Below are 57,671 nucleotides of genomic sequence, written 5' to 3'. Positions count from 1 at the left end.
CCGTCGGACGTCGCTCGGTCAACTACCGCGAGCTCGGCGTCGAACAGCTCGGCAGCATCTACGAGGGCTTGCTCTCATTCGAACCTCAAATCGCCGACACCCCGAAAGTTCTCGCCCGCGTTGGCCGTGGACAGTCCGCCTTGGTACAGGTGCTTGACGCCGACCGACTGCCCGAGAACGCCGAATGCATCGAGTCCTACGCCACCGGCACCTTCTACCTCTTTGAAGCCAGCGGCCAGCGCAAGGGCTCCGGCTCCTACTACACCGCACGTCCTCTTGCACACTTCGTCGTCGGCGAAACCCTCCGTCCCCTCGTCCAGGACGCGACTCCCGAGGACATCCTGAACCTGCGTATCTGTGACCCTGCCATGGGCTCCGGAGCCTTCCTCGTGCCCGCTGTACACCAATTGACCGAGGCATACGGCGAAGCCCTGGCTCGGGCAGGCGAGGCACTCGACCACAAACTCGACGATGCCGAGCGCGCCGAATACCGCCGCCTGATCGTCGAACGCTGCATCTACGGCGTGGATCTCAACCCCATGGCCGTCGAGCTCGCCAAAGTCTCTCTTTGGCTAACCACTGCAGCAGCTGGGAAGCCCCTGTCCTTCCTCGACGCTCATTTGCGCTGTGGCAACGCTGTGATCGGCGCCGGAATCGATAAATGGGATGGAGTCCCATTGCCGGCCCAGGGCGGCCGGGTCCAGCGGAAAGCCAACACCTTTGACGAGCTCCAGGACTCTCTATTCGCAGTAGAAGAACCCGATCTTTCCACTCTCGTACGGGTACGCGAGAAATTGGCACACGATCCCTCTGAGGATCGCCTGCAAGTCCGCACCAAGGAGCAGCGTTTTACACAACTCCTTGATAGCGACGACTTCACCAGGCTGCGCACAATGGGGGACTGGTGGATTGCCCCATTCTTCTACACCGAACAACTCAAGAGTAATTCGGGACAATGGCTCGCCGGACACGACAGCATCAAACACGGCGAAGACCTGCTAAGCGGACAAGCCAAAATCCTAGACCAGACCCGTACAGATATCCGCCCTTTCCATTGGGAAGTAGAATTCCCTGAGGTATTCTTCGGCACCGACGGCGAGCGACGCACTAACGCCGGATTTGACGCCATGCTCGGGAATCCGCCTTGGGAAGGCATCACCTTCAAAGCAGCCGAATTCTACGGGCGCTTTGATCCTTCATATTCCCTCTTGAAAAAACAGGCAGAGCGCAGCCTCCGGCAAAGCGAACTCGACAAGCAGCCAGAGATCGAGTCCGCCAAAACCGATGAGGAGAACAGGCTCGACGGCGTCAAGGCATTCATCAAGTCCTCCGGCGAGTACACAATGTTGTACTCGCACGGGATCGCTTTCAACTATTACCGCACCTTCCTCGAAAAGACAATCTCCCTCCTATCGCCTCAGGGACGACTCGGACTGGTCATCGATTCAGGCGTCTCGTCTGATGTATCCACAGCGGAGCATCGTCGCGAACTTCTCGATCGGTTCACCATCGACCGCTTCGTTCTATGCGATAACACTAAGGGAATTTTCCCCATTCACCGAAGTGAACAATTCCTACTGCTCGTCGCCGGCCGCGGCGGCCCCACGGACCCGCTACCCTTTGCCGCAGATGTCTCCGAAGTCGACCATCTACTCGACCTGGAGGCCCGAGGTCTACCAATTTCACGCGCAACACTTGAAGCACTTGATCCTGAATCGCTTGCTGTTCCAGATGTCAGAGATCCCGCCCTGCTGGAGCTAATGGAGGCGATCTACAAGGACCGCCCGCTTTTCCTTGACAATATGCCTGCGGGCGGATGGAAAATTGAGTGGGGGCGCGAATTCAACATCTCCGACGATCGCGCCCATTTTTCTCCTGATGGCGCCGGAATGCCAATGCGGGACGGAAAAGACATCCACCAATACGTCCACGATTTTGCGGAACCGATCAATCGACTCAAGGAAGAGGTCGGCGAAGCTGCGCTAGTAGGTCGGGCCCGGAAGCGCGCAAAGATGAAGGATGTTCGATCTAGGCATCGCTCCCAGGGGGAAGGGTTCTTGCGCACCGCGGGCCCTCGACAGGGAACACTTGAAATTCCTGCCGACTCTTACCGCCCATGCCTGCGCAAGAAAGCACGTGCAGGCGATGAACGCACCTTGATTTCTGCAATCGTGCCTCCGGGAACAGCAGTAACCGAGATGCACTTCTTCTACCGTTCCGCGTTCGATCACGCGACGAACGGTTACCGTACGTGCTTGGACTCGAAAGCGATGGTGTTCATCGTTGCACTGCTGAACAGCCTGACACTGGATTTCATCGTCAGGAGAAAAGTGTCAAGCACTGTCAGCAAAGCAATCATGTCCACCCTCCCTGTGCCTGACGTCCCCCTTGGCCAAGGAGACGGCGCTGAAGTAGTTCGTGTATCCGGGCGCCTCACATGCCGTACCCCGGAGTTCCGTGAGCTAGCAGAAGCGCTCGGCGTGGAATGCGCCCCGCTAGCCAAAGATGAGGAGTGCAGCCTCCGAGCGGAACTAGATGCCCGGGTAGCCCGTCTCTACGGATTGTCGGCAGCGCAGCTGGAGTTGATCTTGACCGACTTCCGGCAGAGCGCTGACACAGTGGGGAGCCCTGTGCGGCCTGGCGAGGAGTACAAGCAGCTTGTGCGGGATCACTTCGCGCGCCTGGCTGGCTGATCTTCGCCGTCGGTGCAGGCGGCGTTGTCAGTGATCCGCACTACGCTCCATGTTCGAGTGCATACATGGGCCTCTCCTAGCGGCAGGTCCACGTATGCAGTCGAGTGACTAACAACGCGCGTAGGAGGAGCACGGGATGAACCCGCTGGAGTTGGCCGACCGGTTGCGTGAGGACTATCGGCGGTTCACCTGGACCACCTACCCGATTGCCGATCCCGGCCTGCGCTCCCGCCTGGAGCGGATGGTCGATGAGGATTCCCTGCTGTGGAACGGCCCGTACCTGTCCGTGCAGCCGCGCTATCGGCTGGACGCGACGCTCGCCGAGCTCGCTGCCCGCGTCGGCCTGCCGACGGAGATCACCGGGGCGTTCCCACGGGTGGAGCAGTTGTTCACCCACCAGGTCACGGCGATCGCTCGGATCCGCCAGGGCCAGAACACCCTGGTGGCCACAGGTACTGGCTCGGGTAAGACCGAGTCTTTCCTGATCCCGGTCATCGCGCACGCCTTCGACAACCGGCACCGGCCCGGAGTTAAGGCCATCGCCCTTTACCCGATGAACGCGCTGGTCAACGACCAAGAGGACCGCGTGCAGGACGCCTGCGAGAAGCTCGGCCTGACCTACGGCGTGTACACAGGGGCCACTCCGCAGCACGAGCGGACGCGGATGCAGGAGATGCCGCCGGACATCCTGCTCACCAACTACTCCATGCTGGAGTACATCCTCACGCGCCGGGATGACCGGGAACTGTTCCGCAACGGCGTGCTGCGCCATCTGATCCTGGACGAGATCCACACCTACCAGGGGGCGCTGGGCACCGAGATCGCCGGCTTGGTACGACGGCTTCGCGGCCACGTCGATGACGATGGCCTGGTGTGCGTAGGATTGTCCGCGACCGTGAGCGCCGGGGGCGATCACGATGTGGACCTGCGGCGCACTGCGGAGTTCGCCAGCAGCCTGTTCGCCGCTGCGTTCGACGTGGACGCCATCGTTGAAGAGACGGCCATTCCGCAGCCGGAACCGGACCGCAGCGCGATCGGCCCAGCTCCTGATCGTGATCTGCTGCGGCGCGCCCTGGCCGACGGCGGGGACACTCAGCGTCTACAGGCGGCGCTCGGTGACCCGCAGGCCAGCCCGGTGCTGGACCTGCTGCGCGCGCATCTGGCACACCCCAGCACGGTCGACGAACTCGTGGAAACCCTAGCGAGCCTTCCACAGCGCGTAGGAGCCGACCGGGATGCCTTGGAGGATGAGGTTGCCGGATGGCTGCTGTTGGGCGCCGACACCCACACCGCGGCGGGCCCGCCCGTCCTTGAGGCCAAGGTCCACCTGTTCCTGCGCAGCCTGCCCACCCCCGTACGCTGCGTCGGCGAGGCCGAGCACCTGCTGCTGGACGGTGCAACCGTCTGCCCCCATGCGGACTGCGGCGCGCAGGCCACGACGTCGCTGGGCGTATGCCTGGGCTGCGGCCAGGACTACGACCTGGAACGCGATGATCCCCACGGCCCGGTCACCCGCTACGTCGCCCGCCGCCTTACGGCCGAGGACCCCCTGGAGCTGCCGCGCACAGGCAATCGGAACTGGTACCCAGCGCGTCGGTGCACGCGCTGCGGCAAGGACGGCAACGGTGCAACCTGCCTTGGCTGCGGCACCGCCACTCGCGAGGTTTCCGTCGCCGTCCCCGAGCCCGAACGTCCACTGACACGCTGCCTGGTCTGCGGCTACCAGCGATCGTCGCACGGCGCCGTGCAGGAATTCACCGCCCGCACTGCCGCGGCCGTCACCGCCGCCGCGTTCAGCCTGCACACTGGACTGGCGGCACAGAGCGACGACGAGATGTTGCGTCGGCTTCTGATCTTCGCCGACTCGCGGCAGGACACAGCCTTCCAGGCCGGCTATCTGCGCGACCGTGCCCGCGCCGTACAGGTGCGCCACCTCATCGTGGACAGCGTCACCGGCCGCGTGCGTGCCGGAGATTCCGCCGCGAGTTTCAACAGCCTTGTCGAGGATGTCTTCCGGCGCGGTCAGGAGTCCGGGCTCTACGAGGATCCGGCGGGCAAGGACGCCCGTCGGCGCGCCCTGCGTGTGTGTGAATGGGACCTGCTGGGCGAGATCGCTAGCGATGAACGGCGCCCCCCGACGCTGGAACGCCTGGGCCTGATCACGGTCGGCTACCCGGGCCTGGAGACCCTCAGCGACGAAGCGCTCAAGTCGATCACCGACATCCTCGGCGGCGACACGACGGCGGCCCGGTGGCTGCTGGCGCGCATGCTCGACCTGGTCCGCACCCGTGGCGGACTCGGCCACGATCTGCTCAACAAGCGCCTGGACGCGAAGACTGAAGCCGAACTCATCGACGCCGGCGCCACCATGGGCATGGGTCACACTGTCACCGGCTACGGGGAGACCACCATCACGGTGGCCGGAGCCAACCCCTTGTCCTTGGGTTACAGGGGTGCCGCCGCCCGCCTGGTGAAGACTGCGTTCCCGCTGGTGACCAACTCCGACACCCGCGAGCGCGGTGTACGCATGGCCGTGGATCTCTTGGCCGAGCACGATCTCCTTGCCAGCACACAGGTCGGCACCGGCCGGTCCCGGATTCAGCTGCGTCAGGTCCCGCCCCAGGCCATGGAGGTGCGGCCCGCCTCGGACACGATGTACCGGTGCGGCGCGTGCCGTGCCGTGCAGCCCGGCCCCTCACCGCAGAGCAAGTGCGCCACCTTCAACTGCAAGGGCACCATGGCTCCCTGGCAGGGCGATCCGGACGACCATGAGCGGGTGCTGGCCGCCAGCGACGCGCCCCTCATCGTCAAGGCCGAGGAACACTCTGGCCAGGTGCCGCTGGAGAACCGGGAAGACATAGAGGAACGGTTCAAGGACGGCGGCCTCAACCTGCTGGTGTGCACGATGACGCTGGAACTGGGCGTGGACCTCGGCCAGCTCCTCGCCGTCATCTTGCGCAACGTGCCGCCGCGCCCGAGCAATTACGCCCAGCGCGCTGGCCGCGCCGGCCGCCGCGAGGAACGGGTCGCGCTGATCGTCACCTTCGCCGGAGGCATGCCGCACGACAGTTACTACTACGCCCGCCCCGTTGAGATGATCCGCGGTGCCATCCGCCCGCCTGCCTTTCTGCTGGACAACCAGCGCGTCCTGCAGCGCCATGCCCGTGCGATGGCGCTTGAACTGTGTGGCCAGAACCTTCCTCAGTGGATGCGTGGCCTGGTCACCGAAGACGCGGACGGACAGCTGCAGGGCATCGACGAGGTCAAGACCGCCCTCGCTGAGGGGCGGGATCGCATCTCAGCCCGGATTCATGCGGCCTTCCGCTTCGGCCTGGCTCCGGATGACCTTCCCTGGCTCACCGAAGACTGGGCCCGCATGGTGGTCGACAACTGGATCACGGACCTCAACGAGGCCGTCGGGTCCTACCGGCTCCGGCAGAAGAGCCTGCTGGAGGAATGGACCCAGGCGACGAGCAAGCCGGGCAACAAGGAAGCCTCCCGCGCCGTCAGCAGCATCAGTGCCAGCCTGGAAGCCATGCGCAGCGGTGACCGCATCCGCGCATATGTGCTCTCCTATCTCAGCAACGTCGGGTTCCTGCCCTCCTACGCCTTCCCGACCGACACCACCACGCTTTCCCTACAGCGTGAGACGGCCGAACTGTCCCAGGACTCCGTTCAGGCGCTCAAGGACTACGCCCCCGGCCAGCTCGTCTACGCGCGCGGCGACAAGTGGCTCGTCGACCAGGTCGACTTCCGTCGTGCCAACCTCGTCAACGCCGACGGCGTCGGCGCGCTGGACTCCATCAACCTTTGCAACCGCTGCGACACCGTCAACGATTTCACCAGTGCGCACTGCCTGTCCTGCGACAGTGACGACATGACCCCCCAGCACAGCGTCCCGATGCGGGCGATGCGTGCCTCTCGCCGTCAGCGGATCTCGGCCGACGAAGAACACCGGTCCCGTTCTCCCTTCGAGGTCACACACCACCTCGGCGCCCCCAACACCTCCGAGACATACCTGTTCGAGCGCGACGGACTCGTGCTGCAGTGGGAGCGCGGCGCAGAGCTGACCATCCTGAACCGCGGCCGCATTGCCCGAAACCAGAGCAACAGCGAGCGGTTCATCGTGTGCACCAGCTGCGGACTGTGGTTCGACGCGATCCCTGGCCCTGACCCCACCCGCGCCCAGCGGGATCGCCAGAAGTTCCACGACACGATCTGTACCAACCACCAGCTCGTCCCCAGCATCCTGCAAGTCGAGCGGCGCGTGGACTGCCTGCAGGTCCTCCCCGACTTGGAAGCCCTGGACATCCGCCCGGACAACCTGGAGGAATTCCTCGCCAGCACCCGCGCCGCCCTGGACCTGGGCTGCCGCGTCATCCTCCAGGCCGGCGACGACGAAGTGGCCGGCTTCGACTGGCCCCGACCCGACCCGAACAGCGAAGACGCCACCTTCCGCCTCGCCGTCTTGTACGAAGAGGTCCCCGGCGGCGCTGGCTACCTGCGTCAGCTCGCCGCCCGGTTCGGTGAAGTCGCCGCCGCCCTCGTCCCGGTCCTCGACGGCTGTTCCTGCGAGCGCTCCTGCTACGCCTGCCTGCGCTCCTATGGGAACCAGCGCGAAGAGGACCTGCTCGACCGCCGCATCGCCGCCGATTTCCTGCGCCGCTTCGTCAATGCGCCGGATGTCGATGGCCGCCGGGTGCCCAGCTACGCCGATGCCTTCCACGGCCGCCCCCGCTCCGCCATCGAACGGCGCCTCGCCATCGCCTTGATGACGGCAGGAGTCCCGCATGGCGTGGCGCAGTACGCGTGGGGTGACCGCGGATCCACCGACGGCACGCCCCGTCCGGTCACTATCGCCGACTTCGCCTGGCCGGATCAGAAGGTCGCTGTCTTCTGTGACGGCTGGCAGCACCATCACACCGCCGAACGTCAGGCATCCGACAAGGTCAAGCGCGACACCATGCGCGCTCAGGGCTGGACTGTCCTGTCTTTCTGGGGCGGTCAGATCGTCCGCGACGCCGAGCGGTGTGCTCAGAATGTCTTGGCGCATCTGGCTACCGAAGCCTGACCGAGGTACCTGTTTCCGGGGAGGCCACCCCCGCCGGCGGCCTCCCCGGAAGCATCCGGTTTACGGGTGTCGGGGCGTAGGCCAGTAGGCGGCGAGAACCAGCGGAACGTTCTCTCCGACGGCCTCTGCCAGGCCCAGGGCCAGAGCCAAGTCATCGAGAACACGTGCTACCGGCTTGACGATTGTTCGGGTGACGGACGTTCGCTCGCCAAAACCATGGGCATAGTGCGGATACCCATCGGAGCCGAACTTGGCATCGATGACCCATTTAACCTCCCCCTGCAAACGCGATAGGAAATATGTGACGGGTGCATCCCTGTCAACGGTATTGAGTTCGAGCTTGGTATAGAGGCCGACCACGTGTCCCAGCACACTGCGCCCCTCTCTCTGAGTCATGAGCAACACCGTCACCCGCCATATTCTTGCGTCGGCGTCCTCACCGAGGATCACATCGTGGTGCGCGGAAGTTGGCATTTCAGGCAAGCAGTCTCCATCGTGGAATTTTCAGAAGGCGCCGCATGTGCGATCGACGGGGCTTCACGGTGTCGTACCTTGACATGGTTCGCCTAGGATTCCAACGCGTAATAGCCTCAATGTCATCTGCCTGCAGCGAACTTGAGGTTCAGTTACTCGATGCGGCTTCGCCATAACCGAGAGCAGCACCAATGCCGAGTGGGAAGCTGCTGGCGCAACGATCGATAAGCTCAAGCCGCGAGGAGCCCCTCGAGGAGGGGGCATTCCGCTGTACGCGCAGTACGCCCTGGCAGCCTCTGCCGAGCAGAACATATTGCGGTTCGCTCTCGCACAGGACCTTCAGCAGACCCGGCGACCGGTCCGCGAGGAGGTCGATGACTGTGGTGTAGGCGTGGGCGGCGCCCGACCGATATACCGAAACCAGTGGCGATCTGGGCCAGGGTGTCCTGCTCGCGCAGGTACAACCAGAGCGACCAACGCCCGTTGGTGCGGCAGAAGCTTGCAGCGGCGGTCACCCTTACGGGTGACGATGAGCATGGAGAGCCACTCGACCAGCGCATGAGGCAGGTCGAGTGCGGCAGAATATGGGACCAACGAGGCACCTGCGCTGACGAGTTGGTATGTCGAACACCTCCCCAAACGGCACGAGAGCCTTGTCCGTTGCGCACCCCCACCACGCACCGGCGCCGACGGCGATGTTGCGGATGCCGGCGGGCGGAGGGCTCCGATCGCGAGGTTTCTGCAGGTCGCCATCGCCTGGGGTGCGTTCCCGGTCCGCAACTGGGAAGCGTCCTCGGTGAAGGGAACGTCTTAGACGTGGTGAAGGGCCTCGACCGCCCAGTGCCCCGCGGACCAGTTGGGCGAGCCGGGCGGGTGGGCCGCCAACACGGCCGCCGCGAGCACATGAGCGACATCATCCAAGCAATCGCGGGACTGCTCTCCCACCAGCAAACCGCAACGATCGGCTGCAGTAGGCAAATATGAACACGCCGGTGAGTCCACGGCTTCGACGCGCCACCGCCAACCATGCACGGGCTCGCAAGCCGTCAGATCGCCACGTCCGGGGCGGGGCGAGCCAATGCGCGAGCCAGTCTCCCGCTCCGGGGAACGAGAGCCCAACCTCTAACCCTCCACGTTTCCAGACTGATGTTGCAGGAAGCTGGGGTCGACTTCAATGTCTCCGGTAAGACGCCATGAGCGGCGCTCATAGGCCAAGTCCCCAGTCACGGTGAAGGGGAGCTTCTGACGGTAAGCCTTAATGGCCCATTCGTGATCTTCGCCGGAGAGGTTGGAGTGGACAAGCCGCTGTTTACCGTTCACGTCGGCGGTCAGGACCACCGATGCGATCTCTTCCCCGCCAGCCGGTGCGTTTTCACGACTCAGTGTCTTGACGAAGCCACGCAGTGTCACTCGCCGAGGCGGTTCCTCTTGGCGGATGAGCCGCTCCCTGACACGTGGGAGTTCGGACATCACGTCGCGGTCAAAGCTCACCGTTGCCAGCCCAACATCCGGTCGAGGCTCGGCAGCTGCCCACTCGAAGGACAGATCGACTTGCCGTAGGTGATCGGCTTGCGTGAGGTCTTCGATCGACTCGACGAGGTTGGCGCTGACCCCTTGGCCCGCAGGGTCGTCGAGGACGCTTGCATCCCATTCCTGGGTTAGCCGCCGCGTAGTCTCCAAGCCGCGCGCCAGGGTTTCCATGACCCTCCGGGAGAATGGCTTGATCACGTTCATGTCTGAGCTATCGGGTGGTGCGGGATCACCCAATCGGGTGACGACCGTGAAGACGAAGCTTCCCCGCTTGGTGTGGGCGAGCCGGACGTCATCCTCGAGGAAGTCGCTCACGCTCGCCGGCCGGCGGCCGCGCTGTGGGTGGCTGGGGTCAGCCGCCGTTGTCGCGGCGGCCCGCATCATCCGCAGAAGGGCCTGGAGAGACTTTTCGGCCTGACTGAACGGAATGGTGCCGTCGATCATGTTCTGATCCAGCCGGACAAAGAACAGGTCCGCGCGCGTGGCGATGATCTGTTCGTAGAGCCTGACGGCATCTAGTGCGTGAATGTGCCCAAGGGAGATGAGTGCATCACGGAATCGCTGGGTGAAGTCGGTGTAGTCAGTCGCGAGAGGAAGCATGATGCGTCCCTTGTCACCATCGGGACCGGGAAGACGCCAGACTTCTTTCACGTGGGGCAGCTGCGCTTCCAGCTGCCAGCTGTGCGCCGCCAGGAACTGTGCCACGGCGGGGGGGGTGAGGTTGGCTGCAGCATCGGCGTAGTCGTCGAGCGTTGAGGTGCTCACCGCGGACCCTCCTCGATGTCGCCGATGGCCTTCATGATGCCAAGAAGCTGCTCCCCGACGAAGAGATTACCGCGAGGTAGGTGAACCGTTTTCGTGCCAGCCCCCGCATCCGCTTGAGGGAAGGTCTCTGCGGCCTCCCAGTACATACGCCCTTCCGCGATCAAGCGATCTTCGTTCACCGTTACCCAACCTGCAGCGTCCTCAGGGAGCAGAAGCACTCCCAGATACGCACGAATGTAACGCTTTGGCCTCGTCAGCTTGCGGTACGGCTTGGCCTTCATGGGCCAAGCCATGTGCGTTTCGTTCAGGTACCTGCGTTGGGTCGTCGCCTTCAACTGCAGCTCGAATTCCACACCGCAGTAGCGCATGTAGTCAGCCGACGAAGTGAGGGTGAGATCAACACCCTCATAGTCAGTGTCGTGCGTCTTCACGGCGCACCCCGCCGCGTAGGTGACCAGGCGGGTGAATGCGAGGCTGATGTTCTCCTGCCGTGCGGTCATCGGCAGCTGTCCATCCACGAGGTCTCGCTCGTCGCTCATCCGCGCATCAACTTCGTCATCGTCTGCTGCATCCACTGTAAGGAGCCCCCTCCCCGTCGGCAGACGCCGAATGTAGCTCCTAGCCTGGTTGCCCGCTAGGCGGAAGCGGACATGGTCACCGAAAAGTGTCACACTCACGGATCTGCCCCTCCGGCGGCATCCTGGCCGGGACCACTCGCCTGCGCGCCCCTCCCCTCTAGCGTGCACGTGGATGCGCACAATCGCCCGTCTGATGACCCATCAGAACGAGCGTCAAGATGCCTCGCCGAGCGTCACTTTAGCGTCAAGATATCGCCCGTGACGCCCACACCGCACATATCGCACACCATCCAAACCCGCAGGTCAGGCAGCCTTTGCGATGGGTTCAAGGATCGCGACGCACTTCACGTGGTGCGTCATCGGAAAGACGTCGGCTTCCCACTGAGGGGTCGAGCTTGAGCCCTACTCAAGCAGAGCCAGGCTCACGCCTGGCGCTCATCCGCTCGACGCCAGGCTCCTGCCCCGCCCTCGCAGGCAGTGACTCAACGTACTCTTGGCAGCGAATCCGGTGGCACGAGGTCCTGTGCCACCGCGCCCGCCGCAACGGCACTTCCCGGGGAGGATCTGGGGAGTCTCGACGGTCTTGGGGAGCGCGTGGGGAGAATCGACCGCGTAACGCAGCACGATCCCGAAAGAGCTGAAAGACTTATCCGTGCAGGTCAGGGGTGGGTACAGCCGCATCGGTGCAGGTCAGCGCCACCCGGTAGACAACTTCATGACGTACGTACCGAGGTCGTCGGCCTCGACGATCCCGGGGAGAGAGCCACCCTCACGCAGGGGGGTGACATAGCGGGTCGCGATGACTTCAGGAAGCATTCCGCCAGATTATATGGGGATGCGGCCTTTGAATTAACGGAGAGCCGGGTTTCGCCGCCCGACCGCTCGGAGCCTGTACCGGCCCTGGGGAGTCCGAGCCCGAACCCACTCGCCGGATGCCTCAGGTCAGCGGCGTACCGATCGCGGCTCGACCTCTGTCCCCCCGCTTCCGGCACGAGAGGAGCGTAGCGGTCCAACGTGATCGTCCGAGACGAAGGACCGAGCCACCGCGACAAGGTCACCAAACCCGCCAGACTCCAGCAGCACCGGAGCATAGGTGTGTCGGAGCGCATGAGAGCCGTCCTTCGGCGCTGCCACCCACTGCAACGTCCCCGCGCCTGATGCCTGAGGCGGGATGACGCCCGGCCTTCCCGAAGGCCGGCTTACAGGTGCAGGTGGTCCAGGTGCTCACCACCACGGCATTCTGCCGGCTGCTTGCGAGGAGCGGGATGCCGGGAGGGACCCGGTGCATGTGGTCCTTCAGCTCTTCAGCGACGGATGCGGGCAGTCCACGGAACGGGACCTGCCCCTCCGGAGGAGCGAGGTACAGCTTCGCCGGCAGAGACCGCACCGAGCTACCTGACCGGACCGAATCACGCACCGACCAACCTCAACGAAGAATCTTGGAGGAGCCGAACGCACTACGGCCCTCAAGAGGTGCGTCATCGAACTTGTGCACGACATTGCCGCCCCAGCCGTTCTGCCGGGTCACTTCCGATCGGCGACACCACCCCTTGACGCAGCCGACGAGGGCCTATGATACGTCAACTGGATTTCATGGCAGCGTACTTACTTGTACGAGAGGTGCAGGTGAACGAGTCGGAAGCACTTGCTGCAGCAGTCGCGCGAACGTGGCCAAGCGTGCTGGAGATGATTGCCCCATGTGAACTCAACGCCTTTGAATCGAACGTACTGACGGCTCTGCGGTCTCTGGAGGGCAGCGAGGAGCCGGACTCCGCACCCCTCCGGTACGAGTTGGCCGCACTCTTCGACGGCGACCCCTCGCTGCGTCAGCGCCTGCTGGAGGAGTTCAATGCCCTGGATCCGGGCTGGGAAAGCAGCGGGTCCAACGGATCGCTGCCAGGATCCGTCGCCTACCTGCGGTCCTTGATCGTTCCAGTCTTCTTTGCCACTGACCGGGCGCGTACTTCTGACAACGCGGGGGAGGTTGCCTTCGGAGGGTTGCGGGGCGAACTGACCTACGGCAAGACCTTGATCGGGATACCGGACGACCACCGGATAGGAACCTTGGAGAAACCGCGCCCTTTCCGGCTGCGATTCCGCGCCTCTCCCGCCAAAGACGTGCTGGTGGGTTCCACATCCCAACGTGACCCGAACGGTTTCGCGGAAGAGGCACGGACGCTGCTCAGCCATACTCCGGACAAGCAGGCGTTGATTTTCGTCCACGGATATAACGTGGGGTTCTCTGACGCTTCTGTTCGCGCCGCTCAGATTGCCTACGATCTTAACTTCTCCGGCTGTACGATGCTCTACAGCTGGCCCTCGCGGGGCGGGGTCCTCAGTTACCGGGAGGACGAGAACAACGCGCGATGGACCGTTCGGAACTTCCAGGAATTCCTACGCTTCGTGCTGACTGAAGCCGGCGTGGAGGTTGCTCACATCGTTGCCCACAGCATGGGCAACAGAGTGGTGGCCGAGGCACTCGCCCAGTTCGACACGACCATGCTGCCGGAGAGTTCCGGAAGGCTCGGCGAGGTGATTTTCGCAGCACCCGACATCGATTCCAGTGTCTTCAGGCAGCTCGCGCCTGCCATTGTCGAGCAGGCGCGGGGCTGTACGCTTTACGCCTCCTCCAAGGACCTGGCACTGAAGGTGTCGTACAAGCTTGCAGGCTATGCCAGGGCCGGTCAGTCGGGTGACGGCATCGTGGTGGTGGACGGGGTCCACACCATCGACGCCACCGGACTCGACACCGGCCTTCTGGGCCACTCGTACCTGGGTGATCGCCGGTCCATCCTGTCAGACATCTATTCGCTGCTGAATCATGGTCATCACCCGTCCCAGCGCTTCGGCCTGAAGGCAGTGCAGGCATCACATGGACCTTACTGGGCCTTTCAAGCGGATAAGCGATAGTAGGCAATACGGCGCTTACCGGCCGATTTCCCCCTACGCCGAGTAGGCTCGTGGAACAGTTGCGGAAGCCGGGGAACTGGAGGGGATCGGTGGACGAGGCACCCCACTTCGTGGACCGCGATCCGTTTGATTGGCGTCTACCGGAGTCCCAGAGGCTGAAACAGCTGCTGGCTGATTCCTACTTCCGGCTGTCCCCGGTAGTCGTGATGGCGAACCAGGCAGGCATCGACATGCCGTCGGTCAACTGGGACGGTGCACTGTCGACCGTCTGGCACGACCTCATCACCAAGGCCAGCCAGCAGGGCAGGCTGAGAGTCCTGCTCAGCCAGGTGGAGGCTGGTCCGGACACGGCGGTAGCTCGCAGGCTCAGCGAGCTGCTGGAGTCCTGGAGCTCTCCCGAGGTCAGGACCGCGACAGCCGGTCCACCTAGCCTCCGGGCCTACCGGTTGCCGGTCAACTGGATTCCGGACGGCGATCCATGCCCGATCGGTGATGCCTACTTGGCCGATTTGGGTGCCTGGCTGTGCCTGGATCGGGGACCGACCACCACTGTCGTGGCGGCTCGCTCCGGTACTGCGTGGGCGGAGGCGCTCACGGAACTGGAGCAGGGGGCGATCCGCCATGGCGCAGGAGCGGCTCGGGACTTCCCCGAACGCGAGTGGCTCGGAGTCCAGGCTGATGAAGCAGAGTCAGCGCTACAGAACCCGTCGGAAAGCACAGCCATACCAGGGTTGGTGGTGCACTGGTCGGCAGAGACGTATCCGGACGGCCGCTCGGTCCGCGAGTTCCTTGACCGTCTCCGCTCAGCCGCACCGCAAACTCCTGTCCTCCTGGCCGTCGAGGCTGAGCAGGCCATCGACGCGATTACAGCCTCCACGCGTATCGGCCGCGAACTAGGGACCGGAAGGACCGGTGCACCTGTGGAGGTACTTGCGCACTCCCGGCCCGGGGATTCCGAAGGCAGGGCTCCCCTCACCGCTCCAGAGGCCGGCTCGGACCCGGACCCACACAGGCTCATGGCGACGGTGGCCGCGCAGATGGCCGGCCGTTCCCTGCCGCTGCCCCCGCATCCTTTCGACGGCAAGCCGCTGGCCGACAGCGACGACCCGAGCGCGGTGGCTGCCACCGTGGTGGAGATGCTCAATCGCAGCGCACCATGGGGCCCGCCAGACCAGGAGGCTCACGCCATAGGCCTCGTCCGCGACTACGCTCCCCGGTACTTCCTCCCGCTCTTGCGCCGTCATGCCGCTGCCCGGACCGGGCCCGCGCACTGGTCCTCCCTGTCCGCGGCCGCTGCGGTCGACGACCACATCACGGTCTGGCTGGAGCGAGCACACACAGTAGGACCGCCGTCCGGGGTACCACGTCTCCTACGGAGGAACACCACGGTCGAGGCCGTACTGCTGGGCCTGCTGCGCACTGGCGCCGATGAGGCTGACGCCTGGACGACCGCCGCCTCGAATCGATGCCCGGCGGCCTTCGAGGTCGCCAAGTTCCTGGCTTCGGACCGGCAGGCCGAGGAGTTCCTACCGACAGCCACCGCCGAGTCCGCCGTCGCGGCTGCCCGCGCAGGGAAGCACGAATGGCTGACCGCTGCCATCAGGGCCCCGGAGGCGTCCGCTGCCTGGTGGGCCGCACTCGGCCGCCGACCGCTGACAGAGCGCACCGTCGCCACGCTCGCCGCTCTCAGCGTGGAGTCGCGCCGGATAGCAGGCTTCACCTCGGACCAACGGGAGAATGATGCCGAATTCGCCGAACTCAGCGATCAGATGCGACGGGCCATGCGGCCGCCATTGCCGGCAGCAAGGGTAATCAAATGAGTTTGCTTGCGGACTGGTTCTTCTGCACGGAGATGTGGCTGTCTCCTGCCGACACACATGCTTTCCTCGACACTCTGACTGTCCTTCGCCGTCCGGACGCCGAACTCCCGGATGTCCTCGACGCGGCGGTCGCACTCGCCGCAGCACCCCCGTGGCTGCAGATGTACGCACTGCGCCCACTACTGACGGCGCACGGCCGCCTGGCCGAGAGTGCCGAGGCGAACACGGACGCCCATCTCGACACCGAGACGCTGCCTGATGCGAGCGAAAGGCCCAAAAGATTTCCCGGAGGGGACCGAGGTGAGCCCGCATTCGGTGACGCGGCGCTGGGGCGCCACATCGAGACCCTTTGTGAGGCGGTGCTCGCCTCGACCGACCATCCCCTCGCCGCACACCTGGGCAGACTTCTCGCGGCGGTTGTCCGGGATGACAGAGACGCGCGCGCCGCGCTGCTCAACGACATCGCGAAGCCATTGGCCGAGGAGCCCCGCAAGTTCCGTGGCACAGCAAGCAGTTCGCCCTATCATGATCTGAACGACCAGATCGTGCCCACGATCACGGTGTTCGCGTTGGCCGAACTGACACGGCGGCGCCCCACGTCCGCGACTCAGGACTGGTCCGGTGACAACGCGGTCCCGTTCGCCAAGGCCGCAATCCTCGGCGACTACGGCAGACTGGCACTGCTGGCTGCGGTCGATGCGGCCTGCCGCGCCGAGCCGCAGGCCCGAAACGAGTTGTGGCGGAACCTCTGGGGCGACGGCCGGGGCGCGCCCCAACTGCAGCCGGACCTGCTGGACGGATTGGCGCGACTGTGGTTCGGGAACCCGGACGCGGACGAGCGTCCGTCGGTCGCCGACCTGGAAGCCGAGGCGGTCACAGGTGAAGACCTTGCGCTCTGGAGCCAGAAGATCCGCCCGAGCGAGACGGCCACCGGGGAATTCTACGCAAAGCTGGCCGGCCGCACCAACGGACCCTGGAACGCTATGGCAGCTGTCCTGTGGCAGTCGGTCCTGTGGTCCCTCGCGGCCGAGGTCGATCCGCAGGAGACGGCGGCTCGACTGGCCCGCTGGTGGCAGGTACCGCGCCGAACACCAGACACACCGACTCGGATACACGTCGGCAGCCCGACGACACATGCCGCAGTCCATCTGACGCTCCTGCAGCAACTGAGCGGTTCCTCGATCAGTCCTGTCACGGTTGACGACGCACCGGTCAGCGAGACCGATCCGGAAGCAGGCTCTGCGGTCTGCTCCCCATGGATCGAGCGTTGGCACGATGGTTGGGACCACGAGCGCAGGAGGGGACCGGCTTTCCGGTCCGGGTTCCCGGGGGCTTCAGAGGCACTGCTCCGACTGCTGGCCGCCGGATCTCTGTCGGTCTCTCTGCTGGCGACGCTTCCGGCCGGTCACACGGACCACGACCACCTCACGGCGCTGGTCTTCCACGCCGTCGACGTGTTGCGGGACCAAGCCGCCCTGATCAGTTCGCTGGAGTCGGGCGAGTACGTCGGGGAGCACCATCTCGGCGCCGCGTCCGTCTCCTGGGTATGGCATGTGCACAGCATTCTCGACGGCGTAGGCACAGGTACGGACGCCCGGATCGATCCAAGGCTCCTCGCCGGCTTCGCCATCCGGGTGCTGGAAGACGACTCGCTGGTGGACTTGGACAGCAACGAGCAGTTCGCCCGGCTGGCCCGGCAGTCGATCGGAGCCATTTCCACCATGTGGCTTCGCCGTGCCTGGGTCAGCGCCAGCGCCATACGTCCCGAACACGGTCCTGGCCGCTGGTTCCTGGGCGACCCGCCCGACGCACTGCTCGTTCTGGTCGGCGCCCTCGACCGGCTCAGCTTGCTGGACAGGCATTACCGGGAGGTCAAACGGCAGGAGGGGCGCCGCCGCAAAGAGATCGACAAGATGTGGTCGCAACATCCGGAACACGGCGCCGGAAAGAAAAAGCGGAGCTACGGCGTAGCGCTGACGCGGGGTATGTGGCCGCCGGATCTGATGCCCGCGGCTCAGCTCTTGCGGGAGATCTCCCCCGCCGACTGGCCCGACCCGGTGGCGGACCGATGGCCACAACTCGACCTGGACTGGTATGGACAGCGCAACGGGCTGAAAAGGATCTATCAGGGTCTTCTGGGAGCGGCCGGCAACGATCCTGAGGCCGTGGCGGTCAACACGATCCGTTCGGAGCGGCTCCTGTTGTCTCCCCGACACGAGTTGCCGGTCTGGCGTGACGCAGCCTCCGATCTGGAGAACTGGACCCGTGTCGACAGCGCGCCGGTCACCATGCGCGTGCTGCGGCTCGCCGCGCTTCTGCAGGTCCCTGCCGAGGCGGGGGCGGACGAGTATCACGAGTGGATCGAAGACTGGCTCGACCGCATCCATGCGACGCACCAGGGCGCGCAGCTGTCCCTCGACGTACGAGCCATCATGATTCGCCTGATCGGACTGGGCACGCCGGACGCCGGGGCAGTATATGAGCGGCGACTGGCCTCGGTCCACGGAGCCACCGTGGATGCGATCTTGGAGTTCGGCTCGTCGACTCCACGCCACGTGGAGATGTTGCTCGACCATCTCACCGCAGTGGGCACGCTAGGCCAGGAAGCCACTGACCAGCTGCGACTGCGCGCGTTGGAGACGATCTATCGGCAACAGAACTACCGCACCACGCCCACGGAGCTCGGCAGTGCGTCCAGTTTACGTCGAGGAGACAGCGACTCGGCCCACCGCGCGCTGGCCGTCCGCCGGTTCTTGGCCGACGTTGCCGTCCCAGCTCAGCAGACTTCCGAGCGGGTGCCAATGTTCGAGCGGATCCGTGATCTGTGGGAGCGCACCCAGCTGCGGCCGTTGCTGCGCGGCCGCCGGGTGTCACTCGTGGACCGCCGCCGCGAGCGAGGAGAACGTGTTCCGGACCTGTTGGTCGCGGCTTCGGTGACCGACCGGTTCCGCGCACAGGAGGTCTCCTACCTGCTCGACGTGATCAGCCCGGACACGGGTCACGTCCCCGGCTCGGCCCGAGTGCACGACCTCTTCCGGAGCGGGCAGTACCGCCAGCGGATGATCGAACAGCTGGGCAGGCGCAGCCTCACCGTCTACGCCGTCGTAGCGGGAGCAGAGGACCGTCGGATCTGGCTCAATGCGGGGCTGGGCGCTCCGGCGGCATATGTCACACCGTTCGGCAGCCTCCCGCTGGTCCCCGGCGACGTCGTAGCCGCGGAGCTCCGCGGCAGGCCCGCCACCGTAGTCGGCGTCAGACAGCTCACACGCCCTCACCCGGACCCCGGGGAAGTGCGCACCGCCGAGGTCCACCTGGCTCGCCCATGGCTCCGGGTGATGGTCGACGGAGCGGAAGAGGGGACCTACCCCCGCGACGACACGGCAGCGGCGACCGCCGTCCGGATGCGATGGGATCCGGACCTGTCACGGACCTTCGCGGAGGACGACGAACGGTCGCTGACCGTGCCCGTGATCTGGAATGCCGATCTGATGCACTGGGTGCCGGTGGAGCGCTCGTTCAGCGAGCTGATCGTCGACGAACCGCAACTGGAGGGCGGCTCCATACGTCTGGTGCACGCGGGTCATGACTTGTTCGTCACTCGGCCAGGCCGCATGTACCGCCTCGCGGCCGACGACTGGCAGGATCCCGACGCCGTGGCGGCGCTGTTGGACGGGCAGGTCGGAGGTCTCATACTCCATGTGTCACGCGTCGATCCAGGCGGGCCCCGAGTGCGTCTGGACGGCAGCGACGACCGGAATGCGCGGTGGCTGCGGCTGTTCAACGGCGGCGAGCACGAGGTCACCGTCGCGACGAAGGACGCCAGCGCGTACAGGGTGACGGTCGATCCGCCGCCGGGCTTTCCTGAAACGGTCGTGGCCCGTGGAGCGGAAGGCGGCCCCCGGCGCGCGTACGTCATCGCGGCCCCATGGAACGAGTTCCAGGCCCGTCGCGCGCAGGTGTCGGTCACCCAGGTCCCGACCAGCACCGTGCCACACGCCCAGGACCCGACCTCGCAGCGGTTCGGGGAGGTGTGGGACCTCCAGGAGGGATCTTTGTTGACGCTCCGACGCATCATCTCTGAGAGCCTCGGGAGAGCCCGTGTCCTGGCGACCACCTCTGTTGGGATCGTAGTCCGGTTGGAGGCCGACTCCCTGACTCTCCTGGACCATCACCTGGTCGGAAAGGGTGCCACCGGACTGGTGAACGGCCGCAGCGTCGAGGTGGTCCGTGTGTACTGTCCGCGGCAGCCTCGGCCCAATGGCCCAGCCATATCCAACGAAGAACTCGCTGGACGTGTCCACACAAACGGTGCGGACCCGGGTAACGTGCGGCGAACGGTGGCCCTGGCCGAAACAGCCGAGGGTGTGATCGTCACTCGCGCCTCCCTCAAGGGGCGCGGTGAGGACACGATCTACGGGGCGTGGTGCCGTTTCGGACGCGACGTGCACTACGTCGAGCTTGATCAGGAGTCGCTCGGTGCCACTACCGTCGAATTGGTCGGCCAGACATTCACCGGCTCCCGCTCGGGGTCGAGCTGGACGTTCCGTTTCGCGCCTCGAGATGTCACTGTCCGTGCACTGTTCGAACTCGTCGAGGCCGACACCGAGGACACGGACTCAGACCTCTTCGTCGGCCATGACGGTTCCACCGATGTGTATCAGCGGATGTGGCAGCCAGTACTGGTGCTCCGCCGCACAGTAGTCGGCAGTGACCCGGTACGCCGTCTGGATCTGAACGCCGCCGATGTGACCCTCATCGACAACCGGACCGTCTCCGTGCGCACTGTGGCAGTACGGTCCCGTGCCACCAAGGCGACGCTGCTCGGCGGGTCCTCGTTCACCGGCAACCACGCCGATGCGGAGGTGAGGGGTGTGCGGCTGCAGCTGAGCCCGTCACGCACCGCTCGCCACGACCTGGTCCAAGCCCGCCGCACATTTCTCCTGAGCGCCCGGACAGCTCCGACGATCCGCCCGGCCCGGAGGGTCGACCATGCCGAGCGGTGGCGCAGATTCCAGTCCACGGGTCAGGAGCACGTGACCGGAACGGTCGGTGTCACCCACGTCGACATCGCGGGCGGACTCCGGCCGCCGGGACCGGATGGGTCCTACTCGGCGCGTCTTCCTCTGTTGCCCGGCGAGGAGCCGGCGGTCGCCGGCGTCCCCTACCTCAAGAGCGGGGCCCGAGTCCGTCTGGTGCCGCATGGCAAAGGCCACGTCGCCTCTTATACCACGGCGGTACCCAAGAGCGTGACAGAGTTCATGCACCTGATGCATAAGGAAGTAACCGAAGACGGCATCGGGCAGGCGTTCGATAATGCACTGCACTACGTGGGTCCTCCCACCGCAGATTTGGACGCGCACGTATTCGAGTGGGGGTACGGCTGGACCGTCGCGGTGCCGCCCGACAGGCTCCAGGTGGCCGGATCGCCTGCCCGAAGCGGGTTGCCGCCGCTTTTTCACGGAGATCGGGTCGCGGCCGCAGGCTTCGTGGCCGCTCCCGACGGCGGCCAACCCGTCATGGTGATCGCGTGGCGGGACGTATTCCCGCGGTATGTCACCCAGATCGTCGAAGAGCGGCGTCTCCAATACCTGCACCTGCTGGAAATCGAAGTCGGCCTGGACACAGGGACGCTGCGGGTGATGCGGGCGCAGACCGGCCGAGGACGAGGCGAGGAGCCGTTCCGTAGTGCCGACTGGGTCGCGTTCCCAGCTGCTTTGGACGACCAGAGCCGGGAACTCGTATTTCAGCGCTTGCGGGAAGCCGGTGAGTCCGGACTGGTACGTCGGCGAATCCTGGCCAGGTTCGACAACGACACCGCCATCGCCACCGGTGGCCGGCAGCGGCTGTTCCGGGCTGTCCGCGCCGACGGGGTCGGCCTGCGGGACCGGGATCTTGTCTTCCTGACCGCCCGACAGGTAGAGGTGAGCCCGAACGAACGAACGGTGATCTTCGGAATCCCTGATGCCCTCAATACCGACGGCTTGGCCGTCCGGGTCAATCGTCGGGAGTTCTCACACCGTGAAAGCACTCTGAAGCGACTCGTCGCCCATGGACTCAACGTGGAAGAGACTGAGATCGTGATGCTCGTCCGGGTCATTACCTCGTCGGGTGAAGATGCCTGGCGCGGTTCCGTCAGGGATGTCCCCGCGCGGGACCCGGAGACGCTTACAAGCTACTTGGGAAGCCGGAGTGGGCCGTGCTACGCGGTGTTCGGCCGAGGTAAGGACGGCATCGGCCGCCTGGAGATCGCCCCCGGCATCCTCTACAGCGCGATCGGCGTTTCCGGCACGGAATCGGCAGCGCCCGGCGCGGTGGTCCAACTCGTCCTCGACGCCGAGCGGCGTGTCGTGCTGACCACGGCGATCCCCGCCGACGAGTCGTACGTCAAAGCTCAGGGACGACCGGCCGTCGTTCTGCCCAAGTCGAACCTGTTGCGCAAGCAGACGGCGGCACGCGGCGTGATGCAGCGGGCATTTGTAGTGTCCGGTCTGCCCGACGTGCAGGCATCACCGATCGACGGAGCCGGTCCAGCGGTGCTGCAGGTCCCCCACCCCAAGATCTGCTGGGTATGGCAGCTTGGCGACGGAAGGTCCCGGCTGCGACTTCCCTCACCGGGCGAAGTGCGGATCGCCCGGGTGACCAAGCCTCTCCACGATCAGCCCGCGGCACTGCGGCCTCGAGCATTGCCCGGCGCGCAGCCGGACAGTCCCGTCACGGAACTACCCTGGGCTCGGATGTCCTTCTGCAACGTCTCCGCGTTCAGCATCGCCGCCGCCTGCAAGAGATACGCATGGCACCATCACGACAGCCGGACCGGCCACCTGAGCGGTCAGCAGGTTGTCGGACCGTACAAGGTGCAGCCCGGCACTGTCATGTCCGACGGTGTGTTCTTCGACGACGACGCCGGTTGGACTCTGCGGTACCGACCGGATCGCTTGGGCTCCTTCGGTTTTCCTGCCACTGAGTTGCTGGAGTCGATCGGCCAGGGCCGCAGTCTGGCAGTGGCCGGCGTGAGCGCCGACTGCAACGGCGTCTGGGTCGAACTCGGACCAGGCCGGCTGGCAGAGATCCGGGGCGCGCTCGTCACGACGGACAGGGGATTCGCGCTCAGCAAGCTCAACTGGTCGGCGTTCTCTCCCGGTGACCGGATCGGAGTCCGACCGGCGGAGTCCGTCGAAGGCGCCCGGGGCTGGGAGACCGGACACGGGCACCTGGTGCTCAGTTCCTGGGTTCCGTCATTGACCGGAGCGCTTCCCCGAGACGACCGCAACGCGCGCATGCTGCTTCCGCTGCGCAAGGTCGACCGACAGGGCGGGGCGCTGCACCTCGCGGGTGAACGGCAGGGGCTGGTCTACCCGATGGCACTATCCCAACTGCCCAACTGGCGGGACGTGAGCGCGGTCTGGCTTGATGCCCGCAACGATGTCGAGCCATTCGTCGAGGGATCGATACAGCCGGGAGACACCGCTCTGCTCGGTGTCACCGAAGGAGGTCGGCTCACACTGAGCGGACTGCCTGGCGTCGAGGTACGAATCGCGCCGAAGGAGGAGCGGAACTGGCCCGGATCCGCGTGGCTGTACTTCGCGCTGTCCCAGGAGCACAGTCGGAGCGACCTGCTGACGTCCATGGGACAACAGTTGCCCGTCACCGTGCATTCCGTCGGCATCTCGCGGCCCATGGTCACCGTGTCTCGCGAGCACCAGCCATCCGGACGCTGGCCTCGTGGGTGCCAGGTCCGGACGGAGGTCATCGCGGCACAGGGCCAGCGGCTGCTGCTTCGCTCCGGTGGCGCCTTGCACGCGGTCCACGTCGGCCAGGCCGTCGCGGGCATCCCAGCCGCTCTGGCCGAGTCAGTGGCCGCGACCCTCAGCGACTCGGCACGGACCGGGCCGTTGGTGCTCTGGTGGCTGATCGACGATCAGGGCGGCTGCACGGCAGGTCTGGTCGAGCACACGGCCGAGCACTCCGCGCGGAACATGACGGTCGTGCCCGAGTACGAGGTGACGATGAACGGCACGGTTGTCGGCGCCGTCTGCCGGGACCTGGCGACACTGCGGCTGCATTGGATGAATGCCGAACACGTCGGCTGGATACAGACGTTCGCGGCTGGCGACCTCATGGCGAATCTGCTCCTGGACGGTCCAGTAGCCGCGCGTCTGCGCCCCGATGCCAGCCTGTCCGTGAACGAACGCCCAGCCCTGACGCACCTGCTGCACCGACTGCGGCTCGGCCAGCCGCTGCGCGTAGTCGTGGGCAAAGGTGATCCGCAACCGACACCAAGCGGTCGCTGGCGATACATCGTGCGCTTGGAGGTTCCGTCGGTATTGATGTCCTACGAGTCTCCGGATCCGGCTCTCACACCCGGGTCCTCCCGGTTCACCGAAGTGGACCGGATCGACCGAGTCGGCCGGCCAGAGGTGACAACGGTGGATGCCAACAGCCGGCTCGTCACCCTGGATCTGCCGAGGTGGCTGCTGGAGGCGCACCAGTCAATCGCGGACGGCCGCCCACCGGCTGCCGAGGCCTCCCGGTTCGGTACATACCGCCGCTGGTACGAGCAAGGGCCGGCCGCGGGTCCGCTCAGCGAGGATCCGGTCGAAGGGATCCTCCGCTTGGCCGGGAATCTACTGGAGAGCGGCACCGCGGTGGATGCCGGACACATCCTCGACTGCACCCGCCGGTGGCTGACAGCACACGGCCGGTCTGCCTTCAATCTGGTGGACGAGGTCGAGATGGACGCCGCCCCCCTGCTGGCCGGCGCCCTCGCACTTGACGCACTGGCCGAGACGGATGACCGCTGGGAACAGGGAGTCGTCCTCTGCCTGCACCAGCTCGGCCGGCGCGCGGCAGCCAGCCTGCACGCCGAGCAGTTCGCCACAGCATGGATCAACCGACCCGAACGCCACGCCCTCGGCGGAGGATGGGTGCGGCTGCGATCCCTCTCCCTGGCTCGTCAGCTCAGCCCTCGGGAGGCTCGGCAACTGCGTGAATTCTGTCGTGCGATGCTCATCAAGCCGGCCCTCCGGACCGCGGAGCGCGATCTGGCACCCATCGCGCGTTCGCTGCTGGCCGCGATCGGTGACCTGGAGTCGGCCCAAGAGCTCCTCCGTGACGCCACTGTGCTTGCCGGTCCGGCGATCTGGGCCCGAACGCTGCTGCCTCCTGCCGGACAAGCGGTGGCGCAGGCGCGACTGCTGCCGTCGCAGCGACAGCAGCTTCGAGCTGTGGCCGAACATGTAATCCACGACGAGGTACCGCTGAGGCTGCTCCCTGTCGTGGCGCCTCCTTCATCAGTGGAACGAAAGGGCGCGCAGGAACTGCTCCGGTGGGCCCGCGAAATCGATGGTGATCGCACGTGATCGGGCGTCCGAAGGAACAGTCGCCAGTTGAGCCCGTCCATTTTCTGGACCGGTTTCCCTTTGACTGGGGCCTGCCGGAGTCACAGGAACTGAGGGACCTGTTGGCTCAGTGCTACTTCCGGCCTGACCCCGTCATCATGATGGCCAGTCAGGCGGGCATCCGGATGGACGAAGTCAACTGGGACAGGCCCATGTCGCTCGTCTGGCATGAACTGATCTCCGTGGCTCGCCGCCAGGAGAAGCTGAAAGAGCTGGTCGACCGGATCGAGGCCGGCCCGGACCAGGCGGTCGCGCTCCGTGTCCGGGAGTTGACGCAGCCCCGGCCCGTCCTCGGGGCCAACAACCCACCGCGTGGCCAAGGGGACTGGGCCGATTTCCACGATCCGGACGCCCGCGAGCGCCAGATCCTGAACAAGCCCTCTCTTCTGGATATCGCCTTTCTCCGTCGCGGACTTGAGCTCGCCCCCGCTGTGACCCGACTCCTGGTCACGTTCTCCGACGGGCGGCAGCAACACGGCACGGGCTTCCGTATCGGGGACAATGTGCTCCTCACCAATCACCACGTGCTATTTGACTGCTCCACCACCGGCGCCGCGGTGACAGCCGTCGAGGCTTGGTTCGGCTATGAGACGGACTTCGATGGCCGGCATCTCGCGCACCAGACCGTCCCTTGCGGCCCCGAGTCGATAGCGGGCAATGAGGAGACCGACTGGGCTGTGATCGAGACCACAGGTCCCATGCCCCGTGAGACAGCGGCGATCGAGCTTCCCCGACACACGTCGATCAGCAACGGCGACCGCGTCTACATCATTCAGCACCCCAGCGGTGGCCCGAAGAAGGTGGGTCTTCACAGCAACGTGGTGAGGCATGTCGACGCCAAGGTCGTCCAATATTGGAGCCACACCGAGCAGGGGTCCTCCGGAGCTCCGGTATTCGACCAGAAGTGGAACCTGGTCGCACTTCACCACCGTTGGGTTCGGACAGGCCCGCTCAGCAGCCCTCCCGAATTCCGCAATCAGGGGATCCGGATCGAGCGAGTGCAGGAGGAACTCGCAAGCGAGGGCTGGGTATAGCGCTCCGAGTGGAGTGGAACAGTCCGGTGACTCATCCACGGCTCGGTGCGATGGGTGAAACCAGTGGTGGTCTCGACTCGATGAGGATGTCTCCGAGCACGCAGGCCCGAGCTCGACGCAGGCGAGGCGTCACCGGACGTACAGATCGAGATCCCGCGGACGCGAGTCGTCAGGCGCCTTCCAGACATACGTCCGGTCGGCATGACACAAGGAGGAAACGACCCGGATGATCGTCTGCGGTGGTGCCGGCGGCCCCGACCCTGTGGTGGTAACCGCCCGCTTGCTGAAGGCCGAAGAGGACGGCACAGAGGTCTGGTCTCACGCAGCCGCCAAGGAAGGTCTGATCAGACAGCGTTCCGGAGAGGAGACCGCCGCTCATCTGGCCGGCCTGCGCTGCGAGGCTTCGGAGCGGATTCCGTGGGTGGTTGACGGACGGGCGGCTGCGGCATCACGGCGATCGGCAGGCCGGCACGACCCTGACCACTGACAACCCGAAACGGGTCCTGAGACCATCGAGCCGAGTATGGGAGAAGGCCGAGGTGCCCTGCGATGGCGCTCTGCGTGAGTTTCCTCGCCTCGGACTCGACGGCCACCGCGCTCCAGTAGGTGCGGTGCGCGGCTTCGAAAGCCCTCCCGGGCACGAAAACCCGGGCCGCATCAGCGACAGCGCTACTGTCTTCGCCTCCCTCGACCGGCTCGCCGAGGTGCCCCACCCCTTCGTCCTGCCTGGGCATGGCGAAGCGTTCACCAGGAGCACCAGCGCCGTGGCCAGGCAGGCTCAGGAACACGACGCCTCCTGGCGACAGCCACCCGCACAGGGTGCTGGCGCCGCCGACGGCCGCCCGCCCACGCTTCCACGCACGAGTCGGGGCACGGACTTCGCGGCTCTCCGGCCACAGCGAGCCCACTGGTCTAGGCTTCCCATGTCCTCTTCCTCGAAGGCGAGTTCGAGGCAACCGGGGAGTCCGGTCCTGGTGTCCCTGAGCCGGCCCCGGGCAGGGCCGGGTGTCCCTGGCGAGTCGGCCGCCCCGGGAAGGCAAAGCCGCACGCCGCGGTGCGTGGCGTGCTCCGCCCCATGTTCGCCCTACGACCTGGAGCCCAGTTGAACACCGCTTCGCCGCACTCCTCCCCCGGCCTGCCGCACCGCATGGACCCGTCCGGCGGCTGCCCGCACGCGGCCAACGCGCGCCTGATGGCGCGGGGCGCTGTCGCTCCGGTGCTGTTGCCGGGCGATGTGGAAGGGATGGCGGTCCTGGGACATGACGCGCTCAGAGAGTTCCTCGCGCACCCCGACGTCGCCAAGGACGCACAGCACTTCACGGCGCTCCAGGCAGGGCAGATCCCCGAGGGCTGGCCACTCAGGACGTTCGCCACGGTGCAGGGGATGACCACCGCCGACGGCGCCGACCACCGGCGGCTGCGGTCCCTGGTGAGCAAGGCCTTCACCGCGCGCCGCGTGGAGGAACTGCGGCCGCGCATCGAGGCGTTGACGGCTTCTCTCCTGGACGGTCTCGACCGGGCCGCCACCGCCGGTGACGGTGTCGCCGATCTGCGGACACACTTCGCGCTGCCCCTGCCCATGGGGGTGATCTGCGAACTGCTGGGTGTGGACGCCGTTCACCAGGACAGGCTGCACCACTTGTCCAACCGCATCGTCGCCACCGACATCGGCCCCGCGGAGTCCATGGCGGCCAACCGGGAGATGGTGGAGGTACTCAGCGCGGTCGCCGCCGCCAAGGCGGAGAATCCGGGCGATGATCTCGTCAGCGCGCTGATCGCGGCCCGGGAGGCCGACGGTGACCGGCTCGGCCCGCACGAACTGATCGGCACGCTGATGCTCACGATCATCGCCGGACACGAGACGACGCTCAATCTGATCACCAACGCCGTGCGGGCCCTCTGCACCCACCGGGATCAGCTCGCCCTCGTCCGGTCGGGGCGGGCGAGCTGGGCGGACGTGGTGGAGGAGACGCTGCGCTGGGACAGCCCCGTCAGCTACTTCCCGTTCCGCTACCCGACACGCGATCTGACCCTCGACGGCACCGTCATCCCCAAGGGCAGCCCGGTGCTCGCGGGTTACTCCGCGGCAGGCCGCGACAAGAAGGCCCATGGCCCCGACGCCGACCGCTTCGACCTCACCAGGCACAGCGAGGTCCGGCACCTCTCGCTCGGCCACGGCGCGCACTACTGCCTGGGGGCCCCGCTGGCCAGGATGGAGAGCACCGCCGCGCTCTCACAGCTCTTCGAGCGATTCCCCGACCTGGATCTCGCGGTCCCCGAGGGGGATCTGCCGCGTCACGCCTCCTTCGTGGGCAACAGTGTGCAGGCGCTGCCGGTGCGACCGCGCGGCTGATCCGGGCCGTCCGTACGGAAGGGCTCGGCCCGGTCCTGAACAGACGGCCGCGCGCATCCGTACCCCCACCTGATGTCATTCACCTGACGTCTCGTATCCGATGAAGGGAATGCCGGCATGAGCGCATCGCAGGAGATCCAGGCCCACGTGGGGCGGCGCGCCGTCGTCGCCGCCGGTGCGACGGGGCTGGCCGCCGTTCTCACCGCGTGCGGAGGCGGGGCGAAGGAGTCCGGTGGCTCGGACACGGTCGAGCCGGCCGGGGAGGGGGACGGCGCGAACGGCACCCCGCTCGCCCGGACCGCCGACATCCCGGAGGGCGGAGGGATGGTATTCGCCGAGGAGGGAGTGGTGGTGACGCAGCCCAAGGCCGGTGAGTTCAAGGCGTTCTCCTCGAAGTGCACCCATCAGGGCTGCGCGGTGAAGGGGATCGCCGACGGCGTCATCACCTGCCCGTGCCACAACAGTACGTTCGACGCCGCCACCGGCGCGGTGACCGGCGGACCCGCGACCCAGCCGTTGCCGGAGAAGCAGATTCTGGTGGAGGGCGACTCCATCACCCTGGCGTGAGAGGCCGGCCGGGGCATTGCGTGAGCCAGGGTGGAGCTCCATGATTCGCGGAACCGCCGAACCGAGGGAAGGGCGTCCCGTGTCCGTTGCCCAGCGCCGTGGCCGGCGGATCATGATGACCGACGCGGACCGGGACGCCTACCTCACGGAACAGCGCACCTGCCGGGTCGCGACCGTCTCCCCCGACGGCATGCCGCATGTCGCCGCCCTCTGGTTCGTCTGGGACGGCACCTCCCTCTGGTTCTACTCCCTCACCCGGAGTCTGCGTTGGTCCCAACTGCGGCGCGACCCGCGGATCGCGGTCGTGGTGGACGACGGGGTGGAGTACGGGGAGCTGCGCGGTGTGGAGCTGTCCGGCGAGGTCTCCTTCGTCGGCGAGATTCCCCGCACGGGCGAGGTGTGTGCCGAACTGGACTCGCCTGAGCAGATGTTCGCCTCGAAGTACTTCGGCCTGGAGTCCATGCCGCACGACGGACGGCATGGCTGGCTTCGGCTGACGCCGCAGGCCGTCAGATCCTGGGATTTCCGGAAGCTGTCCGGGCAGGACTGACCCCGCCGTCGGCGCCGTCCCGCGCCTGCCACCGCGAGGGCAGGGCGGGCCGCGCTCGCCACCCCCGGGTGCGGGGACGCGCCCGCCACGCGCGGCTCCGCGCCACCTTCCCGCACGGAACGCGAACGGCAGCCTCGCCGGGCACGCCTGGCGGCACGTGTCCGGAGTGCTCGCGCTTCCGGAGTACTCGCGCACAGCGGGCCCGGGGCCCGTGACGGACGGCGGCGACCCCCGGGTCAGCCCCGCTCTCCGTCTCGTCGCCGGACCCTCCGCTGCACCCGAGCCGTACGCCCGTCCGCCCGGCCGCGGGCGGCGGGCAGGAGACGTCCTGCCCGCCGCCCGCGTGCACCGCGATCAGCCGGAAACCGGTGCGTGCAGACCTCCGCCCGCCATGCGCAGGGCTTCCACGGCGGCCCTGATCGACGGTCTCCGGTCCGCGTCCGTGCGCCACACCGCGTGGACGTGCCGGCGCATCGGCTGCCGCACGGGCACCAGGCGCACGCCGTCCGGAACAGGCCCCCGCCCCAGGCGGGGCGCCACACAGACTCCGAACCCCGCCGCGATCAACGCGAGTTGGGTGTGATGCTCTCCCGCGAGGTGCGCGATCCGGGGCTCGATGCCCTTGGAGCGGAGGGTGAACATCAGCCAGTCGTAACAGAACTCCCCCTCCGGCCATGAGACCCAGTCGTCGTCGGCGAAGTCCTCGAGGTCCACCTCCGCCCGGTCCGCGAGGGGATGATCCGCGGGCATCGCGATGTCCGGTGCGTCGTCGAGGAGTTCGGCCTTGGCCAGACCGCCGGGGACGGGCAGGCGCTTGTTGCTCCAGTCGAGCACCACGGCGAGATCGACATCGCCCCGCAGGACCGCTCGGATTCCGCTCTCCGGCTCCAGCTCGGTCGTCCGCAGCTTGAGTTCGGGATGCGCGGCACGCAGTGCGGTCAGGGCGGCGGGGAAAAGCCCACGGGCGGCTGTCGGAAAGGCCGCGAGCCTGACCTCGCCCACCACTTGGCCCCGCTGGGCCTCGATGTCGGTCTGCGCCACCTCCACCTGGGAGAGGATCTTCGCCGCGTGGTCCGCGAGCAGCCGGCCCGCGTCGGTGAGGCGCACCCCCCGCCCGTTCCTGGCCAGGAGCTGCTGCCCCACCTCGCGTTCCAGCTTGGCCATCTGCTGGGAGACGGCCGAGGTGGTGACATGGAGGCCCTCGGCGGCCCCGCTCACCGAACCGTGCCGGGCCAGGGCGTCCAGCGTCCGGAGGCGCTCCAGATTCAACATGTAAGCAATGCTACGTCAAAGGCCCAACTAAATATCACTTGTCCTAATCGATGCACCTGGTCATCGTGGACGCATGAGCGCTCCCGCCGCACCGGTCGGCCGACCCCTCCCCGACGCGTCCCGACCCGGTCCTCCGCCGCGGCGGCGAGCCCTGGACTGGCGGGTCCGCTTCGCCGCGCTGTCGCTCATCTGGGGTTTCAGCTTCCTTCTGATCAAGGTGGGCACCGACGGGTACGCCCCGTTCCAGGTGACCTTCGGCCGACTGCTGTCCGGTACGGCCGTGCTCGCCGTGGCGATGGCGGTGCGACGGGAGCGGCTGCCTCGCTCCGGCCGGACCTGGGGTCACCTCACCGTGGCCGCGTTCTTCCTCAACGCACTGCCGTTCTCGCTCTTCGCGTACGCCGAACTGACCATCCCCTCGACACTCGCCGGGATCTGCAACGCGACGTCACCCCTCTGGGGCATGACCCTCTCTCTCGTCGCGCTCTCCGAGGACCGGCCGACCCGCCGCCGTGTCGCGGGCCTCGGCCTGGGGTTCATCGGCGTGCTGACCGTACTGGGCGCCTGGCAGGGCTTCTCGGGGCTGGACGTGACGGGCACGGCGATGGCCCTGCTCGCCTCGCTCAGCTATCCCGTCGGCTGGATCTACGTACGCCGCACCCTGGCGGGGAACGGCTCCTCCACACTGGCCCTGACCGGCAGTCAGCTCTTCCTGGGGACGACGCAACTGGCCTTGATCGTGCCCTTCTTCACCTCTCCGCCGGAGCACCTCCCGCTCCTGCCCACCCTGGCCGTCGTCGCGCTGGGGGCGCTCGGGACCGGGCTCGCCGTCCTCCTGCAGTACGGCCTCGTCGAGGAAGTCGGCCCGACGACCGCGCAGATGGTCACCTACTTCATCCCGGTGATCGCCACAGCCGCCGGAGTGACCCTGCTCGGTGAGGGGTTGAGCTGGAACACGCCGGTCGGAGCCCTGGTGGTCCTCGCGGGCGCCGCACTCACCCAGAGCAGGCCCCGCGGGCCCGCCGCACCGCGGGGGGCCGGGCAGCTCAGCCGTAACTGACCGGACGGGCGGGCGGAACCGCTGCCGCTACGGCGTCCGCCAGGGGCTCGATGTCCGCGGCGGACAGCGTCGAGACGGTGAGCCGCACCCCCTGCGGCGAGGCCACCCGGAACCGGGCCCCGGGAGCCACCGCCCAGCCCGAGTGCAGCAGCCTGGCCACCGCACCGGTCTCATCGCTCACAGGCACCCACACGTTCATCCCCGTCCGGCCGCATGCCGCGACCCCCCGCTCCCGCAGGGCCGCCACGAGCGCGTCCCGTCGCTCCCCGTAGCAGCGGGCGACCGCCGGCGTGTCGACGGCGCCCGACTCCCACAGGTGCGCCACCGTGTGTTGCAGCAGCCCGCTGACCCAGCCGGGTCCCAGCCGCTGACGCCCCGTCACCCGGTCCACGGTCAGCCCGTCCCCGGTGAGCACGGCGAGCCGCAGGTCCGGGCCGTACGCCTTGGACACGGACCGCACGAAGGCCCAGCGGGCCGTGGCCCCCGCAAGTGGGTGCACCGGCAGGTCGACGATGGCGTGGCCGTGGTCGTCCTCGATCAGGAGCACACCCGGGTGTCCCGCGAGTACGGACCGCAGCTCCCGCGCCCTCCCGCTCCCCACGGTCGCACCGGTCGGGTTCTGTGCCCGGCAGGTGACCACCAACGCCCGCGCACCCTCCCGCAGGGCCCGCTCCACCTCCTCGGGCAGCGGACCGTCCTCGTCCAGAGCCACCGGGACGGCACGCATTCCGAGGGCCGGGACGAGATCCAGCAGAGCCCCCCACCCCGGATCCTCGACGGCGACCGCGTCACCGGGCTTGAGGTGCGCCGCGAGCACACGCTCGATGGCGTCGAGCGAGCCGGAGGTGACCGCCACCGGCCCCGCGGGTACACCGTCGGCATCCAGGCCCGCCCGCGCCAGCTCTCCGAGCCGGGGGACGACCGCGGCGTCCCCGTAGAGCCGGGGCCCGCGGCCGTAGTCCGCCGCGGCAGCGGCCAGCGCCTCCTCCAGGCCGGGCAGCAGGGCGAGGTCGGGGTTGCCGTCACCCAGGTCGCGCACACCCGGCGGGGCTTCCACCCGGAGCGATCCGCGCGCCGTACTGGCGGGCCGGGGCCGAACCCTGCTCCCCCGCCGCCCCGCCGTCTCGATCACCCCACGCTCACGAAGCGTCCGGTAGGCGGCGGCCACCGTGTTCGGATTGACGCCGAGACGGTCCGCCAACTCCCGCATGGGTGGCAGCACATGACCGGGCTCGAGGTCACCCGATGCGACCCCGCTCTCCACACTCGCGGCAATGTCGGATGCACGCCGCCCGCTGATCCGATATTCTCCTAGCACAAACATAATTATGCACTAGTGCAATGGAGTACGCAATGCCGGACACCACCACGCCCGACGGCACCGGCCTCCCCGAGAGCGCCGACTACGGACCTACGGAGCGCACGGTCCCGAGCCGCGCCAGGCAGCGCGCCTCGTACGACCACGAAACGGTCCACTCGATACTGGACGCCGCCTACCTCTGCCATCTGGGGTTCGTCCGTGACGGCGCGCCCGTCGTCCTGCCGACGCTCTTCGGCCGGGTCGGCCGGCGGCTGTACGTGCACGGGTCGACCGGGTCGCGCCCGCTGCGGGCGGCGGGGGCGGCGGATCCGGGGCTCGCCGTCTGCCTGACGGTGACCCATGTGGACGGCCTGGTGCTGGCCCGTTCCGCCTTCCACCACTCGATGAACTACCGCTCGGTGGTAGTCCACGGCACCGCCCGTACGGTGACCGACCCGGAGGAGCGGCGCGTCGCACTCGACGCCATCGTCGACCAGGTCGTGCCCGGCAGGTCGAAGGACTCGCGTCCCGCCGACGCGAAGGAGCTCGCGGCGACGGCCGTGATCCGTCTGGACCTCGACGAGGTCTCCGCCAAGATCCGTACCGGCGGCCCGAACGACGACCCGGAGGACCTGGCACTGCCGTACTGGGCGGGCGTGGTCCCGCTGGCCCGGGGATACGCGGCGCCGGTGCCGTCCGACGACCTGGACCCGTCGGTCCAGGTGCCGGACTACCTCACCACTCTCTGAACGCACCGGCGGCGAGCGGCAGTCCGCCTCCCGGGGCGTCAGGCGGGCGCGACCGCACGCTGCCGGCGGGCCGCCGCCGCACCGCGCGTCTCGGCCAGGGCCAGCCCTGCCACCGCGGTGAGCAGGAGCAGTGTGCCGATGACCGTGGCCGCCGTGAGCCGCTCGCTCAGAACGGCCACCGCGATCACCGCGGCACTCACCGGCTCAAGCAGCATGATCACCGAAACGGTCGCCGACCGCACCGCCGCGGCCCCCGCGAAGTAGAGGGCGTAGGCGAGTGCGGTCGGCACCGCCGCCACGTAGATCATCAGTCCCAGCACCTGGCCCGCCTCGGCCGTGTGCGGTACGAGCCCCTCAGCCGCCGCCATCGGCAGCAGCCCCACGGCTCCGATCCCGAAGGCCCACGCGCTGGTGGAGAGCGGGTCACCCGCCGCGCCGTCCCTGCCGAGCCACCGGGTGAGCAGCGTGATCGCCGCGTACCCCGCGGCCGACAGCACGGCCAGCAGGAGGCCGGCGGGCCGTACCTCGGCCGGCTCGCCACCGAGCACCAGCACGGCGAGTCCGGTCAGGGCGCCGGCCACGGCGAGCAGGCCGCCCCGGCCCAGCCGCTCCCCCATGGTGAGCCGGGCGCCGACCGCGATGAGGACCGGGCCCGCTCCCAGCGTGACCACGGTGCCGACGGCGAGCCCCGTCGCCTCGACCGCCGCGAAGTACGCGCTCTGGAACACCGTGAGCCCGATGCCGGTGCCCAGGATGCGCAGCAGCCGGCGGCGGCGCGGCTCGGTCGGGGTGCGCGGCCTGCGGGGACGAAGCGCCAGAGCCCCGGCCAGCAGGACGAGGCCGCCGACACAGCGCCAGAACGACAGCGCGAGTGGCCCGAGATCACTGATCCGGAAGAGGAGGGAGGCGGCCGCGCCCGCCGTGCCCCAGGCGATTCCGGCGATGACGAGATAGACGAGGCTCCGCCCGATGGGCAGCGCGGCGACGGGGTGGGACATGTGACGCTCCAGAAGAAGGGTGGTGGTCGCTCGGCTCCGCGCGCGGGCAGCGACGAACCGCTCGGGGCGTACCCGAGCCCGGTCTTCGTCCGGAGTGGCCGCCTCGCGCTATGCGGCGGGAGGCGGAAGTACGGTCTGCGGCATGATCGCCAGCCTACGACGGGCCCGAAGGCCGGGACAACTCACCCCCGGAGCCGGACGGCTCCTGTGCGTCCGACGCCCCGGCCGCGGCGGCACCCGGGCCTGATGCCACCGGCCCGGACGGCGCCTTGGGGGCGGACGACTGCGCGATGAAGGCGCCGATCAGCACCACTCCTCCGCCCACGAGCTGCGGCGCCGAGAGGTGCTCGCCCAGCAGTACCCAGGCGAGGACGGTCGCGATGACCGCTTCGAGGCAGGCGACGACGCCCGCGACCTGGGGGGAGAGCAGGCGCACCGACACCACACCGGTGGCGTAGGCCAGCACGGTCGCGAGCAGCACGATCCAGCCGAGCAGGAGCCAGGCTGGCACGTCACGCCCGTCCATCTCCGCGCTCTTGCCGAGCACCGCCCACTCCATGCCCCAGGGCCTGGCCACGACCGTGAGCACGGCCGCTCCGGCCAGCAGGCCGTACGCGATCACCCCGACGGGATGCGGAGGTTCGGCGTCGGAGGTGCCCCCGTGCCCGGCACCCTGGTCCGAGAGGACGAAGTAGCCCACCTGGCAGCATGCCGCGCCGAGGGCGAGCAGCAGCCCGACCACGTCGAAGGTCAGCCCGGCCCACACCTCGACGACGCAGGCGAGCCCGCCGACCGCCAGCACCACACCGGCCGCCGCGGCGCGGGTGACGGGCCGGCGCTGCACGAAGCGCACCCAGCCGAGGACCAGTGCGGGCGCCAGATATTCGATGAGGAGGGCGACGCCGACCGGGATACGGGAGATCGAGGCGAAGTAGAAGGCCTGCACCCCCGCCACGGCGAACAGCCCGAACCCTGCCAGCAGAACAGGCCGCTCCCGCACCAGATTCCGGTGCCGCCAGGCGACCGGAAGCATGACGAGGGCCGCACCGGCCACCCGTAGCCACACCACGTGCAGGGGGTCCAGCCCCGCCTCGATCAGCGGCTTGGCCGCAACCCCTGAACCACCGAATGCGAAGGCCGAGGCAAGGGCCAGGCCCAGACCGGCACTTCTCCTCTGAGACGCGTGCATCGGCACATCATGGCAGCAGGCGTCAGCAGCGTCATCCCCGTCACACCTGTCCGTTGCGTGTTCATGATCACCCCTGAGCGGCCCTCGCTGCCGCGCGGGCCCGCAACCGCCCAGCCGCGACACCGGCCCGGTCCAGCACCTCGACCGCCCGGCACCGAGGATCCGCGAGAAGCGCCGCCAGCAGGTCGAGGCCGTCCGCACGGAGCTCCCCGCGCAGCTGCGCGCCACCGGCCGCGCGGTCCAGCGCCGCCGCGGCCGAGGGCGACCAACCCTCACCCCCGGATTCCCTCACGGCCGAGAAGACGCCCGAGTCCTCCTGGGTCCCCTGCCATCGGAGGCCGTATCCGATGCTGCGCTGCACGAGGTATCCGAGGACCCTGGCCAGCTGCGGCCCACCGTCGAAGACCTCCCGGACCTCGGGGTCGGACTCGACGAGGGAGTGCAGGAGATGAGCGGTGTCGACATGCCGGTCACCGTCACGCAGCGCCCGCCTGCGCGCGCCGGACGCGACCGAGGCCATGGCATCACTCAGCCCTGCACCGGCCCACGGGTGGGGCGGCTTCGCCTGCTCGGGGATCCCTGACGTCCGGAAGTGCACACCCTCAACCCCATCAGCCCCGACGGGCGAACACATCCCCGGCGCGGCCCATCCGCCATCCCGCGAAAGGCGGGGACCACAGGAAGGTTTCTCATCCGCAGGGATGAGGGCACCCCTGACGGCAGGCGCGGCGGCCGATGGCGCGGAAACCAAGGAAGGGCCCCGCGAGCGGGGCCCTTCCTCCTGCGCGTGCACCGCACAGCTCAGTCCTCGTCGGCGAGGATCAGGTACAGCTTCTTACGGGTGTCGTTGATCACCGCGAGGGCCTTCTGCCGCTGGTCGGCGGAGCCGGTCTTCCAGACCTGGCCGAACGCCTCCATCAGACCGAAACCGGCCTGGCGGATCTCGTTCACGCCCTCCCAGTCGACTCCCCGCCCCGCCTCTTCCCAAGGGGCGTCGGGGCCGGACTCGGCCTCGCCGCGCCCCAGGTCGGTCAGGGTGAACAGCTTCTTGCCGCCCTCGCTGGCACTGAGGATCAGACCCTCGTCCTCCAGCAGCTGGAGGGTGGGGTACACCGAGCCGGGGCTCGGCTTCCAGGCCCCGCCGCTGCGCTCGCCGATCTCCTGGATCATCTCGTAACCGTGCATCGGACGGTCCTTGAGCAGCGCGAGGATCGACGCGCGTACGTCGCCGCGCCGCGCCCTGCCCCGGCCGCCTCCCCGGCCTCGGCCGCCGCCGAAGGGACCGCCGCCGAAAGGCGGCCCGAACGGCCCGAACGCGGGACGGCCGCCTTCGGAGTCCCCCCATCCGGCGCCTCGGCGCCCGGGGCCGTATCCGTGGTCGTTTCCATGCGAACGCATGAGTGCGCCCCTCTCTTCGTGATGACTGTACGACTCTTCATCGAACTGTCGCGATGCCTCAACGATATATCGGAAACTATCGGCTGGCAAGGCGCGGTCCGGAGGCAAGTACGGTTCCGGGGCCGGCCACCCGCTCCCCTAGAGTCGCTCGCATGACCGAGCCCTCATACCTCGCCGCCCTCCGGGAGTCGTACGACACCGTCGCCGCCGCCTACGCGGAACGCGTCAAGTCCCCGGCGGCGCTGGATCCGTTGTCACGCGCGATGCTGGCGGCGTTCGCCGAGACCGTCCGGACGGAGGGACTCGGGCCGGTCGCGGACATGGGATGCGGTCCGGGCAAAGTCACGGCGTACCTGGCGGACCTGGGAGTCTCCGCCTTCGGTATCGATCTGTCCCCGAAGATGATCGAACTCGCCCGGCGTGCCTGTCCGGGGCTGGACTTCGCCGTGGGATCGATGACCGCGCCGCCCGTCCGGGACGGCGCGCTCGGCGGGATCCTTGCCTACTACTCCGCCCATCACACCCCGCCGGATTCGCTGCCGGCCGTGTTCGCCGGCTTTCGCCGCACGCTCGCGCCAGGCGGCCGGCTGATGATGGCCGGCCACGTGGGAGACGACGAGATCCTCCGCCCCACGCAGGCATACGGGGGCCATCCGGTGTCCTACGAGAAGCATCTGCTGCCACCGGACCGGATCGCCGGCCTCCTGGAACAGGCCGGACTCGTCGTCACCGCGCGCCTGCTTCAGGAACCGGACGAAGGAACGAAGAACAAGGTCGCCACCTTCCTGGCGCAGAGGCCCGGGCACCCGTGAGCCCCTGCGGGCCCCCGCCCGGTGCCCGGGCCCGCTACGGCCCCGGGGGCGCCAAGGCCATCCCCGGCCCACCGGGTTTCACAGCCGCGGCCCGGCAGGCCCGCCGGGTGTACGCGCCACGTGCACCGTCGCCATCCCGGCCCTCGCGTACACGGGCCGGGAACCGGGGCCGCGCATCCCGCATTGGCCTTGGACCGCACGGAACCGCACGCCTACGGTCGGCCACATGAGAATCCGCATCGTCGACGCGTTCACCGACCGCCCCTTCTCCGGCAACCCTGCGGGAGTCGTGATCCTGGACTCCGGGGCCTTCCCCGAGGCGGACCGCCTCCAGCGTGTGGCCTCCGAGGTGAACCTCGCCGAGACCGCCTTCGCGCACCCGCTGCCGCCGAACGGTGAGGCCGACTGGGCGCTGCGCTGGTTCACCCCGGTCACCGAGGTGGATCTCTGCGGGCACGCGACCCTCGCCACCGCCCATGTCCTGCACACGACGGGGGTCGCGAGCGGCACGGTGCGCTTCGCGAGCCGTTCCGGCGTCCTGCGGACCACGGCACACGAGGACGGCACCCTGACCCTGGACTTCCCCACTGCACCGCTGACGCCCGTGCCGGCCCCTCCGGGGCTGGCGGACGCGCTCGGTGCGTCGCCGCTCTCCGTCCACGACACGGGCGAACGCATCGGCGACCTGCTGGTGGAACTGGCCGACGAAGCCGCCGTACGCGCCCTTCGCCCGGACTTCCGCGCGCTCGTCGCCTGTTCCCGGCGGGGCGTCATCGCCACGGCGGCATCCGCGGACACCACGGCGGGCTACGACTTCGTCTCCCGCGGCTTCTTCCCCGGAGTCGGCATCGAGGAGGACCCGGTGACCGGCAGCGCCCACACCGCACTGGCGCCCTTCTGGTCGGCCAGGTTCGGCAGGGAGAGCCTCACAGGCCTGCAGGCCTCCGCCCGTTCGGGCCTGGTCCACACCGTGCTGCGCGGCGAGCGCACGCTGCTGACCGGCAGTGCCGTCACCGTCATCGACGGGGAACTGCTCGCCGGACTCTGAGCACGGCGCAGCCGGTCCCCTGGGGGCTCAGCCCGTGGGAAGCCAGCCCACCTTCCCCGCGAGCAGCGCGTATCCGACGAAGGCCCCGATGTCGAGCAGGGCGTGCGCGACGACCAGTGGCCCGACCCGCCCCCAGCGCCTGTACAGCAGTACGAAGACGACGCCCATGACCATGTTCCCGATGAAGCCGCCGATCCCCTGGTACAGGTGGTAAGAACCGCGCAGCACGGAACTCGCCACCAGGGCGGCCATCGGCGTCCATCCCAACTGCCCCAGCCGCCGGAGCAGATAGCCGACGACGATGACTTCCTCGACCAGGGAGTTCTGCACCGCGGAGAGGATCAGTACGGGGAACTTCCACCACACCTCGGGCAGCGACTCCGGGACCACCGTCAGGTTGAACCCCCCGGCGCGCGCCGCCAGGTAGAAGGCCAGCCCCGCACTGCCGATCCCCGCCGCCACGAGGGTTCCCCGCCCGAGGTCCGGCCATGGCCGGGTGCGGTCGAGGCCGAGGGTCCGCAGGCCGGCCCCTTCCCGGATCAGCAGGTGGGCCACCAGCGCCACCGGCACCAGGGCCGAGGCGATACCGAACAGCTGCCAGGCCAGGTCCAGCCATGGGCGTCCCGGGGCGTACGACCCGTTCAGGGTCGCGGCCTGGTCCTTGAGACCTCCCGGTTTCGTCAGCGATCCGATGAAGCTGATCAGGGCGGACACCCCGCTGGCCCCGAGGGAGAGGGCCAGCACGAGCAGCGTCTCCGACCGGAGGGTCCGCCGGGACACCTCCTCCTGAGCAATGGAATCAGCCACGCGCCCCGCCTCCACCTGTACATCTCCCGTCAGCCATGCGTCGTCATAGCTTGCCCGACGGCGTCGGCGGGGCGGGACACCGGGCGGCCTCTCCCTCGCGGGGCGCGCCCTCAGGGCGCGGGGAAGCCGACAGGCCAGGTGTGCACCGGCTCACCCGCCTGCATCAGCTCGCCGTAGCGCCGGGTCGTCGCCGCCAGTGCCCCCTCCCGTTCGAGGCCGGCCTCCAGGGCTCGGTGGTAGGTGTCGACCTGCCAGGAGGCGCCGTTCACACGGAGCCTGCAGCGCTCCTCGATCACGCCGAGGTAGCGGTCACGGTCCGAGGGCTCGATGTTCCAGGCGTCGAGCCCGGCCGCGGCGAGCGGAAGCAGTTCGTCCCGTACGAGATCCACGGCGGGCACCTTCGCCACGCCGCCCGAGCGGCCGGGGCGCGGCCAGAGCAGCTCGGCCTCGATCCCGTGCCGGCAGGCGGCATCGAAGTTCTCGGCCGCCGCCTCGAAGGGCAGCCTGGTCCACAGCGGCCGGGACTCGTCGGCGAGCGCGCGCACCAGCCCGTAGTAGAAGGCGGCATTGGCGATCACGTCGACGACCGAGGGGCCGGCGGGCAGGACCCGGTTCTCCACCCTCAGATGGGGGACGCCGTCGGCCAGCCCGTACACCGGCCGGTTCCACCGGTAGACGGTGCCGTTGTGCAGGACGAGTTCGGCCAGTGCGGGCACCCCGCCCTCGTCGAGGACCCGCAGCGGCTCCTCCTCGTCGCAGATGGGCAGCAGGGGCGGGTAGTAGCGCACGTTCTCCTCGAAGAGTTCGTACGCCGAACTGATCCACCGTTCTCCGAACCAGGTCCTCGGGCGCACCCCCTGATTGCGGAGCTCGGGTGGCCGCACGTCCGTGGCCTGCTGGAACAGAGGTGGCCTCGACTCGCGCCACAGCTCCTTGCCGAACAGGAAGGGAGAGTTGGCACCGAGTGCGATCTGGACGGAGGCGATGGCCTGCGCGGCGTTCCAGACGTCCGAGAAGCGGTCCGGTGTCACCTGCAGATGCAATTGGACCGAGGTGCAGGCCGATTCGGGCGCGATGGAGGCAGAGGTCGAGACCAATCGCTCGACGCCTTCGATATCGAGGACGAATTCCTCACCCCGCGCGGCCGCCATTTGGTCGTTGAGGAGCGTGTAGCGATCGACGTCCGACAGGTTCGCCGAAACCACGTCGTCCCGCCCGAGGGTCGGCAGGATACCGATCATCACGATCCCGGCGTCGACCTCCGCGGCCTTCCGGTGGGCATATGCGAGCCCTGTGCGCAGCTCCTCCGCCAGCTGATCGAATACCCGGCCGCTGAGCCTGTGGGGAAGAATGTTCACTTCCAGATTGAACATCCCCAGTTCTGTCTGGAAATCCCGGCTGGCGATGCGTTGCAGCACCTCCGCATTCCGCATCCTCGGCATGCCGTCCGCACCCGCGAGATTCAGCTCGATCTCCAGCCCCATGAGATTCCTGGGCCGATCGAACCTCCGCTCCGACAGGAGCCTCTCCAGCCCGTTCAGGCACTGGGTGAGCTTCTCGCGGTACGTCTGCCGATCGGACGGGGCAAAGGCACCCGCCACGACCTTCTCGCCCATCGAAGGGTCCCTCCTCGAGTGGGCGGCCCGCGGCACAGGCCGCTCGTATCACGATCGATAATGCCCCGACGAGATGATCCGTAACGCCCCCGCACCCCTCGGGTACCCGGTAGTCTGGCGACTGAAGCCGGAGGCACATTCCCAAGGCATGGGGCATATGCAGGGTGCGCGGTGGAGTTGCACCGATGAAACACCGATGAGTTTGAGCCTACCGCCACCTCGGGAAAACTCCTGGCGACAGGGGCCACGAGCGGTCCGAATCCCCAGGAACCTCGCAATTCAAAGGCTCGAATCCGCCTTGCGGGCAATACGTGGGACGGCTAGCCGAAACACCGTGTGAACATTTGTCGTATAAACTCTGCGAACGAGGCAGAGAGTTGACGCATCGGCCCGTCCGCCCCGTCACCGGCCTTCCTCTGGCCCCGCACGCCGACAGCGCCGTCTGCACCCGCCCATGCACCACCGTGTCTCCGAAGTGAGAGGCGACCCACCATGCCGCTGCATGTCTCCCCGGCCCCAGCGCCCGCACTGCGCAGCGTTCTCGCGGCACTCGGTTCTCCGACCGCGGTCCGCGAGGCCCACACGCCCGCTCTCCGGTCCGTCCAGGGATCGTTGAGCCCCGAACTCCCGCTTCCCGTCCACGTACTGGACCGGATCGTGCCCGATGAGGCCGCACCTCGCACCCGCCTCGCAGGCTGGCGCTTCCTGATCCGCAGCGGCGAGAGCGCCGTGGCCGCCGCGGACACCATGCTCACCCCCGACGGCTGGACCTTCTCGCACTTCTTCGAGGGCCCGTACATCACCTCGACCGAACTCGCCGTACGGCAGGCGGGTTCGACGACGACGCCCTACCAGCCGCGCCTGCTGTCGGTGCCCGAGCTGTACATGCTCACTCTGTGGCTGCACCACGACATCGAGGCCGACGCCGGCGGCGGCACGCTCGCACCGACCGACGTGCTGGTGCCTCTGGCACCTGCGCCTCCGGGCATCACGGCCCACCGCCCTCACCGGGTCGCGGACCTTCTCCCGGTCATGACGCTGCGCGTCACGCCGGCACCCCTTCCGGATCTTCCCGAGCTCCCGGGCCTCCTCAGATCGCCCGCCTGACCCCTCGTCCTCACGCGCCCCCGCCGAGCTTCTCGGCGGGGGCGCGTCCGTACCCGTCCGGACTAGTCCGGTCAGGTCACCCCGAACCATCCGAACGGACAGTGGAGTTGGATTGAACCGTCCGGCCGGGTGATGCGTCATGGGAGGAGCACAGCAGCTGCCGCGAAATCCCTGCGGAGAGACGCCCGTGGGGCAACACTGGGACCGGACCGACTTGATGACGGGGGCGGCCATGAATACATCGTCCAGCCGCAGGACACTCGAATCGACGCAGCGAAAGAACCCATCCATGTGCCAGCACCAGCCACCCTGCCCGACCGCTGACTCCAACGACCGGGAGGCCGCCCGCCTGATGGCTCACCACCCGGAACAGGGCTGGAGCCTCCTGTGCAATGGCGTCCTCCTCTTCGAGGACACCGGTGAGCTGCTCCCGGACGGGCAGATCATCGCCCCTCACCGGCCGCTGAGGAGCGGTCAGGTGATCAAGGCCGCCTGACCACGGCGGACGAACCACGGGGGCCGGCCCGGAGAACTCTCCGCACCGGCCCCGACGCGTCTTTGAACGCCTACTCGTCGTACGCGTCCAGCGGCGGGCAGGAGCAGACCAGGTTGCGGTCGCCGAACGCCCCGTCGATGCGGCGCACCGGCGGCCAGTACTTGTCCGAGGGCGTGACACCGGTCGGGAAGACCGCCTCCTCGCGGGTGTAGGCGTGGGCCCACTCGCCCCCGAGCGCCGCTGCCGTGTGCGGGGCGTTGCGCAGCGGGTTGTCGTCCCCGCCCCACTCGCCGGAGGCCACCTTCTCGATCTCGCCGCGAATCGCGATCATGGTGTCGCAGAACCGGTCGATCTCGGCGAGGTCCTCGCTCTCGGTCGGCTCGATCATCAGCGTCCCCGCCACCGGGAACGACATGGTCGGCGAGTGGAAGCCGTAGTCGATCAGACGCTTGGCGATGTCGTCGATGGTGACACCGGTCGCCTTGGAGATCGGCCGCAGGTCCACGATGCACTCGTGCGCGACCAGACCGGCAGGGCCGTTGTAGAGGACCGGGAAGTGCGGTTCCAGACGCTTGGCGATGTAGTTGGCCGCGAGTACGGCGACCTGCGTAGCGCGCTTCAGGCCCTCGCCGCCCATCAGGCGTACGTAGGCCCACGAGATCGGCAGGATGCCCGCCGAACCCCACGGGGCGGCCGAGATCGGGCCGACGCCCGTCTCCGGACCCGCCGCGGGCTGGAGGGGGTGGTTGGGGAGGTACGGCGCGAGGTGGGCGCGCACCCCGACCGGACCGACGCCCGGGCCGCCGCCGCCGTGCGGGATGCAGAAGGTCTTGTGCAGGTTCAGGTGGGAGACGTCGCCGCCGAAGTGGCCCGGCTTGGCGAGACCGACCAGTGCGTTGAGGTTGGCGCCGTCCACGTAGACCTGACCGCCGGCGTCGTGCACCTCGGCACAGATGTCGGCGACGTGCTCCTCGAAGACACCGTGCGTGGAGGGGTAAGTGATCATGAGGACGGCGAGCTCGTCGCGGTGGGTCGCGATCTTGGCCCGGAGATCCTCGATGTCGACCTCACCGTCGTCGGCGGTCTTGACCACGACGACCTTCATGCCGGCCATCACGGCGCTCGCGGCATTGGTGCCGTGCGCGGAGGACGGGATCAGACAGACGGTGCGTCCGTGGTCGCCGTTGGCACGGTGGTACGCGCGCACGGCCAGCAGCCCGGCGAATTCGCCCTGGGAGCCCGCGTTGGGCTGGAGGGAGACTGCGTCATAGCCGGTGACCTCGGCCAGACGCTCCTCCAGCTCACGGATGAGAGTGAGGAAACCCTGCGCCTGCTCGGCCGGCGCGAAGGGGTGCAGCGCACCGAACTCCGGCCAGGTGACCGACTCCATCTCGGCGGTCGCGTTGAGCTTCATGGTGCAGGAGCCGAGCGGGATCATCCCCCGGTCCAGCGCGTAGTCACGGTCGGCGAGCTTGCGCAGGTAGCGCAGCATCGCCGTCTCGGAGCGGTGCTGGTGGAACACCGGGTGGGTGAGGACGGCGTCGGTACGCAGCAGGCCCTCGGGCAGCGCGTCGGCCGCCTCGGTGTCCAGCGCCTCGATGTCGCCGCGGACCCCGAAGGCCGCCCAGACGGCCGCGACCCGGGAGCGCGTGGTCGTCTCGTCACAGGCGACGGAGACGTGGTCGGCGTCGACGAGACGCAGGTTGACCCCGCGCTCGCGCGCGTCGGCGACCACGTCCGCGGCCTTGCCCGGCACGCGGACGGTGAGGGTGTCGAAGTACGCACCGTGCACGACCTCGGTGCCGGAAGCCCGCAGCCCCTCGGCGAGGATGGCGGCGAACCGGTGGGTGCGCGCGGCGATCGTCCGCAGCCCGTCGGGGCCGTGGTAGACGGCGTACATGCCGGCCATGACGGCGAGCAGCACCTGTGCGGTGCAGATGTTGCTGGTGGCCTTCTCACGGCGGATGTGCTGCTCGCGGGTCTGCAGCGCCAGGCGGTATGCCTTGTCGCCGTCGGCGTCGACGGAGACACCGACGAGGCGGCCGGGCAGGCTGCGGGCGAACTTCTCGCGTACGGCCATAAAGCCGGCGTGCGGTCCGCCGAAGCCCATCGGGACGCCGAAGCGCTGCGTGGTACCGACGGCGACGTCCGCGCCCAGCTCGCCCGGCGAGGTGAGCAGCGTCAGGGCCAGCAGGTCCGCGGCGACGGTGACGATCGCCCCCAGCTCGTGCGCCTGCTCGATCACCGGCTTGATGTCGCGCACCGCACCGGAGGCGCCCGGGTACTGGAGCAGCACGCCGAAGACGCCGCGTTCGGCGATCTCCGCCGGGACGCCCTCGGAGAGGTCGGCGACGACCACCTCCACACCGGTCGGCTCGGCACGGGTCTCGATCACCGCGATGGTCTGCGGCAGGGTGTCGGCGTCGACCAGGAAGACGCCGTTCTTCACCTTGCCCACACGCCGCGCCAGCGCCATGGCCTCGGCGGCGGCCGTGCCCTCGTCGAGGAGCGAGGCACCCGAAGTGGGCAGCCCGGTGAGGTCGGCGACCATCGTCTGGAAGTTCAGGAGGGCCTCGAGCCGCCCCTGGGAGATCTCGGGCTGGTACGGCGTGTAGGCCGTGTACCAGGCGGGGTTCTCCATGACGTTGCGCAGGATCACCGGCGGGGTGAACGTGCCGTAGTAACCCAGACCGATCATCGGTGCGAGCACCTGGTTGCGGTCGGCGAGGCTCCGCAGTTCGGACAGGACCTCGGCCTCGGTGCGGGCCTCGGGGAGGTTCAGCGCCTCGGCACTCCTGATCACGTCGGGCACCGCGGCGGCGGTGAGCTCGTCGAGGGAGCCGTAGCCGACCTGGGCGAGCATCTTCGCCTGCGCCTCGGCATCGGGCCCGATGTGGCGCTGCTCGAACGGGATGCCCTGCTCCAGCTGGGAGAGCGGAGTGCGACGGGGGGTCATGGTGGAGGCCTCCTGGTCTGTCACGACCTGCGAGGGGCGCCACGGCGTGGCTGCCCGTACGGCCTCCCCCTCTGTCATCTCGACCTGAGAGCTTCACCGGCACGCCCTGGGGCATACCGGCTTTCACCGTCGGTGAGGGCGGCCCCCGCAGCGGCACGTGCCGTACGGTTCCCGTCCTGCTTTCCAGAGTGACCTCGTCCGTGCGGTACAGGGGCCTGAGAGATTCCGGGGAGGAGTTGCTCCTTCGGCGCCTCCGGATCGCTCCGGAGGACTCTCCCGCACAGGGTCAGCAGCCGTGTCCCAGCCTACCAGCGGGGTCGGGGCGTGCCGTCTCGAGTGGCCGACCTCCCGGATCTGGCCTTTCGTAGAGCCTGTGGAGCAGTCGCGACCACCTGATGCAGTTGTGACCAGTGGAGGCGCCGTGCAGACCGACATCGATCCGCGCAGCCTGATCGGCCGCAAGGCCTTCGACCGTCGAGGTGCCAAGATCGGGACGGTGGACGAGGTCTATCTCGACGACGCGACCGGTGTGCCCGAGTGGGCCGCCGTGCGCACCGGCCTCTTCACCAGGGACGCGTTCGTCCCTCTGGAGCCGAGCGAGTTCGTCGACGGGGCCCTGGTGATTCCCTTCGACCGGGCCCTGATCAAGGACGCACCCGACTTCGGCGTGGGCCGCCACCTCTCTCCCGAGCAGGAACTCCAGCTGTACCGGCACTACGGACTGGACTCGTCCCCGTCCGCCGGGAACACCCCCGACAGGGACTTCGGGAAGCTGGCCGGCCACGAGGAGTAGTCCACCGGGTCCCGCACCAGGGGGAGCGGGTCGGCCGGACTCAGTTCCGGATCGTCGACCCGGAAGGTGCGCACCCGGCCGGGCCGGGTCCACGGTTCCTCGAAACGCACGGTGACCCGGCCGACGCCGCTGCCCTGCACCCAGCCGTGGCCGTGGACCTCGTGCCTCACGTCGTGCCCGGCCGGCCAGCGCCGGGAGGCCGGCTGCTCCCCGCCCTCCCGGGCGACGGACTCGGCCGCCGCCTCCTCCGTGGTGCCGTCCTGCCGCGCGGCCGCCTCGGCAGTCGCGGACCTCTCGGCGGCCGCGGACTCCTCCGCGGCGTGCTCCGCTTCGGCGGCCTGCGCGAACAGATCCTCCTGTGTGAAGTCAGCGAGCCCCGTGACGCCGACTCCGAGCAGCCGGACGCCGCCGGTCGTGTCCACGGCCTCCAGAAGCCGCGCAGCGGCCTCCCTGACCACCGCGGGGTCGTCGGTGGGGCCGCGCAGGGTCTCCGACCTGGTGAGCGTGGAGAAGTCGTAGCGGCGCACCTTGAGGACCACGGTCCGCCCGGAGCGACCCGCGTCCCTCAGCCGCCGCACGCAGCGGTCCGCGAGCCGCTCCACCTCGGACCTGACCCGCACACGGTCGTGCAGGTCCACGTCGAAGGTGTCCTCGACCGACACGGACTTGGCGTCCCTCTCGGCGACGACGGGGCGGTCGTCGTACCCCCGCGCCATGCGGTGGAGCGCGACGCCGTGCGCCCTGCCCAGGAGCCGCACGAGCTCAGCCTCGCCCGCCTCCGCCAGGTGACTGACGACGGTCATGCCCGCGCGCCGGAGATGGTCCCCGGTGGCGGGCCCCACACCGGGGAGGGTGCGGACCGGCATGGGCGCCAGGAGCTCGCGCTCGGTACCGGGCTCGATCAGCAGCAGCCCGTCCGGTTTCGCCTCCTCGGAAGCGATCTTGGCCAGCATCTTCGAACCGGCCAGACCCACCGAACCGCTGAGTCCCGTGACCGCCTTGATCACCGTACGCAGCTGTCCGCCGATCGCGCGGGCGGAAGCCGAGTCGTCGGCGAGCCCGCCGGCCTCCAGGTCGACGAACGCCTCGTCCAGACTGAGCGGCTCCACGAGCGGTGACAGCCGGCCGAGGAGCTCCATCACCTGGTCGCTCACCGTGCGGTAGAGCGCGAAACGCGGGACCAGATACGCGGCGTTGGGCGCGAGCCGCCTCGCCTGTGCCGTCGGCATCGCGGAATGGACGCCCAGCCGCCGCGCCTCGTACGACGCGGTGGCGACCACGCCGCGCACACCGAGGCCCCCCACCACCACGGGTCTGCCCCGCAGGCTGGGCTTCGCCGCCTGCTCCGCGGAGGCGTAGAAGGCATCCATGTCCAGATGCAGAATGGTGGGCGCGGCTCTCACACGGACCGATGGTGCCCTATGCCACTGACAACCGCCCCGACCCGCGTTCGTGCCGCGCCGCCCGGCACCGCTGGTTCAGCCCGCGCGGTTGCGCCGGCGCGCCAGTTCGTCGGCCGGGTTGTGGCCCACCAGGGTCTCCCCCGTGTCGACCCGCTCCCCGTGGAGCTGGGACAGCGCCGCGTCGACATCCCGCCAGACGACTCCGACCGCGATGCCGAAGACACCCTGGCCGCCCTGGAGGAGACTCACGACCTCGTCGGGCGAGGAACACTCGTAGACCGTCGCCCCGTCGCTCATCAGGGTCATGCGCTCCAGGTCCGTGAAACCGCGCGCCCTGAGGTGCTGCACGGTGGTGCGGATGTTCTGAAGAGCGACCCCCGTGTCCAGGAAACGCTTGACGATCTTGAGGAGCACCACGTCCCGGAAGCTGTAGAGACGCTGTGTCCCCGACCCGTACGCAGGACGTACGCTCGGCTCCACGAGCCCCGTACGCGCCCAGTAGTCGAGCTGTCGGTACGTGATCCCGGCCGCCGCGCACGCCGTCGGCCCCCGGTAACCGATGTCCCCTGCCGCTGCCGCACCGTCCGCTGCCACCGCCGCCGGCTGAACCGGCTGTCTGATGGGATGGTCGGCCGCACTACCGTGCTGCCGGTACGGCCCACCCGCAGCCGCACCGTCGCCGCTGATTCTCACGCCGACCTCCGTCCTTGACCTGCCATCTCGAAGGTAGGCAGTCACCAGGGGTGCGTCAACGATCGCCACACTCGGCACGCCGAGTGATAATCACCCTGAGGGTGGTTTCCCGTGACTGATTTCCGGGAACGGCTTGTCGGATGCGCCGACGGCACCCCGCGGGACGGTCACTGGCTGTTCGTGCCGAAGTCCTCCGGCGAGATCTGGTCGAGGAACTCGCGGAACTTCTCCACCTCGTCCTCCTGCTCGTCGGGGATGGCGATCCCCGCGTCGTCGAGCACCCCGTCACTGCCGTAGATCGGCGTGCCGGTGCGCAGGGCGAGCGCTATGGCGTCGGACGGCCGCGCACTCACCTCGACCCCACTGGCAAAGACCAGCTCCGCGTAGAAGACCCCTTCTCTGAGGTCCGTGATGCGGACCTCGGTGAGCTCCTGGCCGACGGCCTCGAGCACATCCTTGAAGAGATCATGGGTCAGCGGCCTGGCCGGAGCCATGCCCTGCTGGGCGAAGGCGATCGCGGTCGCTTCCCCAGGGCCGATCCAAATAGGGAGGTACCGGTCGCCTCCCACTTCACGCAGGAGCACGATCGGTTGGTTGGAGGGCATTTCCACCCGGACACCCACAACGTCGAGCTCGTTCACACAGCAACCCTAGGACGTGCCCGCCATGTTTGGATAGTCGGGCTCCTCGGCCGTCAGTGGAAACTGACCTTCAGGGCGGACTGCACGAGTGCGGCGTGGAGCCGGACGGAGAGTTCCGCGAGCTCCTTAGCGGTGGCTTCCGCATGGGCTCTGGTCTGCGGATTCCGGTGCCGGCGCAGGGGTGCGACGATCTGCTCGACCAGTCCGGCCTCGCGTTCCGCGGCTGCCTTGACCGCACGCAGATGCCGGGGTTCCAGGCCGAACCGGCCCAGGTCCGCCACGAGCCGCGCCACGGTGACCGCCTCTGCGTCGTAGCTCCCGCCGGTGGCGGGCACGATCAGCCCGTACGCCTCCCACTCGTCGAGCTGCTCCTCGGTCGCCTCCGCGGCGGCGAGGAGCTCGGAGCGTCCGATCCGGGCGGCAGTGGCCGCACCCGGCGCCTGGTCCCATCGGGGGTCGAGCGGATCGCCCTGCCCGCCGCCGGACGGCAGCGCCGCCTGCTCACCCCGCGCCAGGGCATCCAGGTGCTCCCGGATGACCTTGAGCGGCAGGTAGTGGTCCCGCTGCATGCGCAGCACCTGAGCCAGCCGCTCGACGTCGGCAGGGCTGAACTTCCGGTAGCCCGAGGGCGTCCGCTGGGGCTCGATGAGCCCCTCCGCCTCCAGGAAGCGGATCTTGGAGATCGTGACTTCGGGAAATTCGTCGCGCAGTTGCAGGAGCACCGTGCCGATGCTCATCGCGCGCTCGCCCGCGGCGGCGGTGCCGTGACCGGCACCGCCTGTCGGTGTTCGCAGCATGGACCTTCCTGGGGTCCCCCCGGACGGAGTCCGGGGAAGGGTCACACGCCCCGCTGGCTCGCGTAGAAGACCAGCCGGTACTTTCCGATCTGGACTTCGTCGCCGTTGGTCAGCGCGACGGAATCGATGCGCTCGCGGTTGACGTAGGTACCGTTGAGGCTGCCGACGTCGCCCACGGTGAAACTACCGTCCGGGCTCCTGCGGAACTCCACATGACGCCGCGACACGGTCACGTCGTCGAGGAAGATGTCGCTCTGCGGGTGGCGGCCGGCTGTGGTGAGGTCCCCGTCCAGCAGGAACCGGCTGCCGGAGTTGGGTCCGCGGCGGACCACCAGCAGTGCCGAGCCCGCGGGCAGTGCGTCGACGGCGGCCTGCGCCTCCGGGGAGAGCGAGGGGACGGCCGTCTGGCCCGTCGCCTCGGCCTCGTACGCCTCGATCCCGGAGATCGAGATGGTCGAGGTCGTCTCCGCGGCCCGCTCGGGCACTCCGCCCCGCAGCGGCGCGCCGCAGTTGGAGCAGAAACGGCTGGCCTCGGCGTTCTGATGCCCGCACCTGGTACAAACCGGCATGGACGTACCCTCCGGAGCGGGGGCGAACCCTCCACCCGTACTTGAGGTTGATGGTTCCCCGAAACCTATGCGGCCCGCACCTGCGGGGTCAACAGACGACGCGCCGGTCCCCTCGCCGGGTCCCCGCACCTCATCGCGGAAGAGCGGGCGCTCCGATCCCTGCTCCTCGGCGCCCTGACGCGGTGCACGGTGGCGGGCAGCGCTGTTGCTGTCCTCGCGGGCACTCTTTCCGAACAACTTCGCAAACAACTTCACGGGCGTTTCCCCTTGACCGAAATAGACCCGCCCGTGGGGCAGGACGAACCCTGAATGAACACACCTGCCGACCCGGACATCTTCACAACGTCCGTATCCACCCGACAGTTTCCACCACGCGCCACCGATCCGTTGCGGCGACCCCCCGCAACCCGGCACCCGTGTCCCGCGAGCCCCGCGCACCGCCCTCTCACCGGGACGACGACCGAGCGTGATCAGGCTGTCTCGCCGGCCGCAGGGCGTCCACGACGATATCGTCGGCACGCGCCACCTCCGCCGTGGCCTGCTCCTTCTCCAGCGTCTGTACGACGCCGCCGGGGATGTTCAGAGCCGGTTCCAGGTCCTGCGGCTTGCCGATGACCTTGAACTCGTACGGAGCCTCGACCTTCCGGCCGTCCACGCTCAGCTCCCCGCCGTCGCCGGAGAAGTACGTGTTGGCCACCACACGCACGCCGTTGACCTCGATCGCCTCCGCACCCGCGGCCCGCAGCTCCTGGATGGCGTCGAGGAGCATGTCGGGCTCGACCGCGCCGCCGGGGTCGCCGATGGTCAGCGTGATACCGGGGCCGTGCGCCGCGACGGTCCCTGCCAGGATACCGAGCTGCCGCTCCTTCTCGAGCGTCTGCTTACGCGCCTCCTCCGCCTGGTCGGAGCTGGTCTCCAGTTCCGTGCGCTGGTCGTCGAGGCGCTGCTTCTCGTCCTCGAGGCGCTCGGTGCGGTTGTCCAGCTCGTCGAGGATGCGCACCAGGTCCTCCTGGCGCGCACCGCGCAGGGCGCTGTTGTCGCTGTTCGACCTGACCTGGATGGCCAGCCCCAGGCCGAGGACGAACAGCAGCAGCGCCACGATGAGTTGGGCCCTGCTCACCCTCGGCGGCCAGAGACCTGCCCGCAGCCGCTGGCGGCCGGAGACCTCCCCCGCCTCTGCCCGGGCGGGCCGGGACGGCTCCGACGCGGGCCTCTCGGGAGGGAGCGCACCGGAGGGCCCGCCGCTGCCGGGACCGTGTTCGCTGCTCGGGTTCTGTTCGTTGCTCATCGGCCTCAAGCCCGGAAGACGTGGCGGCGGATGGCCGCGGCGTTGGAGAAGATCCGGATGCCGAGCACGACCACCACACCGGTGGAGAGCTGGGCTCCGACGCCCAGTTTGTCGCCGAGGAAGACGATGAGCGCGGCCACCACGACGTTCGACAGGAACGACACCACGAAGACCTTGTCCACGAAGATCCCGTCGAGCATGGCCCTCAGGCCGCCGAAGACGGCGTCGAGTGCGGCCACCACGGCGATCGGCAGGTAGGGCTCGACCACCGCCGGCACTTCGGGGCGGACCAACAGTCCGACCACGACTCCCACGACGAGGCCCAGTACGGCGATCACGATGTGCCCTTCCCTGTGTCTGCCGCACCACTGCCCGTGTCTGCGGCCTGAGGCTCTGCTGTACGTACGATCAGGCTGGGCGCGGCCGGAAGACGCACCTGCTCCTGCTCGGAGATGCTGGTGCGGATGTCGAAGCTCTCGTGCAGCGCCTGCAGATACAGGCCGTCCGCACTGTCCTGGAACGCGGTGGCGAGCTTCTTCCCGTCCCCCACCGCAAGCACCGTGTACGGCGGCACGAGCGGCCTGTTGTCGACCAGTATGGCGTCGCCCGCCGCCCGGATCGCGGAGAGGGCCGTCAGACGCTGTCCGTTGATGGCCACCGCCTCGGCGCCGGACTGCCACAGCCCGTTGACCACCCGCTGCATGTCCCGGTCCCGTACACGGCCCGTGTCGGCGAAGCCGGTGGACTCGCGCGGACCTCCCCCACCCTGGTCGGTGTCCTCGGCGTCGTCGACCACCAGCTTGATCCCAGGGCCTTCGACCGGGGTCGCACCGGACAGCAGGGCCACCAGGGCCCCCTGGTCGCCACCGTGCCGCTCGAGCGCCTTGCGCTGCCGCTCGCCGACGTCCTTGCGCAGTTCGTCGACCTCCGCCTGGAGAGTGTCGGCCTTGGAGGTCTCCGCGTTCACCCGGTCGATGAGCTCTTCGCGTTCCTTGGCCACGACCGGCGCCGCCACCCGGGCCTCGGCAGCGCCGAGTGTCACGACGAGGGCGGCCAGCACCAGGCCTGCCGCGAGGCCCAGCTTCGCCTTCAGGGTGCGCGGAAGCCCGTCGCTTCCCTCGGACCGGCGACGTGCCGAAGCCTCGGCGTACCCCTCGTCGAGGCTGTGTTCCATCACCGTGGTCAGCAGCGACATGGACGCGTCGGGACGCGGACGCGACGGGGCGCTACTCCGATCGGGGGGCGGCTGCGACATGCCGCACATCGTCGCACGTCATGCCCGCTGCCGCCGAATGGCCCCACCGTCGGGGGGGGGGGGGGGGGGGGGGGGGGGGGGGGGGGGGCGCCGCCGCGGGGGGGGGGCCCCCCCCGGGCCCCCCCCCCCCCCCCCCCCCCCCCCCGCCCCCGGCGGCGGCGGCGGGGGGGGGGGCCCCCCATGCCCCAACCTGGGCGCAGTTCTTGCCGCGGGCGCCCCTCGGCCCCCCCGGGGGGGCCGGTTCGCGGTTGGGGGGGGCTCCGGGCCCCGACGCTCGTCTGCTCAGTCGCCCGCGCTGTCCACGACCGCCGCCCACTCGTCGAGCAGCGCCTGGGCCGAGGCGTCGTCGGGGCCCTCCGCCCACAGATGGGTGACGGCCTCGGCCCTGTCGGGCAGCACCATCACCCAGCGGCCGTCGGTCTCGACCACACGGACTCCGTCCGTCGTGTCCACACTGCGGTCCCCCGCCTCCTCCACGACCCGTCGCATGACGAGCCCCTTGACCGCCCACGGTGTGGCGAGGTCACGGCGCAGTACGTGAGCACGCGGGATGCGTGCGTCGATCTGGCTGAGGGTGAGCTGTGTCCTGGCCACGAGGCCGATGAGCCTCACGAAGGCCGCGGCACCGTCGAAGACGCTGCTGAACTCGGGGACGATGAACCCGCCCCGGCCGTCACCGCCGAAGATCGTGGCGTCCTCGCGTCCCACCCGCGTCAGATCGTCGGGGGACGTGGTCGTCCACTCCACCTGCGTGCCGTGGTAGGCCGCCACCTGCTCGGCGACCCGGGTCGTCGTCACCGGCAGGGCGACGCGCCCGCTCCTCCGCTCGGCCGCCACGAGGTCGAGCATGACCAGGAGCGCCCGGTCGTCCTCGATGATGCGGCCCCGCTCGTCCACGAGGGAGAGCCGTTCGCCCACGGGGTCGAACCGCACCCCGAAAGCCGCCCGCGCCGAGGACACGATCTCGCCGAGGCGCACGAGCCCGGCACGCCGGGATTCGGCGGACTCGGTGGGCCTGGACTCGTCGAGCCCCGGGTTGATCGTCAGGGCGTCCACTCCGAGACGGCCGAGGAGACTGGGCAGAACCAGCCCCGCGCTGCCGTTGGAGGCGTCGACGACCACCTTGAGGCCGGCGTCGGCGATGCCGCTCGTGTCGACGTTGCGAAGCAGCGAGCCGGTATAGGAGTCGAAGACGCTCGAAGGGAAGTGGAGGTCGCCGATCTCGCCCGGGAAGGCCCGGCGGAACTCCTGACGGGCGTAGACACGGTCGAGCTTCTTCTGACGCGCCTGCGAAAGGTCGGCTCCACGCTCGTCGAAGAACATGATGTCGACCGAGTCGGGCACACCCGGCGACGTCCGGATCATGATTCCGCCCGCGCTGCCCCGCGCGGTCTGCTGGCGTGCGACCGGCAGCGGTACGTTCTCCAGGTCACGGACGTCGATGGCGCTGGCCTGGAGGGCCGAGATGACCGCCCTCTTCAGGGCACGGGCACCACGTGAGTGGTCACGGGCGGTCGTGACGGTCGCACCCTTCTTCAGGGTCGTCGCGTACGCGCCGGCGAGCCGGACCGCGAGCTCCGGGGTGATCTCGACGTTCAGGATCCCCGAGACACCACGGGCGCCGAAGAGGTGCGCCTGCCCGCGCGACTCCCAGATCACCGAGGTGTTGACGAAGGCGCCCGCCTCGATGGTCTTGAACGGGTAGACCCGGACGTTGCCCTGAATGATCGATTCCTCACCGACCAGGCATTCGTCGCCGATCACGGCGCCGTCCTCGATGCGTGAGGCACGCATGATGTCTGTGTTCTTGCCGATGACACAGCCGCGCAGATTGCTGTGCTCACCGATGTAGACGTTGTCGTGCACGACCGCCCGGTGGAGGAAGGCGCGTGATTTCACGACCACGTTGGAGCCGATGACCGTGTGCTCGCGGATCTCGGCGCCGGATTCAATCTTCGCGTAGTCACCGATGTACAACGGCCCACGCAGTACCGCGTCGGGATGGACGTCTGCACCTTCCGCGACCCAGACCCCGGGCGAGATCTCGAAGCCGTCCAGTTCGACGTCGACCTTGCGCTCCAGCACGTCGGCCTGGGCCTTCACGTAGCTCTCGTGTGTGCCCACGTCTTCCCAGTAGCCCTCGGCGATGTAGCCGTAGATCGGCTTGCCGTCCTTCATGAGCTGCGGGAACACGTCACCGGACCAGTCCACCGACGTGTCGGCCTGGACGTAGTCGAAGACCTCGGGCTCCATGACGTAGATGCCCGTGTTCACCGTGTCCGAGAAGACCTGGCCCCAGGTCGGCTTCTCCAGGAAGCGTTCGACCTTTCCCTCTTCGTCGACGATCGTGATCCCGAATTCCAGGGGATTCGGGACGCGGGTCAGGCACACCGTGACCAGTGCGCCCTTCTCCTTGTGGAAGGCGATGAGATCCGTGAGATCGAAGTCCGTGAGGGCGTCTCCGGAAATCACGAGGAAGGTGTCGTCCTTCAGGGCCTCTTCGGCGTTCTTGACGCTGCCCGCGGTACCGAGTGGCTTCTCCTCGTTGGCATAGCTGAGCTCCATACCGAGTTCTTCGCCGTCGCCGAAGTAGTTCTTGACGAGAGAGGCGAGGAACTGGACGGTGACGACTGTCTCGTTGAGCCCATGCCGTTTGAGCAGCCTTAGCACATGCTCCATGATCGGCCGATTGGCCACGGGCAGGAGCGGCTTGGGCATGCTTGAGGTCATGGGGCGAAGGCGGGTGCCTTCACCGCCTGCCATCACGACGGCCTTCATGTCGGAAACGTCCTCCTCGAAGAGACGACGGTCTAGCCGACTTCACCCGTCGGGGCGATACAGAGCATCCGGTGCGGGCCGGCGACACTGCACGGCCACGCATCAACGAGCTAATCGGCTACTTGATCCGCCTTGACCAGACGGCGGACCTGGACCACGTAGAGGATCCCTGCCCACCAATAGAGGGTTGTACCCCATCCAGCGAACGCCCATCCGAAAATGGTGCCCAGCGAAGCCAGCCAACCACTTCCGTCGCTGAGCAGCAACAAGGGGAAGGCGTACATCAGGTTGAAGGTTGCAGCTTTCCCCAGGAAGTTGACCTGTGGCGGCGGATAACCGTGCCGGCGCAGGATTCCCACCATGACGAGGAGCATCAGCTCACGGGCGAGGAGCGCGGCCGTGAGCCAGAGCGGAAGGATCTCCCGCCAGGTGAGCCCGACCAGGGTCGACAGAATGTAGAGACGGTCGGCCGCGGGGTCCAGGAGCCGGCCGAGGCTGCTGATCTGGTTCCAGCGGCGAGCGAGCTTGCCGTCGAGGTAGTCGCTGATACCGCTCAGCATCAGGACCAGCAGGGCCCAGTTGTCACTGTTGGGCCCGCCGAACACGGGGCGAAGAATCAGCCACAGGAAGAGCGGCACGCCGACGAGACGAGCCATGCTGAGGATGTTGGGGATGGTGAGTACTCGGTCCGTCTGAACTCGAGTCTCCTGGACCTCCACCCGGGGGCCTCCTGTGAAGAACGTGCCAATGATGCCCCCTGACCCTACCCTCAGCGTCCGAGCACCGGTGCACAGGGGTGGGCCTCAAGGGCCCGGAAACGCAGAAAAGCCCCGTGCCACAAGGGCACGGGGCTTTCCCGGAATAATTGTTCGGCGGCGTCCTACTCTCCCACAGGGTCCCCCC

General features: G+C 68.3%; 39 protein-coding genes, 1 pseudogene and 1 riboswitch (1 of these 41 running past the window's edge). Of the genes and pseudogenes, 16 read left to right on the top strand and 24 right to left on the bottom strand.

Annotated elements, in window-relative coordinates; translation table 11 throughout:
- Positions 1-2,693: the 3' portion of an Eco57I restriction-modification methylase domain-containing protein gene (locus ACIRJR_RS32735; protein WP_403787436.1), read on the top strand. 1,153 nt of this gene lie to the left of the window's left edge; 2,693 of the gene's 3,846 nt are visible here — the last part of the coding sequence; its start codon lies off the left edge, out of view; it ends in the stop codon at positions 2,691-2,693.
- A 136-nt stretch (positions 2,694-2,829) separates the two neighbouring features.
- Complete coding sequence (locus ACIRJR_RS32730) at positions 2,830-7,764, top strand: DEAD/DEAH box helicase (protein ID WP_403787433.1); 4,935 nt, start codon at positions 2,830-2,832, stop codon at positions 7,762-7,764.
- A 60-nt stretch (positions 7,765-7,824) separates the two neighbouring features.
- Here ACIRJR_RS32730 and ACIRJR_RS32725 read toward each other — a convergent pair whose 3' ends face one another.
- From ACIRJR_RS32725 to ACIRJR_RS32705, 5 genes and pseudogenes are all read right to left on the bottom strand, one after another.
- Positions 7,825-8,247: a hypothetical protein gene (locus ACIRJR_RS32725; protein WP_403787431.1), complete on the bottom strand. Its 423-nt coding sequence runs from the start codon at positions 8,245-8,247 to the stop codon at positions 7,825-7,827.
- Between the two features lie 292 nt (positions 8,248-8,539).
- Positions 8,540-8,832: pseudogene (locus tag ACIRJR_RS32720) on the bottom strand (transposase family protein); the annotation flags it as partial.
- Positions 8,833-9,360: 528 nt separating this feature from the next.
- Positions 9,361-10,533 (bottom strand): hypothetical protein, encoded by a 1,173-nt coding sequence (locus ACIRJR_RS32715; RefSeq protein ID WP_403787428.1) that lies wholly within the window; start codon positions 10,531-10,533, stop codon positions 9,361-9,363.
- The gene (locus ACIRJR_RS32710; protein WP_403787425.1) at positions 10,530-11,108 is read right to left on the bottom strand and encodes a DUF4365 domain-containing protein; all 579 of its coding nucleotides are present in this window, start codon (positions 11,106-11,108) and stop codon (positions 10,530-10,532) included. The genes ACIRJR_RS32715 and ACIRJR_RS32710 overlap by 4 nt, the downstream gene beginning before the upstream one ends.
- A gap of 693 nt (positions 11,109-11,801) precedes the next feature.
- The gene (locus tag ACIRJR_RS32705) at positions 11,802-11,927 is read right to left on the bottom strand and encodes a hypothetical protein (RefSeq protein WP_403787654.1); all 126 of its coding nucleotides are present in this window, start codon (positions 11,925-11,927) and stop codon (positions 11,802-11,804) included.
- A 777-nt stretch (positions 11,928-12,704) separates the two neighbouring features.
- Here ACIRJR_RS32705 and ACIRJR_RS32700 point away from each other — a divergent pair.
- The 7 genes from ACIRJR_RS32700 (at position 12,705) to ACIRJR_RS32670 (ending at position 29,743) form a co-directional block, all read left to right on the top strand.
- A complete protein-coding gene (locus ACIRJR_RS32700) occupies positions 12,705-14,021 on the top strand; it encodes an alpha/beta hydrolase (protein WP_403787422.1) in 1,317 nt (438 codons plus the stop codon).
- A gap of 89 nt (positions 14,022-14,110) precedes the next feature.
- Complete coding sequence (locus ACIRJR_RS32695) at positions 14,111-15,841, top strand: effector-associated domain EAD1-containing protein (protein WP_403787419.1); 1,731 nt, start codon at positions 14,111-14,113, stop codon at positions 15,839-15,841.
- Positions 15,838-25,200, top strand: a complete 9,363-nt coding sequence (locus ACIRJR_RS32690; protein WP_403787416.1) for a hypothetical protein — start codon at positions 15,838-15,840, stop codon at positions 25,198-25,200. Before ACIRJR_RS32695 ends, ACIRJR_RS32690 begins: the two co-directional genes overlap by 4 nt.
- The gene (locus tag ACIRJR_RS32685) at positions 25,197-26,273 is read left to right on the top strand and encodes a trypsin-like peptidase domain-containing protein (protein ID WP_403787413.1); all 1,077 of its coding nucleotides are present in this window, start codon (positions 25,197-25,199) and stop codon (positions 26,271-26,273) included. Before ACIRJR_RS32690 ends, ACIRJR_RS32685 begins: the two co-directional genes overlap by 4 nt.
- Positions 26,274-27,420: 1,147 nt before the next feature.
- Positions 27,421-28,626: a cytochrome P450 gene (locus ACIRJR_RS32680; RefSeq protein ID WP_403787636.1), complete on the top strand. Its 1,206-nt coding sequence runs from the start codon at positions 27,421-27,423 to the stop codon at positions 28,624-28,626.
- Positions 28,627-28,743: 117 nt separating this feature from the next.
- On the top strand, positions 28,744-29,193 hold the full coding sequence (locus ACIRJR_RS32675; RefSeq protein ID WP_403787410.1) for a Rieske (2Fe-2S) protein: 450 nt from the start codon (positions 28,744-28,746) through the stop codon (positions 29,191-29,193).
- 79 nt (positions 29,194-29,272) lie between these two features.
- Positions 29,273-29,743: a pyridoxamine 5'-phosphate oxidase family protein gene (locus ACIRJR_RS32670; protein WP_403787407.1), complete on the top strand. Its 471-nt coding sequence runs from the start codon at positions 29,273-29,275 to the stop codon at positions 29,741-29,743.
- Between the two features lie 354 nt (positions 29,744-30,097).
- On the opposite strand, the gene ACIRJR_RS32665 is transcribed toward ACIRJR_RS32670, so the two are convergent.
- Entirely contained in the window at positions 30,098-31,015 is a 918-nt protein-coding gene (locus ACIRJR_RS32665; RefSeq protein WP_403787404.1) for a LysR family transcriptional regulator, read from the bottom strand.
- A gap of 73 nt (positions 31,016-31,088) precedes the next feature.
- Between ACIRJR_RS32665 and ACIRJR_RS32660 the strand changes: the two genes are divergently transcribed.
- Positions 31,089-32,075 (top strand): DMT family transporter, encoded by a 987-nt coding sequence (locus tag ACIRJR_RS32660; RefSeq protein ID WP_403787401.1) that lies wholly within the window; start codon positions 31,089-31,091, stop codon positions 32,073-32,075.
- Here ACIRJR_RS32660 and ACIRJR_RS32655 read toward each other — a convergent pair.
- Positions 32,062-33,393: an aminotransferase class I/II-fold pyridoxal phosphate-dependent enzyme gene (locus ACIRJR_RS32655; RefSeq protein WP_403787398.1), complete on the bottom strand. Its 1,332-nt coding sequence runs from the start codon at positions 33,391-33,393 to the stop codon at positions 32,062-32,064. The two genes, ACIRJR_RS32660 and ACIRJR_RS32655, sit on opposite strands and share 14 nt — an antisense overlap.
- 35 nt (positions 33,394-33,428) lie before the next feature.
- Here ACIRJR_RS32655 and ACIRJR_RS32650 point away from each other — a divergent pair, with 35 nt between their 5' ends.
- A complete protein-coding gene (locus ACIRJR_RS32650; RefSeq protein WP_403787395.1) occupies positions 33,429-34,124 on the top strand; it encodes a pyridoxamine 5'-phosphate oxidase family protein in 696 nt (231 codons plus the stop codon).
- A gap of 38 nt (positions 34,125-34,162) precedes the next feature.
- Here ACIRJR_RS32650 and ACIRJR_RS32645 read toward each other — a convergent pair whose 3' ends face one another.
- The 4 genes from ACIRJR_RS32645 to ACIRJR_RS32630 form a co-directional block, all read right to left on the bottom strand.
- Positions 34,163-35,122 (bottom strand): DMT family transporter, encoded by a 960-nt coding sequence (locus tag ACIRJR_RS32645; RefSeq protein WP_403787392.1) that lies wholly within the window; start codon positions 35,120-35,122, stop codon positions 34,163-34,165.
- A 154-nt stretch (positions 35,123-35,276) separates the two neighbouring features.
- Positions 35,277-36,311: an EamA family transporter gene (locus ACIRJR_RS32640; protein ID WP_403787389.1), complete on the bottom strand. Its 1,035-nt coding sequence runs from the start codon at positions 36,309-36,311 to the stop codon at positions 35,277-35,279.
- 67 nt (positions 36,312-36,378) lie between these two features.
- Positions 36,379-36,909: a Clp protease N-terminal domain-containing protein gene (locus ACIRJR_RS32635; RefSeq protein ID WP_403787386.1), complete on the bottom strand. Its 531-nt coding sequence runs from the start codon at positions 36,907-36,909 to the stop codon at positions 36,379-36,381.
- A gap of 203 nt (positions 36,910-37,112) precedes the next feature.
- Complete coding sequence (locus ACIRJR_RS32630) at positions 37,113-37,709, bottom strand: PadR family transcriptional regulator (RefSeq protein ID WP_403787383.1); 597 nt, start codon at positions 37,707-37,709, stop codon at positions 37,113-37,115.
- Between the two features lie 152 nt (positions 37,710-37,861).
- Between ACIRJR_RS32630 and ACIRJR_RS32625 the strand changes: the two genes are divergently transcribed.
- Both ACIRJR_RS32625 and ACIRJR_RS32620 read left to right on the top strand, forming a co-directional pair.
- Positions 37,862-38,521 (top strand): class I SAM-dependent methyltransferase, encoded by a 660-nt coding sequence (locus ACIRJR_RS32625; RefSeq protein WP_403787380.1) that lies wholly within the window; start codon positions 37,862-37,864, stop codon positions 38,519-38,521.
- 226 nt (positions 38,522-38,747) lie between these two features.
- Entirely contained in the window at positions 38,748-39,569 is an 822-nt protein-coding gene (locus ACIRJR_RS32620) for a PhzF family phenazine biosynthesis protein (RefSeq protein WP_403787377.1), read from the top strand.
- A 27-nt stretch (positions 39,570-39,596) separates the two neighbouring features.
- On the opposite strand, the gene ACIRJR_RS32615 is transcribed toward ACIRJR_RS32620, so the two are convergent.
- Both ACIRJR_RS32615 and ACIRJR_RS32610 read right to left on the bottom strand, forming a co-directional pair.
- Positions 39,597-40,376, bottom strand: coding sequence for a CPBP family intramembrane glutamic endopeptidase (locus tag ACIRJR_RS32615; RefSeq protein WP_403787374.1), 780 nt, complete (start codon positions 40,374-40,376; stop codon positions 39,597-39,599).
- A 110-nt stretch (positions 40,377-40,486) separates the two neighbouring features.
- Positions 40,487-41,992, bottom strand: a complete 1,506-nt coding sequence (locus ACIRJR_RS32610) for a glutamate-cysteine ligase family protein (protein ID WP_403787371.1) — start codon at positions 41,990-41,992, stop codon at positions 40,487-40,489.
- A gap of 492 nt (positions 41,993-42,484) precedes the next feature.
- On the opposite strand from ACIRJR_RS32610, the gene ACIRJR_RS32605 reads away from it, so the two are divergent.
- Both ACIRJR_RS32605 and ACIRJR_RS32600 read left to right on the top strand, forming a co-directional pair.
- Entirely contained in the window at positions 42,485-43,099 is a 615-nt protein-coding gene (locus ACIRJR_RS32605) for a hypothetical protein (protein ID WP_403787368.1), read from the top strand.
- Positions 43,100-43,388: 289 nt separating this feature from the next.
- Entirely contained in the window at positions 43,389-43,595 is a 207-nt protein-coding gene (locus ACIRJR_RS32600) for a DUF5999 family protein (RefSeq protein WP_403787366.1), read from the top strand.
- 70 nt (positions 43,596-43,665) lie between these two features.
- On the opposite strand, the gene gcvP is transcribed toward ACIRJR_RS32600, so the two are convergent.
- Positions 43,666-46,551 carry an aminomethyl-transferring glycine dehydrogenase gene (gene gcvP, locus ACIRJR_RS32595; RefSeq protein WP_403787363.1) on the bottom strand — a complete coding sequence of 962 codons (2,886 nt, stop codon included), beginning with the start codon at positions 46,549-46,551 and terminating at the stop codon, positions 43,666-43,668.
- A 193-nt stretch (positions 46,552-46,744) separates the two neighbouring features.
- Positions 46,745-46,840, bottom strand: a riboswitch (glycine riboswitch).
- 132 nt (positions 46,841-46,972) lie between these two features.
- Between gcvP and ACIRJR_RS32590 the strand changes: the two genes are divergently transcribed.
- Positions 46,973-47,344 carry a PRC-barrel domain-containing protein gene (locus ACIRJR_RS32590; protein ID WP_403787360.1) on the top strand — a complete coding sequence of 124 codons (372 nt, stop codon included), beginning with the start codon at positions 46,973-46,975 and terminating at the stop codon, positions 47,342-47,344.
- Here the strand turns inward: ACIRJR_RS32590 and ACIRJR_RS32585 are convergent.
- From ACIRJR_RS32585 to ACIRJR_RS32540, 10 genes are all read right to left on the bottom strand, one after another.
- Positions 47,266-48,747 (bottom strand): DNA polymerase IV, encoded by a 1,482-nt coding sequence (locus ACIRJR_RS32585; RefSeq protein WP_403787357.1) that lies wholly within the window; start codon positions 48,745-48,747, stop codon positions 47,266-47,268. The two genes, ACIRJR_RS32590 and ACIRJR_RS32585, sit on opposite strands and share 79 nt — an antisense overlap.
- Positions 48,748-48,822: 75 nt before the next feature.
- A complete protein-coding gene (locus ACIRJR_RS32580) occupies positions 48,823-49,440 on the bottom strand; it encodes a MerR family transcriptional regulator (protein ID WP_403787354.1) in 618 nt (205 codons plus the stop codon).
- A gap of 167 nt (positions 49,441-49,607) precedes the next feature.
- Positions 49,608-50,081, bottom strand: a complete 474-nt coding sequence (locus ACIRJR_RS32575) for a bifunctional nuclease family protein (protein ID WP_006123076.1) — start codon at positions 50,079-50,081, stop codon at positions 49,608-49,610.
- 53 nt (positions 50,082-50,134) lie between these two features.
- Positions 50,135-50,878 (bottom strand): MerR family transcriptional regulator, encoded by a 744-nt coding sequence (locus ACIRJR_RS32570; RefSeq protein WP_403787348.1) that lies wholly within the window; start codon positions 50,876-50,878, stop codon positions 50,135-50,137.
- A 41-nt stretch (positions 50,879-50,919) separates the two neighbouring features.
- Positions 50,920-51,702, bottom strand: a complete 783-nt coding sequence (locus ACIRJR_RS32565; protein ID WP_403787345.1) for an FHA domain-containing protein — start codon at positions 51,700-51,702, stop codon at positions 50,920-50,922.
- 190 nt (positions 51,703-51,892) lie between these two features.
- Positions 51,893-52,735, bottom strand: coding sequence for a DUF881 domain-containing protein (locus tag ACIRJR_RS32560; protein WP_403787342.1), 843 nt, complete (start codon positions 52,733-52,735; stop codon positions 51,893-51,895).
- Between the two features lie 5 nt (positions 52,736-52,740).
- Positions 52,741-53,073, bottom strand: coding sequence for a small basic family protein (locus ACIRJR_RS32555; protein ID WP_003970459.1), 333 nt, complete (start codon positions 53,071-53,073; stop codon positions 52,741-52,743).
- The gene (locus tag ACIRJR_RS32550; RefSeq protein WP_403787339.1) at positions 53,070-53,930 is read right to left on the bottom strand and encodes a DUF881 domain-containing protein; all 861 of its coding nucleotides are present in this window, start codon (positions 53,928-53,930) and stop codon (positions 53,070-53,072) included. Before ACIRJR_RS32550 ends, ACIRJR_RS32555 begins: the two co-directional genes overlap by 4 nt.
- Positions 53,931-54,272: 342 nt before the next feature.
- The gene (locus ACIRJR_RS32545; protein WP_403787336.1) at positions 54,273-56,768 is read right to left on the bottom strand and encodes a sugar phosphate nucleotidyltransferase; all 2,496 of its coding nucleotides are present in this window, start codon (positions 56,766-56,768) and stop codon (positions 54,273-54,275) included.
- Between the two features lie 110 nt (positions 56,769-56,878).
- Positions 56,879-57,487 carry a CDP-alcohol phosphatidyltransferase family protein gene (locus tag ACIRJR_RS32540; RefSeq protein WP_403787333.1) on the bottom strand — a complete coding sequence of 203 codons (609 nt, stop codon included), beginning with the start codon at positions 57,485-57,487 and terminating at the stop codon, positions 56,879-56,881.
- Between the last annotated feature and the right edge of the window lie 184 nt (positions 57,488-57,671).

The sequence above is a fragment of the Streptomyces sp. NPDC102402 genome (assembly GCF_044765765.1).
In the GTDB taxonomy this organism is placed as follows: domain Bacteria; phylum Actinomycetota; class Actinomycetes; order Streptomycetales; family Streptomycetaceae; genus Streptomyces.
Note: the sequence above shows the minus strand (reverse complement) of the source record. Positions and strands in the feature narration are given on the sequence as shown.

What these genes read in the sequence shown, in the direction of transcription:
- ACIRJR_RS32625 (WP_403787380.1), top strand. Translation starts at nt 37,862, where the DNA reads ATGACCGAGCCCTCATACCTCGCCGCCCTCCGGGAGTCGTACGACACC.
- ACIRJR_RS32665 (WP_403787404.1), bottom strand. Translation starts at nt 31,015, where the DNA reads ATGTTGAATCTGGAGCGCCTCCGGACGCTGGACGCCCTGGCCCGGCAC.
- ACIRJR_RS32730 (WP_403787433.1), top strand. Translation starts at nt 2,830, where the DNA reads ATGAACCCGCTGGAGTTGGCCGACCGGTTGCGTGAGGACTATCGGCGG.
- ACIRJR_RS32660 (WP_403787401.1), top strand. Translation starts at nt 31,089, where the DNA reads ATGAGCGCTCCCGCCGCACCGGTCGGCCGACCCCTCCCCGACGCGTCC.
- ACIRJR_RS32550 (WP_403787339.1), bottom strand. Translation starts at nt 53,930, where the DNA reads ATGTCGCTGCTGACCACGGTGATGGAACACAGCCTCGACGAGGGGTAC.
- ACIRJR_RS32570 (WP_403787348.1), bottom strand. Translation starts at nt 50,878, where the DNA reads ATGCTGCGAACACCGACAGGCGGTGCCGGTCACGGCACCGCCGCCGCG.
- ACIRJR_RS32650 (WP_403787395.1), top strand. Translation starts at nt 33,429, where the DNA reads ATGCCGGACACCACCACGCCCGACGGCACCGGCCTCCCCGAGAGCGCC.
- ACIRJR_RS32680 (WP_403787636.1), top strand. Translation starts at nt 27,421, where the DNA reads ATGGACCCGTCCGGCGGCTGCCCGCACGCGGCCAACGCGCGCCTGATG.
- ACIRJR_RS32620 (WP_403787377.1), top strand. Translation starts at nt 38,748, where the DNA reads ATGAGAATCCGCATCGTCGACGCGTTCACCGACCGCCCCTTCTCCGGC.
- ACIRJR_RS32640 (WP_403787389.1), bottom strand. Translation starts at nt 36,311, where the DNA reads ATGCACGCGTCTCAGAGGAGAAGTGCCGGTCTGGGCCTGGCCCTTGCC.
- ACIRJR_RS32610 (WP_403787371.1), bottom strand. Translation starts at nt 41,992, where the DNA reads ATGGGCGAGAAGGTCGTGGCGGGTGCCTTTGCCCCGTCCGATCGGCAG.
- ACIRJR_RS32545 (WP_403787336.1), bottom strand. Translation starts at nt 56,768, where the DNA reads ATGAAGGCCGTCGTGATGGCAGGCGGTGAAGGCACCCGCCTTCGCCCC.
- ACIRJR_RS32630 (WP_403787383.1), bottom strand. Translation starts at nt 37,709, where the DNA reads ATGCGTTCGCATGGAAACGACCACGGATACGGCCCCGGGCGCCGAGGC.
- ACIRJR_RS32560 (WP_403787342.1), bottom strand. Translation starts at nt 52,735, where the DNA reads ATGAGCAACGAACAGAACCCGAGCAGCGAACACGGTCCCGGCAGCGGC.
- ACIRJR_RS32600 (WP_403787366.1), top strand. Translation starts at nt 43,389, where the DNA reads ATGTGCCAGCACCAGCCACCCTGCCCGACCGCTGACTCCAACGACCGG.
- ACIRJR_RS32690 (WP_403787416.1), top strand. Translation starts at nt 15,838, where the DNA reads ATGAGTTTGCTTGCGGACTGGTTCTTCTGCACGGAGATGTGGCTGTCT.
- gcvP (WP_403787363.1), bottom strand. Translation starts at nt 46,551, where the DNA reads ATGACCCCCCGTCGCACTCCGCTCTCCCAGCTGGAGCAGGGCATCCCG.
- ACIRJR_RS32700 (WP_403787422.1), top strand. Translation starts at nt 12,705, where the DNA reads ATGGCAGCGTACTTACTTGTACGAGAGGTGCAGGTGAACGAGTCGGAA.
- ACIRJR_RS32705 (WP_403787654.1), bottom strand. Translation starts at nt 11,927, where the DNA reads ATGCTTCCTGAAGTCATCGCGACCCGCTATGTCACCCCCCTGCGTGAG.
- ACIRJR_RS32675 (WP_403787410.1), top strand. Translation starts at nt 28,744, where the DNA reads ATGAGCGCATCGCAGGAGATCCAGGCCCACGTGGGGCGGCGCGCCGTC.
- ACIRJR_RS32605 (WP_403787368.1), top strand. Translation starts at nt 42,485, where the DNA reads ATGCCGCTGCATGTCTCCCCGGCCCCAGCGCCCGCACTGCGCAGCGTT.
- ACIRJR_RS32645 (WP_403787392.1), bottom strand. Translation starts at nt 35,122, where the DNA reads ATGTCCCACCCCGTCGCCGCGCTGCCCATCGGGCGGAGCCTCGTCTAT.